General features: G+C 59.9%; 49 protein-coding genes, 1 pseudogene and 1 riboswitch. Of the genes and pseudogenes, 26 read left to right on the top strand and 24 right to left on the bottom strand.

Annotated elements, in window-relative coordinates; translation table 11 throughout:
• Together IIY41_RS09050 and IIY41_RS09045 are read left to right on the top strand one after the other, a co-directional pair.
• A partial coding sequence (locus IIY41_RS09050) for a SpoIIE family protein phosphatase (RefSeq protein WP_040909740.1) occupies window positions 1-1,631 on the top strand: 1,631 nt, incomplete at its 5' end.
• Window positions 1,632-1,761: 130 nt separating this feature from the next.
• Window positions 1,762-2,553, top strand: a complete 792-nt coding sequence (locus tag IIY41_RS09045) for a class I SAM-dependent methyltransferase (protein WP_287400438.1) — start codon at window positions 1,762-1,764, stop codon at window positions 2,551-2,553.
• A 301-nt stretch (window positions 2,554-2,854) separates the two neighbouring features.
• On the opposite strand, the gene glyA is transcribed toward IIY41_RS09045, so the two are convergent.
• Window positions 2,855-4,105, bottom strand: a complete 1,251-nt coding sequence (glyA, locus tag IIY41_RS09040) for a serine hydroxymethyltransferase (protein ID WP_058723379.1) — start codon at window positions 4,103-4,105, stop codon at window positions 2,855-2,857.
• A gap of 252 nt (window positions 4,106-4,357) precedes the next feature.
• On the opposite strand from glyA, the gene IIY41_RS09035 reads away from it, so the two are divergent.
• From IIY41_RS09035 to IIY41_RS09015, 5 genes are read left to right on the top strand one after another with little or no spacing between them, the layout of a single operon-like run.
• Window positions 4,358-5,023 carry an endonuclease III domain-containing protein gene (locus IIY41_RS09035; RefSeq protein WP_009322053.1) on the top strand — a complete coding sequence of 222 codons (666 nt, stop codon included), beginning with the start codon at window positions 4,358-4,360 and terminating at the stop codon, window positions 5,021-5,023.
• Window positions 5,020-5,415, top strand: coding sequence for a DUF3887 domain-containing protein (locus tag IIY41_RS09030; protein WP_009322051.1), 396 nt, complete (start codon window positions 5,020-5,022; stop codon window positions 5,413-5,415). Before IIY41_RS09035 ends, IIY41_RS09030 begins: the two co-directional genes overlap by 4 nt.
• 38 nt (window positions 5,416-5,453) lie before the next feature.
• Window positions 5,454-6,209 (top strand): AzlC family ABC transporter permease, encoded by a 756-nt coding sequence (locus tag IIY41_RS09025; RefSeq protein WP_287400436.1) that lies wholly within the window; start codon window positions 5,454-5,456, stop codon window positions 6,207-6,209.
• The gene (locus tag IIY41_RS09020; RefSeq protein ID WP_009322046.1) at window positions 6,210-6,527 is read left to right on the top strand and encodes an AzlD domain-containing protein; all 318 of its coding nucleotides are present in this window, start codon (window positions 6,210-6,212) and stop codon (window positions 6,525-6,527) included.
• A gap of 22 nt (window positions 6,528-6,549) precedes the next feature.
• Window positions 6,550-6,987, top strand: a complete 438-nt coding sequence (locus tag IIY41_RS09015) for a hypothetical protein (protein ID WP_055079533.1) — start codon at window positions 6,550-6,552, stop codon at window positions 6,985-6,987.
• A gap of 69 nt (window positions 6,988-7,056) precedes the next feature.
• On the opposite strand, the gene IIY41_RS09010 is transcribed toward IIY41_RS09015, so the two are convergent.
• Both IIY41_RS09010 and IIY41_RS09005 read right to left on the bottom strand, forming a co-directional pair.
• Window positions 7,057-8,535 carry an SGNH/GDSL hydrolase family protein gene (locus IIY41_RS09010; RefSeq protein ID WP_287400433.1) on the bottom strand — a complete coding sequence of 493 codons (1,479 nt, stop codon included), beginning with the start codon at window positions 8,533-8,535 and terminating at the stop codon, window positions 7,057-7,059.
• A gap of 19 nt (window positions 8,536-8,554) precedes the next feature.
• The gene (locus IIY41_RS09005; protein ID WP_195839746.1) at window positions 8,555-10,033 is read right to left on the bottom strand and encodes an MBOAT family O-acyltransferase; all 1,479 of its coding nucleotides are present in this window, start codon (window positions 10,031-10,033) and stop codon (window positions 8,555-8,557) included.
• Window positions 10,034-10,296: 263 nt separating this feature from the next.
• A riboswitch (TPP riboswitch) is annotated at window positions 10,297-10,405 on the top strand.
• Window positions 10,406-10,487: 82 nt separating this feature from the next.
• On the opposite strand from IIY41_RS09005, the gene thiT reads away from it, so the two are divergent.
• Window positions 10,488-11,072 (top strand): energy-coupled thiamine transporter ThiT, encoded by a 585-nt coding sequence (gene thiT / locus IIY41_RS09000; RefSeq protein ID WP_009322039.1) that lies wholly within the window; start codon window positions 10,488-10,490, stop codon window positions 11,070-11,072.
• 80 nt (window positions 11,073-11,152) lie between these two features.
• On the top strand, window positions 11,153-11,770 hold the full coding sequence (locus IIY41_RS08995) for a cytidylate kinase-like family protein (RefSeq protein ID WP_009322038.1): 618 nt from the start codon (window positions 11,153-11,155) through the stop codon (window positions 11,768-11,770).
• 112 nt (window positions 11,771-11,882) lie between these two features.
• On the opposite strand, the gene IIY41_RS08990 is transcribed toward IIY41_RS08995, so the two are convergent.
• The 8 genes from IIY41_RS08990 to IIY41_RS08955 form a co-directional block, all read right to left on the bottom strand.
• Window positions 11,883-13,349 (bottom strand): permease prefix domain 1-containing protein, encoded by a 1,467-nt coding sequence (locus IIY41_RS08990; protein ID WP_123158295.1) that lies wholly within the window; start codon window positions 13,347-13,349, stop codon window positions 11,883-11,885.
• A complete protein-coding gene (locus IIY41_RS08985) occupies window positions 13,349-13,711 on the bottom strand; it encodes a PadR family transcriptional regulator (RefSeq protein WP_050005723.1) in 363 nt (120 codons plus the stop codon). Before IIY41_RS08985 ends, IIY41_RS08990 begins: the two co-directional genes overlap by 1 nt.
• Before the next feature lie 178 nt (window positions 13,712-13,889).
• Complete coding sequence (locus IIY41_RS08980; protein ID WP_172615916.1) at window positions 13,890-15,674, bottom strand: phosphoenolpyruvate carboxykinase (GTP); 1,785 nt, start codon at window positions 15,672-15,674, stop codon at window positions 13,890-13,892.
• Window positions 15,675-16,038: 364 nt separating this feature from the next.
• Window positions 16,039-18,207, bottom strand: coding sequence for a 1,3-beta-galactosyl-N-acetylhexosamine phosphorylase (gene gnpA, locus IIY41_RS08975; RefSeq protein WP_009322033.1), 2,169 nt, complete (start codon window positions 18,205-18,207; stop codon window positions 16,039-16,041).
• Between the two features lie 36 nt (window positions 18,208-18,243).
• Window positions 18,244-18,432 carry a DUF6903 family protein gene (locus tag IIY41_RS08970; protein ID WP_009322032.1) on the bottom strand — a complete coding sequence of 63 codons (189 nt, stop codon included), beginning with the start codon at window positions 18,430-18,432 and terminating at the stop codon, window positions 18,244-18,246.
• A gap of 32 nt (window positions 18,433-18,464) precedes the next feature.
• The gene (locus tag IIY41_RS08965; protein ID WP_009322031.1) at window positions 18,465-19,364 is read right to left on the bottom strand and encodes a carbohydrate ABC transporter permease; all 900 of its coding nucleotides are present in this window, start codon (window positions 19,362-19,364) and stop codon (window positions 18,465-18,467) included.
• 12 nt (window positions 19,365-19,376) lie between these two features.
• Entirely contained in the window at window positions 19,377-20,270 is an 894-nt protein-coding gene (locus tag IIY41_RS08960) for a carbohydrate ABC transporter permease (protein ID WP_009322030.1), read from the bottom strand.
• Window positions 20,271-20,394: 124 nt separating this feature from the next.
• A complete protein-coding gene (locus tag IIY41_RS08955) occupies window positions 20,395-21,756 on the bottom strand; it encodes a carbohydrate ABC transporter substrate-binding protein (protein ID WP_117460484.1) in 1,362 nt (453 codons plus the stop codon).
• Window positions 21,757-22,189: 433 nt separating this feature from the next.
• Here IIY41_RS08955 and IIY41_RS08950 point away from each other — a divergent pair, with 433 nt between their 5' ends.
• The 5 genes from IIY41_RS08950 (at window position 22,190) to IIY41_RS08930 (ending at window position 27,362) form a co-directional block, all read left to right on the top strand.
• Entirely contained in the window at window positions 22,190-23,050 is an 861-nt protein-coding gene (locus IIY41_RS08950; RefSeq protein ID WP_009322028.1) for a helix-turn-helix domain-containing protein, read from the top strand.
• Between the two features lie 98 nt (window positions 23,051-23,148).
• Complete coding sequence (locus IIY41_RS08945; RefSeq protein WP_117472765.1) at window positions 23,149-24,054, top strand: AraC family transcriptional regulator; 906 nt, start codon at window positions 23,149-23,151, stop codon at window positions 24,052-24,054.
• A gap of 195 nt (window positions 24,055-24,249) precedes the next feature.
• Window positions 24,250-25,269: a UDP-glucose 4-epimerase GalE gene (galE, locus tag IIY41_RS08940; RefSeq protein ID WP_050005727.1), complete on the top strand. Its 1,020-nt coding sequence runs from the start codon at window positions 24,250-24,252 to the stop codon at window positions 25,267-25,269.
• 51 nt (window positions 25,270-25,320) lie between these two features.
• Window positions 25,321-26,247: a nucleotidyltransferase family protein gene (locus tag IIY41_RS08935; RefSeq protein ID WP_055079527.1), complete on the top strand. Its 927-nt coding sequence runs from the start codon at window positions 25,321-25,323 to the stop codon at window positions 26,245-26,247.
• Window positions 26,248-26,249: 2 nt separating this feature from the next.
• On the top strand, window positions 26,250-27,362 hold the full coding sequence (locus IIY41_RS08930; protein ID WP_050005728.1) for a phosphotransferase enzyme family protein: 1,113 nt from the start codon (window positions 26,250-26,252) through the stop codon (window positions 27,360-27,362).
• Between the two features lie 82 nt (window positions 27,363-27,444).
• Here IIY41_RS08930 and IIY41_RS08925 read toward each other — a convergent pair whose 3' ends face one another.
• Complete coding sequence (locus IIY41_RS08925) at window positions 27,445-27,984, bottom strand: cysteine hydrolase family protein (protein ID WP_050005729.1); 540 nt, start codon at window positions 27,982-27,984, stop codon at window positions 27,445-27,447.
• 3 nt (window positions 27,985-27,987) lie between these two features.
• Entirely contained in the window at window positions 27,988-29,160 is a 1,173-nt protein-coding gene (alr, locus tag IIY41_RS08920; RefSeq protein WP_009322022.1) for an alanine racemase, read from the bottom strand.
• A gap of 291 nt (window positions 29,161-29,451) precedes the next feature.
• Here alr and rplM point away from each other — a divergent pair, with 291 nt between their 5' ends.
• The 4 genes from rplM (at window position 29,452) to IIY41_RS08900 (ending at window position 31,555) form a co-directional block, all read left to right on the top strand.
• The gene (gene rplM, locus IIY41_RS08915) at window positions 29,452-29,880 is read left to right on the top strand and encodes a 50S ribosomal protein L13 (RefSeq protein WP_009322021.1); all 429 of its coding nucleotides are present in this window, start codon (window positions 29,452-29,454) and stop codon (window positions 29,878-29,880) included.
• 15 nt (window positions 29,881-29,895) lie between these two features.
• The gene (gene rpsI / locus IIY41_RS08910) at window positions 29,896-30,294 is read left to right on the top strand and encodes a 30S ribosomal protein S9 (RefSeq protein ID WP_009322020.1); all 399 of its coding nucleotides are present in this window, start codon (window positions 29,896-29,898) and stop codon (window positions 30,292-30,294) included.
• Window positions 30,295-30,453: 159 nt separating this feature from the next.
• Entirely contained in the window at window positions 30,454-31,155 is a 702-nt protein-coding gene (locus tag IIY41_RS08905; protein WP_009321996.1) for an alpha/beta hydrolase, read from the top strand.
• Window positions 31,156-31,192: 37 nt separating this feature from the next.
• Window positions 31,193-31,555 (top strand): DUF4180 domain-containing protein, encoded by a 363-nt coding sequence (locus tag IIY41_RS08900; protein ID WP_009321995.1) that lies wholly within the window; start codon window positions 31,193-31,195, stop codon window positions 31,553-31,555.
• A 158-nt stretch (window positions 31,556-31,713) separates the two neighbouring features.
• Here the strand turns inward: IIY41_RS08900 and IIY41_RS08895 are convergent, their stop codons facing one another.
• The 5 genes from IIY41_RS08895 to IIY41_RS08875 all read right to left on the bottom strand — a co-directional run bounded on the left by IIY41_RS08895 (window position 31,714) and on the right by IIY41_RS08875 (window position 35,048).
• Window positions 31,714-32,784, bottom strand: a complete 1,071-nt coding sequence (locus IIY41_RS08895) for a hypothetical protein (protein ID WP_117460486.1) — start codon at window positions 32,782-32,784, stop codon at window positions 31,714-31,716.
• The gene (locus IIY41_RS08890) at window positions 32,777-33,343 is read right to left on the bottom strand and encodes a hypothetical protein (protein WP_009321993.1); all 567 of its coding nucleotides are present in this window, start codon (window positions 33,341-33,343) and stop codon (window positions 32,777-32,779) included. The genes IIY41_RS08895 and IIY41_RS08890 overlap by 8 nt, the downstream gene beginning before the upstream one ends.
• Before the next feature lie 19 nt (window positions 33,344-33,362).
• Entirely contained in the window at window positions 33,363-33,836 is a 474-nt protein-coding gene (locus IIY41_RS08885) for a hypothetical protein (protein ID WP_050005732.1), read from the bottom strand.
• Window positions 33,820-34,395 carry an RNA polymerase sigma factor gene (locus IIY41_RS08880; RefSeq protein WP_154521781.1) on the bottom strand — a complete coding sequence of 192 codons (576 nt, stop codon included), beginning with the start codon at window positions 34,393-34,395 and terminating at the stop codon, window positions 33,820-33,822. The genes IIY41_RS08885 and IIY41_RS08880 overlap by 17 nt, the downstream gene beginning before the upstream one ends.
• Before the next feature lie 161 nt (window positions 34,396-34,556).
• A complete protein-coding gene (locus IIY41_RS08875) occupies window positions 34,557-35,048 on the bottom strand; it encodes a COG2426 family protein (protein ID WP_009321990.1) in 492 nt (163 codons plus the stop codon).
• Window positions 35,049-35,255: 207 nt separating this feature from the next.
• Between IIY41_RS08875 and IIY41_RS08870 the strand changes: the two genes are divergently transcribed.
• Window positions 35,256-37,187 carry a DUF2207 domain-containing protein gene (locus IIY41_RS08870; RefSeq protein WP_009321989.1) on the top strand — a complete coding sequence of 644 codons (1,932 nt, stop codon included), beginning with the start codon at window positions 35,256-35,258 and terminating at the stop codon, window positions 37,185-37,187.
• A 127-nt stretch (window positions 37,188-37,314) separates the two neighbouring features.
• Here IIY41_RS08870 and vanT read toward each other — a convergent pair whose 3' ends face one another.
• The 3 genes from vanT to vanG are packed head-to-tail and all read right to left on the bottom strand — an operon-like array spanning window position 37,315 to window position 41,278.
• Window positions 37,315-39,489, bottom strand: a complete 2,175-nt coding sequence (vanT, locus tag IIY41_RS08865; protein ID WP_009321988.1) for a serine racemase VanT catalytic subunit — start codon at window positions 39,487-39,489, stop codon at window positions 37,315-37,317.
• Window positions 39,486-40,238 carry a D-alanyl-D-alanine carboxypeptidase family protein gene (locus tag IIY41_RS08860; RefSeq protein ID WP_009321987.1) on the bottom strand — a complete coding sequence of 251 codons (753 nt, stop codon included), beginning with the start codon at window positions 40,236-40,238 and terminating at the stop codon, window positions 39,486-39,488. Before IIY41_RS08860 ends, vanT begins: the two co-directional genes overlap by 4 nt.
• A complete protein-coding gene (gene vanG / locus IIY41_RS08855; RefSeq protein ID WP_009321986.1) occupies window positions 40,235-41,278 on the bottom strand; it encodes a D-alanine--D-serine ligase VanG in 1,044 nt (347 codons plus the stop codon). The genes IIY41_RS08860 and vanG overlap by 4 nt, the downstream gene beginning before the upstream one ends.
• 235 nt (window positions 41,279-41,513) lie before the next feature.
• On the opposite strand from vanG, the gene IIY41_RS08850 reads away from it, so the two are divergent.
• The 3 genes from IIY41_RS08850 to IIY41_RS08840 all read left to right on the top strand — a co-directional run bounded on the left by IIY41_RS08850 (window position 41,514) and on the right by IIY41_RS08840 (window position 45,731).
• A complete protein-coding gene (locus tag IIY41_RS08850; RefSeq protein ID WP_009321985.1) occupies window positions 41,514-41,936 on the top strand; it encodes a MarR family winged helix-turn-helix transcriptional regulator in 423 nt (140 codons plus the stop codon).
• 152 nt (window positions 41,937-42,088) lie between these two features.
• The gene (locus tag IIY41_RS08845; protein ID WP_287400419.1) at window positions 42,089-43,834 is read left to right on the top strand and encodes an ABC transporter ATP-binding protein; all 1,746 of its coding nucleotides are present in this window, start codon (window positions 42,089-42,091) and stop codon (window positions 43,832-43,834) included.
• Window positions 43,812-45,731, top strand: a complete 1,920-nt coding sequence (locus tag IIY41_RS08840) for an ABC transporter ATP-binding protein (protein ID WP_205457001.1) — start codon at window positions 43,812-43,814, stop codon at window positions 45,729-45,731. The genes IIY41_RS08845 and IIY41_RS08840 overlap by 23 nt, the downstream gene beginning before the upstream one ends.
• A 69-nt stretch (window positions 45,732-45,800) precedes the next feature.
• On the opposite strand, the gene IIY41_RS08835 is transcribed toward IIY41_RS08840, so the two are convergent.
• Entirely contained in the window at window positions 45,801-46,424 is a 624-nt protein-coding gene (locus IIY41_RS08835; protein ID WP_009321982.1) for a cytidylate kinase-like family protein, read from the bottom strand.
• Window positions 46,425-46,867: 443 nt separating this feature from the next.
• On the opposite strand from IIY41_RS08835, the gene IIY41_RS08830 reads away from it, so the two are divergent.
• From IIY41_RS08830 to IIY41_RS08815, 4 genes are all read left to right on the top strand, one after another.
• Complete coding sequence (locus IIY41_RS08830; RefSeq protein ID WP_050005738.1) at window positions 46,868-47,338, top strand: pyridoxamine 5'-phosphate oxidase family protein; 471 nt, start codon at window positions 46,868-46,870, stop codon at window positions 47,336-47,338.
• Window positions 47,339-47,775: 437 nt separating this feature from the next.
• Entirely contained in the window at window positions 47,776-48,090 is a 315-nt protein-coding gene (locus IIY41_RS08825) for an ArsR/SmtB family transcription factor (RefSeq protein ID WP_287400414.1), read from the top strand.
• A 90-nt stretch (window positions 48,091-48,180) separates the two neighbouring features.
• A complete protein-coding gene (locus IIY41_RS08820) occupies window positions 48,181-49,182 on the top strand; it encodes a permease (protein WP_287400412.1) in 1,002 nt (333 codons plus the stop codon).
• Between the two features lie 19 nt (window positions 49,183-49,201).
• Window positions 49,202-49,546, top strand: coding sequence for a thioredoxin family protein (locus tag IIY41_RS08815; RefSeq protein ID WP_050005740.1), 345 nt, complete (start codon window positions 49,202-49,204; stop codon window positions 49,544-49,546).
• Window positions 49,547-50,162: 616 nt separating this feature from the next.
• Here the strand turns inward: IIY41_RS08815 and IIY41_RS08810 are convergent.
• Window positions 50,163-51,431, bottom strand: a complete 1,269-nt coding sequence (locus tag IIY41_RS08810; RefSeq protein ID WP_058723400.1) for an MFS transporter — start codon at window positions 51,429-51,431, stop codon at window positions 50,163-50,165.
• A gap of 551 nt (window positions 51,432-51,982) precedes the next feature.
• Window positions 51,983-52,203 (bottom strand): annotated as a pseudogene (locus IIY41_RS08805) (transposase); the annotation flags it as partial.
• Window positions 52,204-52,210 lie beyond the last annotated feature (7 nt).

Genomic DNA, 52,210 nt, shown 5'->3' with positions numbered 1-52,210 from the left:
TGGCGGCGCTGTGCGCGGCGGACCCCGCCAACCTGTATGCCGGGCTTGGCATCGCGGCAGGCGGGCTTGCCGCTGGCTTGTTCACAGGCAGCAGCCGCCCGGTGACGGCTCTGGTGTTCTGCGGCGCGGGGCTGGTGGGCGTGTCCTGCGCGCCCGGCAACAACGCGGGGCTGCAGCTGGCCGTGGAGCTTTGCATTGCGGGCGCGGCGTACTGCCTGCTGCCCGCCGGACTGTTCCAGCGTGTTCCCGCCGCGCCGCCGTCCGCCCCCTTTGCCTCACGAGCGGCGCTCACCACGCTCTCCGGGCGGCTGGAGGCTGTGTCCGGCGCGCTGTGCGCCGTGGGCGACACCGTGCAGGCCGTATGCGAACGGCTGCCGCCCCGGCGCGAGACCACTGCCGACCTGTGCGACGCCGTGGCGGAGCGTTGCTGCAAGGCCTGCGGCAAACGCCTGTATTGCTGGGTGGACTGCGCCGGCGAGACCTACGACGCGTTCAACAATCTTTCTCCGCTCATTGCCATGCCCGACGGCGTGGCCGCGGCGGACCTGCCCCCGGTTTTGCAGCGGCGGTGCCAGACACCTGTTCGGCTGGCCAACGCCATCAATGTGGCCGCCGCCGAACAGGCTGCGCGGCGGGCGGCACGCACACACGACGGCGCGGCGCGCGCCGCTTTGTGCGAACAGTACAGCGCCCTGGCCGCGGCTCTGGCCGAGCTGGCCGGGCAGGTGTACCAGACGGATGTTCCGGACAAGCGCAAGGCCCGCCGGCTGGAGCAATTGTTCTCGGAGATCGGCCTGGAGCCGCTGGAGACCACCGTTGCCCAGGACGCTTCCGGCCGCGTGACGGCCACCGTATGCGTGCCGCGCCTGTCCTTCACGGCCGACGAGCTGAAGGTCATCACCGATGAGGTCTCCACCCTGTGCCGCCGCACCTTCGCGCCCGCCCAATGCATCCATTCCGGCACGGTGACCAAGCTGCTGTTCCGTGAACGGCCCCGCTTTGCCGTGGACTGCGCCGTCTGCGCCCTGCCCGCCGGCGGCGACATATCCGCCGATGCGATACAGGCCTTCCCCGATGAAACAGGCCATTTTCACGCGGTGCTGTGCGACGGTATGGGCACCGGTAAGGCGGCGGCGGTGGGCGGCGTGCTGGCCGCCTCCCTTACGAAAGAGCTGCTGCACGCCGGGTTCGAAAGCGCCAGCACGGCGCGGCTGGTGAACATCGCGCTGGCGCTGAAGAGCGACGACGAAAGCGCCGTGGCACTGGACGCGCTTTCCATCGACCTGTACACCGGGGACGCAGTGCTGTACAAGGCGGGGGCCGCGGCTTCGTTTCTATTAAGGGACGGTAAGGCCGCCGTTTACAGCGGCGACACGCTTCCCATCGGCATTCTCGGCAGCGTGACGGGCCGCCGGGAGCTGCTGTGCCTTTCCCCCGGCGATACCGCTGTGCTGGTGAGCGATGGCGCGCTGGCTCCGGGCGCCTCCTGGCTGCGCGCGCAGCTCGTGGCTCACGCGGACGACGCGCCCCAAAAGCTGGCGGATGCGGTGGCCCGCGCGGCGAGGGAAAAGCAGCAGGACATGCCCGACGACGTAACCGTGATGGCACTGCGCCTGCGCGCGGTAGAATAACCGCCCCGGGGCGGGCCGCTCCTGCCGCTTGCCTCCTCCGCGCCCGGCCGTGGAAACTTTTTCTTGATTCGCTCCATGCCCCATACTATAATAGAGACCAAATACGACTGGCTCTGTAAGGAGGTGCCGCATGGAAGCAAATCAATATCTGAACAATTTTTACAACCATTACGACGAGGACAGCCGCCTGCTGTTTCAGCACGGCAGCGTCGAATTTCTCACCACGATGCGCTACATCGAGAAATATCTCAAGCACGGCGACAAAGTCCTCGAGATCGGCGCCGGAACGGGCCGCTATTCTCACGCGCTGGCGCGCCGGGGGCATCCCGTGGACGCGGTGGAGCTGGTCGCGCACAACATCGAGGTTTTCCGCCAAAACACCCGTCCCGGGGAAAGCGTCACCATCGCACAGGGCAATGCTCTGGATCTGTCCGCCTTTGCGGACAACGCCTACGATGTCACGCTTCTGCTCGGCCCGCTGTATCATCTGTATACTCAGGACGACAAGCGCCGGGCGCTGCGGGAGGCGATCCGCGTCACAAAGCCGGGCGGCGTTGTCTTTGCCGCTTATGTCATCTCCGACGGCTGCCTTCTGGACGAGGGCTTCCGCCGCGGCAATATCTCTGTTGCCGAATATGTGCGGGACGGGCTGCTGGACGCCCGGACGTTTGCCGCCAGCTCCCAGCCAAAGGATTTGTTCGAGCTGGTGCGCAAAGAGGATGTTGATGAGCTGATGTCCGTGTTCCCTGTAACGCGGCTGCACTATGTGGCCTCCGACGGCTGCGCCCTGCTTTTGCGCGACGAGATCGACGCGATGGACGCTGACTCCTTCGCCCTGTATCTGAAATACCATTTCGCCACCTGTGAACGCGCGGATCTGGCGGGCATTACAAGCCATGCGGTGGATATCTTCCGCAAGTGACCGGCTCTTCCCCTGTCCGTTTTTCACAAAGAAGCCCCGGGCCCGGCTTTCCGCCGCACCCGGAGCTTTCAGCTTGTCGAAAAAGCTTCGCTTTTGCGCCAAGCTGCCTACGAACAGGGCCTGCGGCCCCGTTCGCCGCGCACGGCGCGGGGTTATTTTAAATGAAAAAGGGGTTCGCCACCCCTTTTTCAAGCTTTTTCCCCAGACATTTCTTTTACTTCTCTGCCTTTTTCAATAGTCTGAAAGCTCCGGGCCCGGCTTTCCGCCGCACCCGGAGCTTTTTTCTGTCTGCGTGCTGTTGTTACTCATACAGCGGGAAACGGGCCGTCAGGGCGGCTACCTCGGCGGCGACGGCTTCCTTCTGCGCCTCAAAATCAAAGGTGCAGGCCGCGATCCATTTTGCAATCTTCCGCATTTCCTCCGGCCCGAAGCCGCGGGTGGTGACAGCGGGCGTTCCGATGCGCACGCCGGAGGTAACGAAAGGCTTCTCCGGGTCGTTGGGAACGGTGTTTTTGTTTGCTGTGATGTGCACCTCGTCCAGACGGCGCTCCAGCTCCTTGCCCGTAACGCCCGTGCCGCGCAGGTCCACGGTCATCAGGTGGTTGTCTGTGCCGCCGGAAACAAGGCCCAGCCCCTCGTCCAGCAGCGCTTGGGCCAGCACGCGGGCGTTCTCTGCGATATTCTTCTGATATTCTTTGAATTCCGGCTTCAGCGCTTCGCCGAAGCACACGGCCTTGGCCGCGATGATATGCTCCAGCGGGCCGCCCTGGGTACCCGGGAAAATAGCCTTGTCGATGGCCTTGGCGTACTCCTCCCGGCACAGGATCAGGCCGCCGCGGGGGCCGCGCAGCGTTTTGTGGGTGGTGGTTGTCACCACGTCGGCATAGGGCACGGGGTTCGGGTGCAGGCCAGCGGCCACAAGCCCCGCGATGTGCGCCATATCCACCATAAACAGCGCGCCGTTTTCCCTGGCGATCTTCGCGATGCGTTCAAAATCAATGGTGCGGGAGTAGGCCGAAGCGCCCGCGACGATCATTTTGGGCTGGTGCTCCTTTGCTTTTTTCTCCAGATCCGCATAATCCAGATAGCCGTTTTCGTCCACGCCGTATGCGATGAAATTGTAGTTCTTGCCGCTCATGTTCACAGGGCTGCCGTGGGTGAGGTGGCCGCCGTTGGAAAGATCCATGCCCAGGACGGTATCGCCCACGTTCAGCAGCGCAAAATAAACGGCCAGATTGGCCTGCGCGCCCGAATGCGGCTGCACATTGGCGTGCTCGGCGCCGAACAGCCTGCACGCGCGGTCGCGGGCAATGTCCTCCACCACGTCCACGCACTGGCATCCGCCGTAGTAGCGGTGGCCGGGATACCCTTCGGCGTACTTGTTGGTGAGCACGCTGCCCATGGCGGCCATTACCGCGGGCGAGACGATATTTTCAGAGGCGATCAGCTCGATATTGCCCCGCTGGCGTTTGAGTTCGGCCTCCATCGCCGCGCCGACCTCGGGGTCGGCCTGTGTGACGAAGCCGATGGTGTCCATCATTTCTTTGAACATGGGTGTGCCCTCCTGTACTGTTTTACTTCCTGCGGCGGTTTTCCCCGCCTTCTTCCCAATTATAGATTATACACCCGCCGCGCGCGGCGCACAAGACGCTTTAGCCTGTTAAACTGCTGAATTTTCAGCGGCACAGACGTTCCCCCTTTTGCTTTTGGACGAAATGTGCTATCATAATATCAATTTATCGGCGGCTTTCTTTTATGCGCGAAAGCGCGCGGGGCGGCCGCCGTGCAACAGGGAGGCGTCTTTTTGCGCACAAAAGCAGATACCAGGCTCATTGTAGAGCGCCTGAAAAAGGAATACCCCGTGAGCGAATGCTCGCTTGCCTATGACGACGCGTGGCAGCTTCTTGTCAGCGTGCGGCTTTCGGCCCAATGCACCGACGCCCGCGTGAATATCGTGACAAAGGACCTGTTTGCCAAATATCCCACGCTGGAGGCGCTGGCTGCGGCCGGGCCGGACGCCATAGAGGCCATCATCAAGCCCTGCGGCCTGGGCAAAAGCAAGGCGCGGGACCTTGCCGGCATGGCAAACATGCTGCTGCGGGAATACGGCGGCAAAGTGCCCCAGGCCATGGAGGATCTTCTGCGCCTGCCGGGCGTGGGCCGCAAAAGCGCCAATCTCATCCGGGGCGATATCTTCCACCTGCCCGCCGTCGTGGCGGACACCCACTGCATCCGCATGGCAAACCGCATCGGCTTCGTGACGGACACCACCGACCCGGTGCAGGTGGAGCGCGCGCTGGTGAAGGTCCTGCCGCCTGAGGAGTCCAACGATTTCTGCCACCGCTGCGTGATGCACGGACGCGTGGTGTGCACCGCCCGCAAGGCTCTGTGCGAGGTGTGCTGCCTGCAGGACGTCTGCCGCACTGGCAAAAAAACCATCAAACAGGAAACATTGGAGGAACTGGTATGAAACGCACTTTATCGCTTGCTTTGTGCCTGATTTTAAGCCTGGCTTTGCTGGCCGGGTGCGGCGCCGCGCCGCTGCCCGACGGCCTGACGCAGGAAAGCGTGACGGACGCCGCGGCGCAGACCGTGGCGCAGCTGAACGACGAGGACTATGACGCGTTGTTCGCCGGAATGACAGAGGAGATGACCTCCGCCATGACGGCCGAGGACCTTGCCGCCGTATGGCAGCCGGTGCTGGAAGCCGCCGGCGCGTTCGATTCCATCACAAAAACGACCGTAGGCGGCAAGGACGGCTACGGCGTGGCCGTGGTACAGGCAAAATATGAAAACGCCGCGGTGACCTTTACGCTCTCCTACACACCGGAGGGCAAGCTGGGCGGGCTGTTCTTCAAATAACCCCTTCCCCGCCCCATTCTTTTTTCGAGGTGTTCCCCTTGCAGCAGATACAGCAAACCACCGCGCCCGTCCAGAATTCTTTCTGGGCGGGCTTTCACGACGGCGTGCCCATTGGCCTGGGCTATCTTTCCGTCTCCGTCACGTTCGGCATGATGGCCGTGACGGGCGGCCTGCCGGTGTGGGCCGCCGTGGCCATCAGCATGACGAACGTCACCAGCGCCGGGCAGTTCGCCGGGCTTTCCCTCATTTTCGGCGGCGGCACGCTGTTTGAAACGGCGCTCACACAGCTCGTCATCAATCTGCGCTATGCCCTGATGAGCCTTTCCCTCTCCCAAAAGCTGGAGCGCCGCGTCGGCCTCATCGACCGCATGCTGTTCAGCTTTATGATGACGGACGAGGTGTTCGCCGTGGCGTCCGGGCAAAAGGGAGAGGTGGGCAAGCGCTATCTGTTCGGCGTGATGATCGCGCCTTACTGCGGCTGGGCGCTGGGCACGCTGTGCGGCGCCGTGGCCAGCGGCTTTTTGCCGCCGTCGGTGCGCAGCGCGCTGTCCATCGCCATTTACGGCATGTTCATCGCCATCGTGGTGCCCGTTGCAAAGCAGAGCCGCGCCGTGCTGGGCGTGGTGGCTCTGGCCGTCGCGCTCAGCTGCGCCATGCACTGGGTGCCTGTGCTGAACACGGTTTCCAGCGGTTTTTCCATCATCCTCTGCACCGTGCTGGCGGCGGGCCTGGGCGCGCTGGCCGCGCCGGTGCCGGACGAGCCTTCCGGAGCACCAGACGGGGAGGTGGCGTAAATGGATGCAAAGACCATCTGGCTGTACATCGTGGTAATGGCGGGCGTAACATACCTCATACGCATGCTGCCGCTGGCGCTGCTGCGCAAAAAGCTGCGCAGTCGTTTTATCAAAAGCTTTCTGTTCTATGTTCCTTACGCCGTGCTGGCCGTAATGACGGTGCCCGCCATCTTTGAGAGCACGGGCAGCGTGTTTTCCGCCGCCGTGGGCTTCGCCGCGGCTGTGCTTCTGGCTTACCGCGGCGCGGCTCTGCTGCCTGTGGCATTGGCCGCCTGCGGCGTGGTATTCTGCACGGAGTGGATGATGCGCCTGTTTTAGCCCATAAAAGAGGAATTCGCCTATGAATTGGATCAGCTGGTTCGGCCTTGGCATCGTGTTGCTGCTGCTCATTCCCAACGCCGTATACGCCGCCGCAAACAAAAACACGCAACCGCCCCGCACAAGCCGCATCCTCGGCTTGGCTGAACAGGCAGGCCGCTATGGATGCATGTTTCTGATGATATTCCACGCCGGCCTTACGGAATTCGGTTTTGCCTCGACGGAAGGCTTCATCGCGTGGCTGGCCGGCACCGGTGCGCTGCTCGTACTGTACTGGGTATTCTGGCTGCTGTATTTCCGCGCCGCGAAGCCCCGGTACGCGCTGCCGCTGGCTGTGCTGCCCTGCCTGATCTTTTTGCTGAACGGCCTTTTTCTGCGCCACTGGCTGCTGGTTTTCTTTTCCGTGTTGTTTGCTGCCGCGCACATCGCCATTACCTGGCAAAACACCCGCGCGCCATAGGCGGGCGTCCCCTCCATAACAAAGCAAAGCGGCCGGGCGTGCACAGTGCACGTCCGGCCGCCTTCTGCATCATGCCGTATATCCGCTGTATGCGTGGAGCGTGGAGAAACTGATGGACTGGATGACGCGGTCCAGCACCTTGTCGTACACCAGCACATTGACGCCCGGACGGTTGCGGCTCTGTTCTTCTCCGTCCACGGTTGTGGAGGAATTGTCCGCCGCGCTGCGCAGCGTCACATCGTGCCCGCCCCAGGAAAGCGTGTATTCCAGCGGGCCGGCGCCGGTCTTCTGGTACACGACTTTTCCGCCGTCCACCACATATAGGCCCTGCATGCCGCTTTGTTCCAGCGGCAACGTGTCCAGCCCCCATTGCCTGAACACTGCGCGCGGAGCGGAGGGATCCGCTTCCGTGGCGTCGCCCTGTGTCGTGATGACCGCTGCCAAGTCCTTATCCTGCATCAGCAGGCGGAAATATTCGGCCATGTCCAGCGTGAAGCGCAACGTTATATTCTGTGCGTCCCGGTGCTCCATCCTTGCCGCCTCGTCCCACGCCGCGTAGGCCGCGTCGCCGCGCTTGTCGGGCATACCGTAATGCTCCGCCAGATAAGCCGCCAGATCCGTGCTGATTTTTTGCGCGCCTGCGGTGTTCACATGGGCATGGTCGGCCAGGTCCGTTGCATAGTCAAAGCCGATATCCCGCCCACCGGGCGTGTTGTAATCCAGCACGGGCACACCGTTTTCCGCGCAGATGCGCGCCGCGCGGCGGAACACGCCGTACTCGGCCCCGCTCGTCTCATAGGGCGTCACCACGAACACCAGCGGCACATCCTTTTTTCTGCAAAGTGCGATAAGCTTGTAAAGATATTCCTCAGCCTGGGGATAGATGGGCGTTTCCTCCGGTTCCCCTTCCAGTATGGGCACGGGGAATTCCTCCACCGTCTGTAAAGGGCCGTAGCCTTTTCCCGTGGTCGCATGATCCTGAAAAAACCAGGTGAAATCTTCCGCCGTCAGGCTCTTCCACCGGGTGTGGTAGCGCAGCATCGGCAGATAGCGGTAAAACGGCGGCGAGCTCTGCTGGCACCGGCTCATGGCGACGGCAAGCGCCGCGCGGTTGAGGGACGGCGGGATGCGCAGCGAATAATCGTCCGAGGTGCCGTCCACGTCCGCAGGCGTCATATAGGTGGTGCCATAGCACAGCCCGAACCCCTCCAGCACCACGACCCTGGGCGTCTGCCGCTTGAACGCCTCCACCGCGTAATGGTAGCTCACCCACATCGGCTGGCTCCAGGAGTACAATACATACCCCGTGAAACCCTGCTCGCGCCACATCTGCGCGGGCGCAAACGCCGCGTTGGCATGGCTGCTGCCCAGAAAGATCACATCGATGGTATCCTCCGGCTCGGCATAAAAGCCGTCGATGCACCCGCCCTTGGGGGCCAGCACCTCCTGCGTACACAAGAGCAGCGCCAGCAGGATGCACCCGAACGCCAGCGCGCGGACAAGCGGCGGCAGGCCGCGCGTCTGCTTTGAGACCGGTCCTTTCCCCAATGTTTACGCCCTCCCCCGCTCAGAACTGGAAATAGATGAACGGCTTTTCCACATAGCCCTCGCCGTACATACCGAATATCGCCACCGTGAGCACCCCCGCCAGCAGCACGGCCCATTGCACAGCCAGCGGCTTTTGCAGCAGCCGCGCCGAAAGGCTGCCCCAACGCCGCCGCAGCACGTCGCACAAAACAACAGCCGCCGCGCACACAGCCGAAAGCAACAGGTCGGGCCCGTCCATTCCCCAGGCGAGCACCGCTTCCCGGCCCGGGAACGCGCCCGGGCGCAGCAGGCTTCGCACCATGCTCAACGCCGCGTCCATGCCGCCGGCGCGGAAGAAAATCATCGAAAACGCCACCAGCGCAAACGTCCACGCCGTGCGCCAAAGCCGCGCGGGCAAACAGCCATAGGGTACCCGCAGCGCCGTATACAGCCGTTTGCGGAGGGGCAGCGTCAGGCGGCCGCACACAAGGTACAGCCCGTGCAAAAGCCCCCATGCCACAAATGTCCATGCCGCGCCGTGCCACAGCCCGCTGCACAGAAAAACAACCATCGTGTTCACACAGGTGCGCGCCAGTCCCCTGCGGCTGCCTCCCAGCGGGATATACAGGTAATCCCGGAAAAAGCTGGACAGGCTGATGTGCCAGTTGCGCCAGAACTCCGCCACGGATTGAGAGAGGAACGGACTGCGGAAATTTTCCATCAGTTCCACGCCCAAAATGCGCGCCGCGCCCCGGGCGATGTCGGTGTAGGAAGAAAAATCGCAGTAAAGCTCAAAGCAGAACAGCACCGTGGCCGTCGCCGTGGCCCAGCCGCCCAAAGCGCCGCCTTGGGCATAGACGGTGTCCGCCAGCAGCGCCAGCCTGTCCGCCACAACCATTTTCTGAATATAACCCCACAGCATCAGCACAAGGCCGCTTTTGGCCCGCTCGTAGGAAAAACGGGCAGGCAGCTGCAGTTGGGGCAGGATATTGCCGCTGCGTTCAATGGGCCCGGCCACCAGCTGCGGAAAGAAGGAGATAAACAGCAGATACCGCCAAAAGCGCTGCTCGGCGGACACGCTGCCCCGGTATACGTCCACAGTGTAACCGATCGCCTGAAACGTGTAGAAGCTGATGCCGACAGGCAGGAGCACGCCCAGCAGCGGTACGGCGGGGAAGCCCCGCGCAGCCAGCAGACCGTTCGCACTCTGCGCAAAAAAATTATAATATTTGAAGAAAAACAGAATTCCCAGATTTGCCGCCAGCGAAACGGCCATGGCCGCCCTGCGCCTGCCCCGGTTCCCGGCGGCCGGCGCACCCAATACCGCCAGCGCACGCCCGCACAAATAGGTGCTGAACGCGGAAAACAGGATGAGCACAATATAGGCCGGATTCCAGCACATATAGAAAAAGCAGCTGCACGCAAGCAGCCATGGCTGCCGCGCGCGGCGCGGCAGCACATAATAAACAAAAACCGCCGCAACGAAAAACGCACAAAAGCGCAGCGAAACGAAGTTCAAAGCCGCAATCCTCCCCTGTTCACCATTCCAAGGCACCACCGGGCCTTTTACGGCGCCGCAGCCGCAGACAGCCCGTCCGGTTTCGCAGGCGGCCGCCGCTGTGCGGGCGGCCTTCCAAGCGAATGATACCATATCGCACGCGGGCTTGCCAAGCAGGATATACGAAAAAAATGCCTTTTTGACGTTCCCGGTACGTCCTGCCGGAAAAATAATACGCTCAACACGGTTGACACCGCCGCCGCCAGCGCCTATAATACATACGGACATAAAAACAGGGGTGCCGAAAGGCTGAGATTTGTACGCGTACGCGTGTGCATGAACCCTTTACCTGATCCGGGTAATGCCGGCGTAGGAAGTTTTGGCGCAGAAATGCGCAATTGGGAAACTTTGGCGCGCCCGCAGTTTGCGGACGCGCCTGTTTTTATGTTACGACATAAAAAAGGGGTTTTTCTCTATGGCAACAAAATCGTATTCCCGCACCCGAACGCTTGTTGAATGCGCGCTGATGATCGCGGTGGGCACCGTACTCGCGCAGATCAAGATCTTCGAAATGCCCTTCGGCGGCAGCGTTACGCTGGTGTCCATGCTGCCGTTTATCCTCGTCTCGTTCCGTCACGGCGTGAAGTGGGGCCTGGCCACGGGCTTCGTCAACAGCCTTTTGCAGATGCTGCTGGGCTTTTACGCGCCTCCCGCCGGCACTGTGGCCGCGTTTGTGGGCGTCGTTCTGCTGGACTACGTGCTGGCTTTCACCCTGCTGGGCCTGGCGGGCGTTATCGCCAAGCCCTTCAAAAACCATCTGCTGGGCGTAGCCGCGGGCACCGCCGCTGTGTGCGTCATCCGCTTTTTGTGCAGCTTTTTGTCCGGCGCGCTTCTGTGGGGCAGCTACCAGGAAAGCTACGAATGGGCGAGGGGGATGTCCGTTTGGCTGTACAGCTTTATCTATAACGGCAGCTACATGCTGCCCGAACTGCTCATCACCACCGTGTGCGCCGTCATTTTGTGCAAAGCCGCGCCGAAATTCTTTCTGCCCGAGAACTAGAACTCCGCGCCAAAATATGGTATACTTGCCCTAGAAGGCGGACCGCTTTCGAATCCGTTTCAAGGGGAGGCTGTACTTTTATGGAGAAGCATTTGGTCATTTGCATCGGCAGGCAGTTCGGCAGCGGCGGGCGCGAGATTGGGCTGGGCCTGGCCAAAAAGCTGGGCATCCGGTTCTACGACAAAGAGATCCTGAAAAAGGCGGCCGAGGAGAGCGGCATCGTAGAAGAGCTGTTTGAAAAGGCGGACGAAAAGCCCACCAACAGCTTTTTGTACTCCCTGTCCATGGGTACGCACGGACAGGCCATGAATTTCACCAATTACAACGATTACCTCACCAACGACAAGCTGTTCCTGTTCCAGAGCAATACCATCCGCGATATGGCTGAAAAGGATTCGTGCGTCATCATCGGCCGTTGTGCGGATTATATCCTGCGCGGGCGCAAGGACATGCTTTCGGTGTTCATCCACGCCCCTATGGAGCTGCGCATCCAGCGCATCTCCCGCGTGCGCAATGTAGAGGAAGACGCCGCGCGGTCCCTCATCAAAAAGACGGACCGTCAGCGTGCCAATTACTACAACTTCTACGCGGACAACGACTGGGGCGCGGCCGACAGCTACGACGTGGCCATCAACTCCGGCAAGCTGGGCGTGGAAAAATCCATTGAGGTTCTCGCCGGTATTTGTGAACACCTGTAAATTGCTGCAAAAACCGCATGGCAAAAGCCATGCGGTTTTTGATTTCTCCGCAATAAAAAAGTTTATCCCGATGGCTGCGGGCCGGGGACGGCCCGCAGAAAAACTTTACCGTTCACCGAAGCCGGATGTGCAGCGTGCCGTCGCTGTACGCAAAGCGGCCCGCGGGAACCAGGCGGGCGGGCGCTTTGGGCGCGCACGTTCCCTGCGGCTCGCGCAGCACGTCGTCCAGCCGGAAGGCCGAGAGCAAAAGCCCTGCAAGCCCCGCCTGCATTACACCCGTCCAGCCGCCGTCTAAAAAGGGCAGCATCCCTCTCGCGGAACTCCAGCCCAGACAGGAGAGCAGGTTGAGCACGCCGTGCATCGTGAGCAGTGCACAGCAGCCCACCGCGCACAGCCGCCCGATGCTGCTGCGGGTGCGCAGGGCCGTGCGCCACAGCCATGCCAGCGCGCCCGCGACAGCTGCGGCCAGCGCTGCGGCGCAGGCAATACCGTACCGCCAGCCCGCGTAAGCCAGCAGGTAATCGGCGCGCAGCTCCCGCACCGCCTTCCCTGCAAATTCTCCCACGGTGCCGAGCGCCGCTTTTTCCCCGAGCGGCAAACTGCCGTCTCCGGGGCCAAGCCACCGCATCCCGTCCCACATGCGCCGCAGGGCGTTCATCCAATAGCCCGCGCCCGCTGCATTTGCATCCGGTGCAAGCAGCACCTCCAGATGCCGCTGAAGGCTCCCGGCCAGACCCGGCATCAACAGCAGCACCAGCAAAAATGTCACCACAAGAGAGCCCGCTGTCACGCCCAGCACAACCGCAAAGCTTTTCTTTCCGCCAAGCCCATACCAATCGCCTGCGCAGCATACCAGACACACGGCAAGCCCCGCAAGCCCCAGCACACACGCCGCGGCCAGATGCGGCACCATGATACACAGCCAGAGCCCCGGCACAATGGCAAAACCGCTGACCAGCAGCCCCGCCCAGCCGCGGCCGCGCTGCCGGTACACCACGGCCGCGTAAATGGGAATAAAAATCATGCTGAAATGAGTGGCGTCGTAAGATACACCCCAAACAGTCCAAAGACGCCGCCCGTTCATCAGGGTATATCCGGCCAGAAAACCATAAGCCGAAACGGCCGCCAGCCCGATATAGAGCGCCTTTGTCCAGCGTGCCAACAGGGACACATCCATACAGAAATATACCGCCGCAAGCACAGCAATTCCCGCCAAGGCGGCGGCCAGGCTTTGGTACGCGCCCTCGCGCCACAGGTACACGCCTTGTGCCGAAACGGGCACGCTCCAGAAAAAACGCAGCAGCGCACCCGCCAGCAACAGCGCCGCCACCATAAAAAACGGTCCCCAGGCCGGGCGGGGCCTGTGCACGCGGTCCAGCGCGCCGCCTGCCAGCACCGGGTCTCCCATGCTCTCCACCGTCCTGTGCTCGGCTTCTTCCGGCGCGCAGCCTTGAGCCACAAAGGCGTTATACTGTTCGCTGAGATGATTCTCCAGCTCCCGCTCCACACCCGGCACCGCACGGCGGCAGCGCAGCTGGGCTGTGACGGTCTGCAGCCATTCCTTTCGCGTCTGTCCCATTACAGCACCACCCCTGCGCGAGCATCCATTGTTTCCAACACAGCGTTGATCGCCCGGGACACCCGGCGCCACTCCGTTTGCTGCGCCTCCAGCGCACCACGCCCGGCCCTGGTGATACGGTAGTAGCGCCGCGGCTTGCCTGCTGTGGCCGCGCCGCCCGGCTGTTCATAGCTTTCAATGCTGCCGTCCGCCTCCAGCGCATGCAGAATGGGATACAGCGTCCCCGCCTTCAGCGCGAATGTATCGTTGGAGCGCTGTGCCAGCTCCTCGATCATCTGATACCCATACATGTCCCGCTCCGCCAGCAGGCGCAGCAGCAGCATCTGGGCCGAGCCCGGCACAAGGTTTTTTCCCGCCGCCATGTAAATTCCTCCCTTTTGCCCCGTGCTGTGCACGGCGGTCATTTATATAGATTATCTATATATTCTATTGTTTAGTATATATCGATGTCCTATATATGTCAATGGTTTTCAAAAATTTTTCCAAGCACAAAAACGCCCCCGCTGCTTTTGCAGCGGGGGCGTTTGAAAACAGAGGGAATTATTTGGAAAGGCGCTCGCGCAGGGCGGCAGCCTCGGCGTGCAGCTCGGCGGGAACATGGTCGCCGATTTGGGCGTACAGTTCCTCAACACCCTTCACGTCTTCCAGCCACAGCTCCTTATCCACATCCAGCAGGCCCTTGATGGTGTCAACGGTGACGCCGTCCAGACCGGTGATGTCGATATCCTCGGGCTTGGGCTCGTAGCCGATGGCCGTCTCAACAGCCTCAGCCTCGCCCTTGCAGCGCTTCAGAATCCACATCAGCACGCGCATGTTGTCGCCGAAGCCCGGCCAAATAAAGTGGCCTTCGTCGTCGGTGCGGAACCAGTTGACGTTGAAGATCTTCGGCGCCTTGTCGCCCAGCTTCTTGCCCATCTCCAGCCAGTGCGCGAAGTAATCGCCCACATTGTAGCCGAAGAACGGACGCATGGCCATCGGATCGCGGCGGACAACGCCCACAGCGCCGGCAGCGGCGGCAGTTGTCTCAGAAGCCATGGCAGAGCCGACATACACGCCGTGCGCCCAGCTGAAGGACTGGTAGACCAGCGGAGCCGTCTTGGCGCGGCGGCCGCCGAACACCATCGCGGTGACAGGTACGCCGTTGGGGTTGTTGAACTCCTTGGACAGGCAGGGGCAGTTCGCGGCCGGAGCGGTGAAGCGGCTGTTGGGGTGGGCCAGCTTGCCGCCGTTTGCAATGTACTCCTTGCCGTCCACGGCCAGGCCCGTCCACTCCTGAACATCCTCAGGCGGGTTCTTGTCCAGACCTTCCCACCACACGGTGTTGTTCTCCAGGTTATGCGCAACGTTGGTGAAAATGGTGCCCTTCATCGTGGTGTGCAGGGCGTTGGGGTTGGATTTCTCGTTGGTGCCGGGAGCCACGCCGAAGAAGCCGTTCTCCGGGTTGATGGCATACAGGCGGCCGTCGTCGCCAATGTGCATCCAGGCGATATCGTCGCCCACCGTCCACACCTTGTAGCCCTGCTTGGCATACACTTCGGGCGGGATGAGCATGGCCAGGTTGGTTTTGCCGCAGGCAGAGGGGAACGCGGCGGTGATGTAGTCCACGTTGCCCTGCGGGTCCTCGATGCCGAGGATCAGCATGTGCTCGGCCATCCAGCCTTCCTTGTAGCCCTGGTAGCTGGCGATGCGCAGTGCGAAGCATTTTTTGCCCAGCAGCACGTTTCCGCCGTAGCCGGAGTTGATGGACCAGATGGCGTTGTCCTCGGGGAACTGGACGATGTAGCGGTTCTCCGGGTCGATGTCCGCACGGGCATGCTGGCCGCGCACGAAATCGTTGGAATCGCCCAGCTGACGCAGGGCCTTCACACCCACGCGGGTCATGATATCCATGTTCAGCACAACGTAGATGGAGTCGGTCACTTCAACGCCGACCTTGGAGAACGGGCTGCCGATGGGGCCCATGCAGTAAGGAATAACGTACATGGTGCGGCCCGCCATCACATTTTTGTACAGGGGCAGCAGCTTGGCCTTCATTTCGTTGGGGTCCATCCAGTTGACCATCATGCAGTCGTCCGCCTTGTTGGAGGTGCAGATGAACGTGCGGTCCTCCACGCGGGCCACGTCGTTTTTCGCGGTATGGTGCAGCACGCAGCCGGGCAGCTCCTCCTGGTTCAGCTCCGTCAGCTCGCCCGTGGCGAACGCCTGCTCACGCAGGGCGCGCAGCTGGCCTTCCGAACCGTCGATCCAGATGGTTTTGTCCGGGGTCATGAGCTCTTCCATCTCTTTGACCCAGTCCAGAACATGCTGGTTGCTTGTCAATGCCATAATCAAATCACCTTTCTTTAATGTAATTCCCTCTGTTTTGAAACGCGCGCCCATGGCCCGCGCTTCCTTTCGCATCGCGGGGCCTGCCCCCGCTTTCCAATAAAATGCGATTTGGATTTATTATACCTCTTTGTTAAAAAAAGCTCAAGCTGTTTTACGGAAAATGAGCCGAAAAGACAAAAGATTTACATCGTATTCACACATTTTCCATAGGGATTGTACGATCGTGCAATCCGGGCCGCGGGCGCGTTCCGCACAGCGGCACGCGCGGGGAAGCGCCGCGTTCATTCAAAAACGGGGCGCCCGCGCCGCGGCCTTTCGCCGCGGCGGAGCGCCCTGCCCTCATGCCGTCACAGCGGCGGCATCATATCTCGTACCATTTGATCTCGTTGGCCGCCATATCCAGCGCAAAGCTTGTGCCGTCGCCCTTGTAAACAACGGTGCTCTGCGGCTCGTAGGTGTTGTTCACAACGCAGTACTTGCCGTTCTTCACATAGGCGTGTACCTCCACGTTGAAGTTGCTGCTGAACCACTTGTGCAGGCTTTCTTCATCGTGGGCGCTCCACAGGATGCTGCGGTACAAAACGCGGCTGTTTTCAAAGCTGTACGGCAGGCCGCTGATGTACACCGCCCGGCCCTTGCCAAACGCATGCACGGCCATCTGCACCTCTTTTTCCCGCTGCACCAGGATCTCCGTGTCCGGCAGCGCGTAGATGCCCTTTTTTCCCTCGCCGAAATCCACCGGCTTCGTGCAGTCCTCCAGAATGAAGTGGCCGGGATGCTCGTCCCAGTTGTATTTGTCGTAGCCCAGCGTGAAGCCCGTTTCCTTCTCCACGCCCAGTACGCCGGCCAGCTGCAGATAATGTCCCTCGTACTGGTGGCCCGATGGTTCGCCCACGCCGACGATGCCGCCGCCATTGTACACGAAGCCGCGCACAGCGGCCGCCACGGCCGGGTTCTCCCATTCGCCGCCGCCGGTGTGGGCCGTGTCGCCGTCGCCCACATTGATGAGCACGTCCACGCCGTCCAGCACATGGGCGTCCGCGCGCAGGTCGTCAAAGCTGATGAACCGCACGTCGAACGGCGCGCCCGAAAGCGCCTCAATTACGCCCGCATAGCTGTAATTCTGCTTCTGGTACAGCGCGTGGTGCACCATATGGCAGCCCCAGGCGCGCATTTTGCCCCAGCAGTTCAGCACCGCCACGGTTTTTACACAGTATGGCGTCGTGCCCTTGATGTTGTCGTACAGCTCGCGGAACTCATTGCACACGCTCTCCACATAATCGATGAATTCCGGGAACGCACAGGCCAGCTTCAGGTATCCGCCGTAACCGATGCGGTCGATGGGCTTGCGCAGGATGGCGCGCCGCGCCGTCACCCAGTTTTCCTTGGCCTCCCGCACAGGGTCGCCGCCCTCGTGGAAGGTGTCCGGGAAGAAGTAAGGCAAAAAGCGGCCCTCGGTATATTTCACGCCCGGAATATCGCTGATAAGGCGTAGCGTGCTGCCATTGCCCACGCTGCCCACCACGGCGTCCAGGCCAATGCTTTTGAACTCCTCCATGAACGGCTCGGTGCCGATCCAGTGGTCGCCCAGAAACATCATGGCTTCCTTGCCCAGCTCGTGGGTGATGTCCACCATTTCCCTGGCCAGTTTTGCCACCTCGCGCCGCTGGAACGCCTGGAAGTCCTTGAATTCATTCGAGGGCACGCGGTACTGGTTGTTGTAATAACCCTGGTCGATGATGAATTCGGGCCGGAATTTGTAGCCAGCCTCCCGCTCGAACTGCTCCAGAATATACGGAGACACGCTGGCAGAATAACCGTACCAGTCCACGTATTTTTCTCGCTGCAGCTCATCGAACACCAGCGTGAACTGGTGGAAGAACGTGGTGTAGCGGATGACGTTCACATACGGGTGCTCCGCGATAAATTTGCGCAGGCGCTCCATCGTGTACCTGCGGGTCTTGGGCTGGCGCACGTCAAAGGTGATCTGGTGCTCGAAGTTTTTCCAGCCGTTGGTGACGGCGTTGTACATGTGCACCGGGTCCCAGATCAGATACGCAAGAAAACTCACCGTATATTCGTGAAATCTTTCTACAGCATGTACTGTTACGTTCCCGCTCTTTTCGTCATAACTCCAGTCCTGCGGGGGCACCACGCGGCCGGCGGTGCGGTCCACGACCTCCCACCAGCGCTTGATGTCGTCTCGGGTGTTCACGGCCATCAGCTCCGGGCTGATGCCCTGCATCAGCGGGATGGAAAGCGAATCGGCCACGGCTGTATGAAAGCCCGTCATGATGTAGCACTGCTGCACCTCGTCCGGGTTTGCCTTGGCCCAGGCATTGTCCTTTCGGGTCGTGTAATAGGTGGAATACACCTTCGCGTCCACGCTTTTCAGCGCCTCGGGGTAATCCGTTCCGTCACAGTCCCGGATGGCGTCTGCGCCCCAGCGCTCCAGGATCTCCAGCGTCTCGGGCACCACATCCACGTCTGTTGGGATCGTCACGCGCCCTTTGCGTTTTGTTTCACTCATTGCTTTTCTCCTCGTCAATCGATGTAAGGCTGCATGCTAACCCGCGAAGGGTTTGTTGTACAGAAACAGCAGCCCCAGAAGACCGGCCAGACCGGCCAGCATGCGCAAAAGCCCGCCGGGCGTACCCGTGAGCTGCTGCCCGCTGACAACGAGCCACAGGCACAGCGCAAACACCGCCAGCGCCAAAATAAAGCGCAGCGCTTTGTTTTCCCTGAGAAAATCCATATTCGTTTCTCCTCTCTGGCTGTGGCCGCCGCTCAGCCCTTCAGGCCGCCGAGCGTCATGCCCTGGGTAAGTTTCTTCTGTACGCAGATATATAGGATCAATGTAGGCAGCATCACAAGCACAAGGCCCGCATACATCTGCCCGTACTGCGCCGCCGCATTCTGTGCGCGCATCAGGTTCATCAGGCCCACGGGCAGCGTTTTGCCGCCGTTGGGGTCCGTGAGCATCGTCATGGCAATGATGTACTCGTTCCAGAACGAGAGAAAGTTGAACAGAATGACGGTAATGATGCTGGGCTGAGCCATGGGCATGATAATGCGCAGCATGGTCCTGCCGTAACCCGCGCCGTCCACATAAGCGGCTTCTTCATACGCCTTGGGCAGCGTAGCAAAATAGCCGGACAACAGATAGATGGTGAACGGCAGCGCCGTAGCCGCATATACCAGCGCCAGCACGAAAATATTGTTCAGGAAAAAGCCTGTGCCGAACACCTTGCGCAGCATTTTATCGCCGTCCACAAACATCAGGAAGATCGGCACGACGATATAGTTGACATTGATGAACAGGCCGCCCATGAACGCCGTGTTGAAAAAGCCCCTGCCGCGAAAATTAAAGCGGGAGAGCACATATGCGGCGGGCAGCGCAACGATAAGCAGGATACCCAGCGCAAGCGCCGTGACAACGACGGAATTGAGCATGTATTCGCCCATGCGTGCCTTTGTCCAGGCATCCACAAAGTTCTGCCAGTAGAACCCGGCAGGCAGCGTCCAGGGGTTGCCGTAAAACTCGCTGTTCTGCTTGACGGATGCCATGAACACCCACGCCACGGGAACGATGATTGTGACGGCCAGTGTAATGAGAGCCACGTAAATGAACACACGATACAGCGTATCTCCGGAGGAGCTTTTTTTCAATTTGATGTCTTTGTTCATACCGTCCCCTCCTTAAAATTCCAGCGGCTCGCGCTTCGTCACCTTGTTGACGATGGCGGAAAGCGCGAACGAAAAGATGAACACCACAGCGCCGATGGCCATACCGTAGCCGTAGCTCGAGTTGGTGTACGCCTGCTTATACATATAGCTCAGGATGACCTCGCTGGCGCCGTCCGGCCCGCCGCTGGTCATCGCCTTGACGAACAGGAACGACAGGTTGATGGTACTGATGATGAAAAACGTGAGCGTCGTTCGGATGTTTGTCCACACCAGCGGGATCGTGATGGAAAAAAATGTTTTGACACGGCCCGCGCCGTCCAGGTTGACGCTTTCGTAAATGCTCTCGGGAATACTGGCCATGCTGGCCATATACATCACCATGTAGTAGCCAATGGCCTGCCAGACCAGCGCGATGGCAATGCTGTAAATCACGAGCTGCTGGTTGCCCAGCCACAGCGTAGGCACCTCGCCGGGTTCACGGAACAGGGCGATCAGGCTGTTGAGCATACCGTTGTTCGGGTCATAAATGGCGCTGAAAATGGCGCTGATAACGACCACAGACAGGATATTCGGGATGTAGAAGATCACGCGGAAGAAATTCTGCCCCTTGATCTTTTCCCGCGAGAGGATCGCCGCAAATACCAGGGCGAACGCAAATGTAATGATGGTGACAATGACGATCAGCAGGATCGTATTCTGGAAGGACTGGTAAAATTTAGGGTCCGCAAACAGCTTCTTGAAATTGTCCAGGCCGACAAATTCCTGGTTGGCGGAATATCCGCCCCATTTATAAAGCGACATGCGGAACACGTTGATGGTGGGGATCACCATGAACACCGTGAACAGGATCACGGCCGGGGCCAGGCAGAGGAATACAAACCGTCCGCGCCCTTTCTGCTTATCCATGCGCGCATCTTCCTTTCTCCATGATGCCGGACGCTCCCGCGTCCGCTTCAAAAAGTAACGGTGAGCAGGTTTCTCTACTCACCGTTACTTTCACGTACTTACAAATCGTTCTGTTTCCGAGCGCTTATTTCAGCGCCGCGCGCAGCTGATCGCTGGCGGCTTTCACGCCGTCGATCCAATCCTGCTCGGTCTTGTCGCCCGTCACAAGGCTGTTGACGGGGTCGAACCAGACGCTGCGGGTATCGAGGCCCTCGATGGCCTCAGTGGCGGCAAAGCTGCCCAGTGCGGCCTTCGCGCCGTTGTCATAAATGGAATAGAACATCTTGTTGTCGCCCTCCAGCGTTTCCGCCAGGCCCACGATGGGCTGGATGGCGCCCGCCTTGGCAAAGATGGCCGCGGCTTCGTCGCTGTACAGGTAGGCGATGAACTGCTTGGCAAGGTCCTGATGCTCGGCTGCCGCCGGGATCCAGGCCTGCTCGAACCAGGTGTAGCTGTAACGGTCGCCGCCCTCTTTCACAGCGGGCAGGGCCGTGAAGCCCCATTTAAAGCCATCGGCGCGGGGCGCTTCCGCCATCTCGCCCACGATCCAGGTGCCGTTGGGCATAAAGATGGCCTTATTGTCCAGCACAAGCTGCTGGTTCTTTGTAAAGTTGTCGTCGTTGGCATTGGCCGGGGTGGTAGGCTCGGTGTACTCGGCCAGCTTGGCAACAATGTCGAAGCAGGTCTTGGCCTCCTCGGTGTCCCAGATGCCTTCTTCATAACGCGTGGCCTTGTCGAAGAACTCGGGGCCGCCCGCCGTGTACATCAGAGCGTAGAAGAAAGCGTCGAAGTAACCGGTGGTGGGGTAGGTAAACAGGCTGATGCCTTCGGCCTTCGCCTTGTCGCCCAGCTCCCACATCTCATCCCAGGTGGCGGGCACTTCCCAGCCCTTTTCTTCCAGCAGGCCGGCGTTATAGAACAGGCCGCAGGGGCTGTAGAACATGGGCGCCAGATACGTTTTGCCGTCGCCATACGGATTGGTCAGGGAGGAATCCGTGAAGCCACCCGCAATTTTATCCTTCACCTTGACGTCCTCACCGGGCACCGTCATGTCCAGCACATCGGTAATGTCCAGAATGCCGTTGTCTTTAATGAACGTTTCGGTCAAAGCCGCCTCGCGGCCCGTGGCCAGATGGATGACGTCGGGATAATCGCCGGCCTTCATACTCGGACCGATAACATCCTCCAGCTTCTTGTCGGTCGTCAGTTCAACCGTAACGCCGGGGTTGGCAGCCTCAAACGCCGCGCACACTTCTTTCCACATGTCGCTGCCATAGGCCGTCTCGATGGCGGCCACCTTCAGCGTCTGCTCAGCGGGCGCCGAAGAGCTGCCAGCCGTGGAGCCGGAGCTTGCCGCCGGCGCCGAAGACGAGCCGGAGCCGCCGCAGCCGGCGAGCAGGGTGAGCGCCATGGTGAGCACCAGCATAATGCTAAGTAGCTTTTTCATAGTTTACCTCCTGAAAATCTTGTTCGCGTTTGTTTGCGCCGGGCCTTGCGCCCGGTGCATCCGTCCCCTTTAGTATATCTTTTCCCTTTTCGCATTCAACAATATTCTTGCTCCATTTTTTATTTATCTTGTCTTTTTATCATCTGCGATATTAATTTTGACTTACTTTTGTAATTTTTATGCACAGTATCCACAAAACAAGCTTTTTGTGTTTGTTCATCTTTCCGAATGTGTTCAATTGCAGATTATTTTTTCACAAACAGCGCTTTATGGCTTTCGCGCAAAATATTTGCGCCCGGTTCCCAAAAGTATTATAATGGTTAACGGCAGCAACTTTGCTTAAGCAAAAGCAATATTTATAAAATAATCTTGCGAAAATTTATACTTGGCCGTTTCTGCATGCGGCGCACGAAAGAAAGTTGGGAAAACCGTCATGAGCAACAAACGATACGAGGTAAACACCCCCGGCGTCAGCCCTGTGGACCGGGACGTCACCAAACTGCTGTACGTGAGCACCGCCAAATACGGGGGCGACTGGCACAGCCTGATGCATACCCACGCCTGCACCGAGCTTTTCTATGTGGTTGGCGGCATGGGGCAGTTCAAAGTGGCGGAAAAGCTGATTCCCGTCTCTCCGGACGACCTTGTCATCGTCAACCCCAATGTGGAGCACACGGAGGTAAGCCTGAACGCCAGCCCGCTGGAATATATCGTGCTGGGCGTTGAGGGCATGGAATTCGCCGCGGACGAAAACGGTGACAGGCGGTACAGCGCATTCAACTTCCACAGCGGACGCGAGGATATTCTGCCCTATCTGCGGGGCATGCTGCGGGAGATCGAGCAGAAATCCGCAGGTTACGAAGTCGTCTGCCAGGATCTTCTGGAGGTTCTGGTCGTTAAGCTGATGCGCCACACGGATTTTTCCCTCACGGTCACGCCCGCCCAACAGTCCAGCAAGGAATGCGCCGAGGCCCGGCGGTACATCGACAGCAATTTTAAAGAAAATATTTCTCTGGACCAGCTGGCGGAACTGACGCATGTGAACAAATACTATCTTGTCCACTCCTTCAGCAAAGAATACGGCGTGTCGCCCATCAATTATCTGATCGGACGGCGCATCGAGGAAAGCCGCTACCTGCTGGCGGACACCAATCACTCCCTGTCCCAGATCTCCCACATGCTGGGTTTTTCCTCCCCCAGTTACTTCTCCCAGAGTTTCCGTAAGCTGGAAGGCATCAGCCCTATGGAATACCGGAAGCGGCAGCGGGCCGCGCGGGAGGGACATCCGGAATAACAACAGTTGTACTTTTGTTCATTTATCTTTACACAATCGTCCGTATATGCTTTAATAGATTATAATGTAACAGTCTGACAGAAAGGCGGAATACTGGCATGGGCTACGAGGCCATACGGCTGCAGCGGCCGCTGGCGGTGGACGATATCGTCTCCGTGCATTATTTTGAATATTCCAGCAATTACTATTTTGAAGGGGAGTGCCACGATTTCTGGGAATTTTTGTATGTGGACAAGGGTGAGCTGGATGTGCGCGCCGGGGACGTGGTGCAGCATTTGAAGAAAGGGCAGATCATTTTCCATAAACCGGGCGAGTTCCACGCGCTCTCGGCCAACGGTGTGGTGGCGCCCAATCTTGTTGTGGTGGGTTTTGTCTGCCACGGCGAGGCCATGCGTTTTTTTGAAAACAGAGTATTGAGCGTGGGCGATTCCGGCCGCGCCCTGCTGGCGCGCATCGTGGAGGAGGGCGAGGCCGCATTCTCCACGCCGCTCAACGACCCGCAGACCATGCAGCTGGCCCGGCGGGAGGATGCGCCCTTCGGCGCCGAGCAGCTCATCGGAAGCAGCATCGAGCAGCTGCTCATCGGCTTCATCCGCCGCGGCGCGGACGAGGCCGCGGCCGCCGCAAAGCCCACCAGCCTCATCCGGGAACGCACACAGCAGGAATTCATCGACCGTGTGAGCCAATATCTGGAGGACAACATCGCAAAACGCCTGACGCTCTCGGATATCTGCCGGGACAATCTGGTGGGCCGCAGCTATCTGCAAAAAATCTTCCGGGAAAAGACGGGCGGCGGCGCAATGGAATACTTCGGCACGCTGAAGATCGACGCGGCCAAGCGCATGATCCGGGAGGGCACGCACAATTTCACCGAGATCGCCGCGCTGCTGGGCTATAACTCCATCCACTATTTCTCCCGCCATTTCAAAAAGGTTACGGGCATGACGCCCAGCGAATACGCCTCCAGCGTCAAAATTCTGGCCACCAAAAACCGTACGGAATGAGTTTTTCGCCATCGTGGACGTTTGTGCAAATATTCGGGATTCCTGCGGCCTTGCATAGTTCAATTGTGCAAATATTGTATTAAAAAATCTATTTAACACGCTGCCCGGAGCGGCTACAATGAAAAGCAATGAAGAGTGTTCCGGGCAGCACAAAAGCAACGCGTGAAAAACAAAACAGAAAAGGAGCTGGCAACTATGGCGATTTTGGTAAACGGGGGCGCCGGATACATCGGCAGCCACACCTGCATCGAGCTGATGAAAGCGGGTTATGAGATCATCGTGGCCGACAATCTGTACAATTCCTGCGAGGAGGCCCTGCGCCGCGTGGAACAGATCAGCGGCAAAAAGGTCCCCTTCGTCAATGTGGACCTGTGCGACGGCGAGGCCGTGGACGCGCTGTTCGCCTCCCATCCGGAGATCGACGCCGTCATCCATTTCGCGGCATACAAGGCCGTGGGTGAAAGCGTTCAAAAGCCGCTGGAATATTACACCAACAACCTGGGCTGCACGCTGACGGTGCTGAACGCCATGCGCAAATACAATGTAAAAAACTTTGTGTTCTCGTCCTCCGCCACGGTTTACGGAGACCCGGCCAGCGTGCCCATCACCGAGGACTTCCCCACCGGCGCCACCACCAACCCCTACGGCACCACCAAGGTGATGATGGAGCAGATTTTAAAGGATTACTGCAAGGCGGACCCCACGATGAATGTGGCCCTGCTGCGCTATTTCAACCCCATCGGCGCTCATGAAAGCGGCCTCATCGGCGAGGACCCCAACGGCATCCCCAACAATCTGGTGCCCTACATCGCCAAGGTGGCCGTGGGCACGCTGGAAAAGGTGCATGTGTTTGGCAACGATTACCCCACGCCCGACGGCACCGGCGTGCGCGATTATATCCATGTGGTGGACCTGGCCCGCGGCCATGTGGCGGCGCTGAAAAAGCTGGCTTCGAACTGCGGCCTGTTCATCTGCAACCTGGGCACGGGCAAGGGCTACAGCGTGCTGGACGTCATCAAAGCATACAGCAAGGCCTGCGGCAAGGACCTGCCCTATGTCATCGACCCGCGCCGCCCCGGCGACATTGCCGAATGCTACGCGGACCCCGCCAAGGCCCGGGACGAGCTGGGCTGGACGGCCGAGTACGGCATTGAAGAGATGTGTGCCTCCAGCTGGAAATGGCAGAGCATGAACCCCAACGGCTACAAGGGCTGAGCCGCGCTCGCCCTTGGATACAAGAATCGGAGCAAAAAGGAGAATAACGCAATGAACAAACCTGTACTCGTTGTTATGGCCGCCGGCATGGGCAGCCGCTACGGCGGCCTCAAGCAGATCGACCCGGTGGGCGGCCACGGCCAGCTCATCATCGACTATTCCATCTTCGACGCCCGCCGCGCGGGCTTCGAGACCGTGGTGTTCATCATCAAGCACGAGATCGAGGCCGACTTCAAGGCCGCCATCGGCGACCGCCTGTCCAAAGTGATGGACGTGCGCTATGCGTTCCAGCAGCTGGACGACCTGCCCGCCGGCTACGCCGTGCCCGAAGGCCGCGTCAAGCCCTGGGGCACCAGCCACGCCATCCTGTCGGCCCGGGACGTCATCGACGGCCCGTTCGCCGTGATCAACGCCGACGACTATTACGGCCCCGAGGCGTTCCAGAAGATCTACGATTACCTGCTCGCCAACCCGGACCGGGACGGCAAATATGAATACGCCATGGTCGGCTATCTGCTGGAGAACACGGTAACCGAAAACGGCCACGTAGCCCGCGGCATCTGCGTGACGAATGCGGAGGGCTATCTGGACAGCGTCACCGAGCGCACCCACATCGAAAAAACCGCAGCAGGCGCGCGCTTCACGGAGGATGACGGCGCCACTTGGACGGACCTGCCCGGCGACACCATCGTATCCATGAACATGTGGGGCTTTACCCGGAGCTTTCTGGCCGAGACCGGGGCCCGCTTTGCGGCGTTTCTGGACAACGCGCTGAAAACGAACCCCCTTAAGGGTGAGTACTTCCTCCCCAGCGTGGTGAGCCAGCTCATCGCCGAGGAGAAGGCGCAGGTGAAGGTACTGCACAGCCGCGACAAGTGGTACGGCGTGACCTACAAAGAAGATAAGCCCGTGGTGGTGGCGGCCATTGCCGAAAAAACGGCGCAGGGCCTGTACCCCGACAATCTGTGGGAGGTGTAAGCATGGCAAATCCCGCTGAAAACACGCTCTCCGAAGTGCTTGCCGCCTATGCGTTCGCGGGCGAGGTCGTAGGCGCGGCGCGCTTCGGCCAGGGCCATATCAACGACACGTTCTGCGTATACACCCAGACGGCAGAAGGCGACTGCGTGCGCTACATCCTCCAGCGCATGAGCGCCGCCGCATTCAAGCACCCGGACCAGCTCATGCAAAACATCGTGGGCGTGACGGACTATCTGCGCGATCTCATTGAGAAAGACGGCGGCGACGCGGCGCGGGAAACCATGACGGTGCTGCGCACCAAAAACGGCGCGGCATATTTCACCGACAGCGAGGGCGGCGCATGGCGCGTGTATCCCTTTGTGGAAAATACGCTGTGCCTGCAGAAAGCAGAAACGCCGGAGCTGTTCTATGCTTCCGCCAAGGCGTTCGGCAATTTCCAACGCATGCTGAAGGATTATCCCGCCGATACCCTGTTCGAGACCATTGAAAAATTCCACGACACTGAAAACCGCCTCGCCAATTTTGAAAAGGCGCTGGCTGCGGACAAGCTGGGCCGCGCGAAGGACTGCGCGCCGGAGATCGCGTTCGTAAAGGCCCATGCGGCGGATTGCAGCGTGGCGCTGGAGGCGCTGCGCGCCGGCAGGCTGCCCCTGCGCGTGACGCACAACGACACCAAACTCAATAACATCCTCATCGACAAGGATACCGGCGAGGGCATCTGCGTCATTGACCTGGACACCGTGATGCCGGGCCTGTCCATCAATGATTTCGGCGATTCCATCCGCTTCGGCGCGAACCATTCCGCCGAGGACGAGCGCGATCTTTCCAAGGTGAATTTCGACCTTCCGCTGTTTGATATTTACACCAAGGGCTTTCTCGAGGGCGCGGCCGGCACGCTGACGGACGCAGAGAAGGAGTACCTGCCCTGGGGCGCGAAGCTGATGACGCTGGAGTGCGGCATCCGCTTCCTGACGGACTATCTGGAGGGCGACACCTACTTCAAGATCCACCGGGACGGACAGAACCTGGACCGCTGCCGCACCCAGTTCAAGCTGGTGCGCGACATGGAGGCCCGCTGGGACGAGATGGCCGCCGTTGTGAAAAAATATTCCTGAGCCGTTTTACACAAAACAAAAGCGCGGACGCATCGAAGCGTCCGCGCTTTCCTGTTTTCTTCATTGCGCCCCGGGCGCTTTGTCACACAATCTCATACCCCATACCCGCCAGCAGGGCCAGCGCACGGGCGTGCCCCTCGGGCGTGGCGGCGGCGCACAGGTCCTTCAATACCGCCACGCGGGCATTCAGAAAGGCCGAATGCAGCAAAACGGCGTTGCTCACCACACAAATGTCCGTCACCACGCCGCAGATCTCAATGCTGTCCGGCGCGCCGCCGCACAGCGCCTCTGCCTCGGCTGGCAGCGCCGCGCAGCCGAATGTGGGCTTGTCCACAATGGACACGCCGTCCCGTACGCCCGTCTCATACTGCGACAATGAGCCGTACAGGCCCCAGCCCTGGCTGCCCTTAATGCAGTGCGCCACGGGAAGAAAGCGGCCCTCCCGCGTGTTCAGGTAATCCGTGCCGTGGGTATCCCGGGTAAACAGCACGCGGCCGCCCCTTTCCAACTGCGCGGCCACCCGCGCGGCAATGCCCGGCTCCAGCGCGGCGGCGGCCGGGTTGCCCAGCGCGCCCGTTACAAAATCGTTCTGGTAGTCAATCACAACAAGCAGCTCCCGCATCGTCTATTCCCCTTTCAGATAGTCCACCAATTCCACTTCTGCGCCGTTTTCCACATATACGCGCTGCACGCGGCGCCCCACGTCGCACAGCACTTCATAATTGATGGTGCCCGTCATGCGGGCCACGTCGTCTACGCTGTCCGCCGCGCCGCCGCCGAACACAATAGCCGCATCCCCGGCCTTCACGTCCGGGATGTCTGTCACGTCCACAACGATCTGGTCCATACACACCCGGCCCAACACCCGCGCCGGCCTGCCGTGCAGCGAGACCGTGCCCCGGCCCGACAGCGCCCGCGGATAACCGTCCGCGTAGCCCACGGCCAGCGTGGCCGCGCGCATGGGCTTTGGCGCGCGGAAGGTGCAGCCGTAGCTGACGGCGTCGCCCGCCGCCAGTTCCTTCACCATGGATACCGCCGCGCGCAGGCGCAGCGCGGGCACAAGCCCGGGCAGCACCGTATCAGCCGAGGGCTGTTCGCCGTACAGGATGATGCCCGGCCGCACCATGTCCAGATGGAACTCCGGCCAGGCGAAGGTACCCGCCGAATTGCAGCAATGCTTCACCGCAAAGGTACAGCCCCGGGCGGCCATCTCCTCCACTGCCGCGCACAAAATATCGTACTGGCGGCGCGTATAGGCGATATCCTCCGGCGCGGTGCTGTCCGCCGCGGCGAAATGCGTAAAGACACCCACGGGCACAAGCCCCGGCAGCGCACAGGCCTCGGCCATCTCCGCCACGGCACGCTCCATATCGTCGTCCGCCGTAAAGCCGATGCGGCCCATGCCCGTGTCTACTTTCAAATGCACGCGCACCGCCACGCCCGCACGCAGCGCGGCCTCCGAAAGCGCCCGCGCATATTCCAGCGAGAACACCGTCTGGCTGATGCCGCCCACGGCCAGCGCGGCCGCGTTCTGCACGCCGGTATAACCCAGGATCAGGATGGGCTTCGTAACGCCCGCCCGGCGCAGGCACACCGCCTCGCCAAAGCCGGACACCGCAAACTGGTCCGCGCCCTCCTGCTCCAGAAGCGGGGCCACCACCGCGTCGCCGTGGCCGTATGCATCGGCCTTTACCACGGCCATCACCGCCGCATCCCCGGCCCTTTCCCGCACCAGCTTAAAGTTGTGCCGCAGCGCGCCGAGGTCCACCTCGGCCCAGCAGCGCCGTTCAAATTCCATCGTATCCACCGGCCTTCCTTTATCTTTATGGCATGCCGCCTTATCCGCTTCTTCCAGTATAACATTTTCGTGGGCAGAGTAAACAAAAAGCGGGCAAATTTTTATAAAAACAGCACGTGAGCATTCAAGAGCATTCAAGAGCAAAACAGAGCATTTTAAAGCGCTCGCTTTCTAAATCAAAAAAATGCAAAAAAGGGGTTGACGCGGCGCCGGGCATCCGCTATAATCAATCTTGCGCCTGTTTGCACGGGCCTTTCGATTGTTTGTAGAGACTATTAGGAGGAAAACACCATGAGCACAACTCTTGCTAAACCCGGCACCGTGGAACGCAAGTGGTACATCATCGATGCCGCCGGCAAGCCCCTGGGCCGCACCGCCGCCACTGCCGCCGTGCTGCTCCGCGGCAAAAATAAGGTCACCTTCACGCCCAATGTCGATTGCGGCGACCATGTGATCATCATCAACTGCGACCAGGCTGTCCTTACCGGCAGCAAGCTGGACAAGAAGTATTACTACCACCACAGCGGCTGGATCGGCGGCATGAAAGCCGTGCAGTACCGCACGCTGATGGCCGAGAAATCCGATAAGGCCATGATGCTGGCCGTGAAGGGCATGCTGCCCGGCAACACCCTGGGCGCCGCCGCGCTGAAGCGCCTGCGCGTCTACAAGGGCGCCGAGCACAACAACGCCGCCCAGAAGCCCGAAGCTTACACACTGTAATAGGAGGCAATGAGAATGTACGAGACGAAACCTTATTTCTACGGCACCGGCCGTCGTAAGAATTCCGTTGCCCGCGTTCGTGTGTACAACGGCACCGGCAAGATCACCATCAACGACCGTGATATCGACGATTATTTCGGTCTTGAGACCCTGAAGCTCATCGTGCGGCAGCCGCTGGCTGTCGCGGGCGTCGAGGGCAAATTCGACATCGTCGTGCGCGTTGCGGGCGGCGGTGTTTCCGGCCAGGCGGGCGCCATCCGCCACGGCCTGTCCCGCGCGCTGCTCGTTTATGACGAGAACCTGCGCGGCGAACTGAAGAAAGCCGGCTTCCTGACGCGCGATCCGCGCATGAAGGAGCGCAAGAAATACGGCCTCAAGGCCGCACGTCGCGCGCCGCAGTTCAGCAAGCGCTAAATTTCCGCTTGCCAGCTTTCCGCGCGAAGGCTGCGATCCATGCAACACAACCCGTGCCGCAATGCCTTCCTGGCAATGCGGCACGGGTTTTCTTGTTTTCCGTCTCTGATCATGGGCCGGAAAACGTCCACGGCCCGTTTTATCCGGAGAAGGAGCTTTATGCAGACAGAACAACTCGATCTGGGCGGAATCCCCGCCCTCGTGTGGGGACCGCCGGGCGATGGGGCGGTCGTTGCCGTCCACGGCAATTTGTCCCACAAAGCCGATACGCCCATTCAGCTGCTTGCCGAAGCCGCGTCCGCCCGGGCGCTGCAGGTGCTCAGCTTCGATCTGCCCGGACACGGCGGCCGCAAAGACGAGCCTGCGCCGTGCAGGATACAAGTCTGCGTACCCGAGCTTAGGGCCGTGATGGGGTACGCCAAAAAGCGCTGGGCGCACGTGGGCCTGTTCGCCTGCAGCCTGGGAGCCTGCTTCAGCCTGGCAGCCTACGCGGACGAGCCGCTGGAACAGGCGCTGTTCCTTTCCCCTGTCTTGGATATGCGGCGGCTCATTGAAAACATGATGGGCTGGTTCGGCGTAACACAGGAGCGCCTGTGCCGGGAACGGGCCATAGAAACACCCACCGGAGAAACGCTGTACTGGGATTACTACTGCTATGTGAAAGAACATCCCGTGCGCCGCTGGGACACGCCCACCTCCATTCTGTGCGGCGGACGGGACGAGCTGTGTGAGCCAGATGTCACCGCCCGTTTTGCCCGGCAATACGGCTGCAGGCTGCTGACACGCCCCGAAGCGGGCCACTATTTCCACACGCCAAAGGAGCTGGAGGCTCTGCGGCAATGGCTGACGGCAAGCCTTTGAGCAGAAGGCATATTCAAACAGAACAGGAGGAAAGAGCATGGCAATGGAAAAAATCACAGAAAACGGAGTCGCCATCGCCCTTGTAACAGGCACGTGCGCACTGACGGACGAGCAGACGGCGCTGGACTTGATCATGGAAGCGCGCTACACACTGGGCGCAGAGCGCATCGCCATTGAAAAGGCCGCTGTTTCGCCGGATTTTTTCATTTTGAGCACGGGCCTTGCCGGGGCCGTACTGCAAAAATTCATCAATTACGGCGCAAAGCTGGCGGTGTACGGCGATTATTCCGGATATACCAGCAAGCCCCTGCGGGATTTTATCCGCGAGAGCAACCGGGGCCGGGATGTCTTTTTCCCCGCCACCCGGCAGGAAGCCATCCTCCGTCTGGCCGGGGTGTGACCGCGTGCGGCGCGGCAGCCGCGGACGCTTTCCGCCACGCCGTGCCCGCACCGAGGCCGCAGCCATACCGCTTGGCAAAGCCGGGGCTTGAACAAGTTCAAAAAACCCGCCGCACTCCAAAAGAGTGCGGCGGGCTGTTTTCTATATAATAGACGCGCTTACGCTGCGGCGTTTGCCTGCGCCTCGGCCACGCGGCTGTCCGCGTCGGCCTGTGCCTGCGCAACGCGCTCATCGGCTTCGGCCTGCGCCTGCGCAACGCGTTCCTCCGCTTCCGCACGGGCTTGCTCCGCGGCAGCTTCGGCTTCATCCAGGCGGGCCTGCCACTCGGCCTCCAGCGCCTCAAGCTCGGCGTCACGGGCAGCGCTGCTCTGTTCGCTCTGCCAGCCGGCAAGCTCTTCGGCGTCCATATAATATCCCGCGTCATCCACATAGATGCGTTCCGTCACGCACTGGGCCAGCTGCTCCGCCGTCATATCCGCCTGATAGGATCCCTCCACGGCCAGGCTGTACAACGGTGTTTCTGTATCCCGGCTTTCCCGCATATACAGGCTGATATACGGGTCGCGCACGCCCGTGGCGCGCACGGCTTCAATGACAGGCCGACACGCGGCCACAAATTCCTCCCGGGTGGCCCACGTTCCTTTCAGCTCGGCGCTCACACCCACGTAATCGCCCGCCTTCAGATCCGCCGCGCCGGTCACGTCTTCCGGCGTGCGCAGCTCACCCAGGTGAACGTCATAGGTGACATTCACAATATCTCCGTTGCCCTTGAGCCGGGCGTAGGTCGCTTCGTACAGCTCCTGCTCCACCCGCTGCTCGGCGGCACTGCGCCCCGGCCCGGCATATTGCAGTGCCACAGGCACGCATGCCGCTCCCAGCGCTGTGACAATCAGCAGAAAACACACGAACATGGAGAGAAAGTCATATTTCAGCCGCATGCCTTTGGCTGTGGACGCCGCGAAGATCACCTCGCAGCCCAGCGCCACCAGTACCAACGGCGACAGCTTGAACAGCAGAAGAAAATCCACATTGGGGAAGAACAGCCCCACGCACAGCGCCGCGCCTACCACTACCAGCGCAAGGCCCATGGTGAGCGTGCCCACCCGGCGCACCGGGCGCGCCGGCTCGTACACCGGCATTTCAGAGGGCGGGGTATCCAAAGCCGCCGGCTCCTGCGGTGAATCCGGAGCCTCCTGCACGGCGGAGACCCGGTTCTCGTTCTCAGCCATTGCTTCCGTCCCCCTTGAACGCGGTGTAATCATCCCCGGATGCATCCTCGTGCCGGGAAGGACCCTTTACCAGATACAGCCCCAGCAGGATAATGAGCACGGCGATCACAAGGGTTGGAATGCCGTCCATGATATTGCCCAGCCAGACCAGCCCATAGGTGCGGTACAGATCCCACAGCAGAGGACGCAGAAATGTGTTGTACAGAATGTACGCCCCCAGAAAGATAAGCAGGCCGCCGAACAGGTTGTGACGCCTGGCCACAACATTTTTCCAGTTGGAACCGGCAATGCTCTCCACGTCGAACAGATAGGCGTCCGGGTTTGCCGCCACCTGCTCGGGCGTCTGCGCGCGCAGATTGAAAGTATCGAAGAACGAGTAAGCCCAAATGATGGGCGCAAGGATGCCCAGGATGCCCATATTCAGCAGCGACGCCACAAAGATGAGGCCCCAGAAGGCAATCATCACGGACAGGCCGCGTTTCATATAACCAAGATACATCTCTCCCGCGCCGGGCAGGCAGGCGAAGCAGAATGTCAGAAATCCACTTTTTCTTTGCATGATATGTCTCTCCCTTGTCTTATTTCGCATCTGCCGGGGCGGCGTCCGCGCGCGGCAGGATATTCGTGATTGCGGCGCTGATGGAGTCTCCCGCACTGCGGAAGAAATCATTCACGCGCGTTGCGGCGCTGATGGGCGCCGTGATCCGGGCCGGCTCCTGCTGGCGGATGGTGCGGTCCGGCACAAGGCTGTTGAATACGCCAGTACCCCACAGCACCACCGCGAATGCCGCAACGGCGGCTACACGGGTATACCGGTTGAAAAACACCCGCACGGCCCTGCGCCGCACCCGCGCCAGCACCGTGGGCGTCAAGGGCGTTTCGGGAACGAGCAGCGTGTCGTCCGCAAGCAGCTCCGTGTAACGCACAAGGCAGCTGTCGCAGAAGCTCAAATGCTCCGAGGCTTCCAGCCGGCCCATCTCATCCAGCGTGCCGTCCACAACGGCCCGCAGGCCCTCGTCCGTGAGATGGCCCTCTTTATTGAACAATTCCATGCCCGTTTCCCCTTTCTATGGCGTTCTGCAGCAATTGCTTGGCGCGGTAGATCTGCGTATGTACTGTTTTGGGCGGCCGCCGCAGCGCCGAGGCGATCTCGTCCACGCTTTTTTCCTCCAGGAAGAACAGTACGGCGACCTGGTGGTAAGGCTCTTTCAAGGCGAGGATGGTATCCCGGATGCGCGCCGCTTCATCTTTGGCAATGGTAATATCCTCGGGCGGCGGCATGGCATTCAGCACGTCTGCCACGGCAGGCATCTCGCCGTCCTCAGCCGCGGATACGCGCCGGTGGTAGGCGCTTTTCAAATAATCCTTGGCCTTGTTCGTGGCAATGCGGGCGAGCCAGGGCTTGTAGCTGCCGGGCGGGCAGTCGTCGCGGTGGGTGTAGGCGGAAAGGAACGTCTCCTGGGCAAGATCCTCGGCCAGCTGGTGGTCTTTTGTGAACTGGTAGCAGATGGTGTACACCAGCCGTTCGTACTGCCGTACGAGCTGGGAAAATTCATCACTTGTCATATTCTGTGCGATCCGCTCCACCACCTTTGCCCGCCCTTGTTTCATCGCCCTACACCCATGAAACGCCGCCGGAAGATCATTTTCTTCAAGAAAAATAAAGTTTTTGATACTTTTCCAGAAATTGCCCTGTTGCTGCTTGTCCGGAAGGGCCGAAAATCAAAAAACCTGCGGGGGGAAATCCCCCCGCAGGGTGCTGCGTAACAGGTTCACGCAAAAATCATGCCAAGAGCGCCCAGCAGGCCAGCCGAGGCCGCGCCCATGATGAGGCCGGCCGTCATGACGCCGCACAGCACCGCCAGCACGCTGGGCCAAAACTTGAGGTCCAACAGCGTCGCCGCCAGGCAGCCCGTCCATGCGCCGGTGCCCGGCAGCGGGATGGCCACAAACAGGAACAGCGCCCAGTAAATGCCGCGCCCGGCCTTCGCCTGCATCTTTTCGCCGGCTTTGACGCCCTTGTCGTAAATTTTCATAAAAAAACGGCCCAGCCCGCCGGGCAGCTTGGTACACCACAGCAGAACCGCCTTGGCAAACAGCAGGATGACGGGGACAGGCAGCATATTGCCGATGACCGAAACAATATAGGTGGGAATCACCGGCAGGCCCATGGCGAGCCCCGCCGGGACCGCACCGCGCAGCTCAACGATGGGCACCATGGAAATGAAAAAGATCCAAAAATATTCTTTTACCAGTGCAAGCATCCGTTTGCTCCTTTTGCTTTTTTCAAATTTTCCGCCCTGCTGTTTCAGGGCGTTCTCTCGGCGCGGCAGGGCCGTGCACAGGCATTATCATACCGTATCCGGCGTTATTTTGCAAGTTCCCGCTGTTTTCGCCGCGCATATTGTGTTATACTGTTGGCAGTATTGGCTTTGCCGTACCAGGCAAACCAAAAAAGCGGAGGAAAGCACATGAAGAAACTCATCTGCCTGCTGGCCGCGGCGGCGCTGCTTGTATGCTGCGCTCTGCCCGCATTTGCCGAAGCTTCCGGCGTTTCCCGCGCGGATTATACCATTACCGCATACAGCGTGGACGCCACCCTGCACGAAAACAACACCGTTACCCAGACCGAGCGCATCACCGTTGATTTCGCCGTACCCTCCCGGGGTATTTACCGCGTGCTGCCCGTCGCCCTGTGGGTGGAAAAGGACACCGCGGACGGCCCGCAGGAGATGGCCTACCGCGCCAGGGTGCGGGACCTTGCCGTGACGGGCGAGGGCCAGACAGCCGGCGCGCCCGTGGAGACCGATACCGAAGACGGCTTTTACAGCATCCGCATCGGCGATGAGGACACATGGCTCACAGGCGTGCAGACCTATGAGCTGACATTCACCTACGACATCGGAGACGACCGCGTAGCCGCCTACGACGAGCTGTTTTATTCCTTAAACGGCGGCCAGTGGGACGCGCCCATAGAGGACTTCCGTTTTTCGTTCACCTTCGAAAAACCGCTGACGCAGGAACAGAAGGGCGCGCTGGCGCTGTACAGCGGCTCCTACGGCGGCAAAGGCAATGAAGCGGGCGTTTCCGGCGCATGGGACGGAAACACATTCTCCGGCGCGGCGGGGCGCACGCTGTACCCGGGCGAGGCCGTTACGCTGTACGCACGCCTGCCCGAGGGCTACTTCACCGGCGAGCGCATGGCCCCGGTATGGGTGTTTTGGGCTTTTGTGGGCGCAGGCGCGCTGCTGGCCGCGTACACGCTGCTGCGGGCGCTGTCGGCCCGGCGCAGAGCGCCGGTGGTCACGCCCGAGTGTACGCCGCCAGACGGCGTGTCCAGCGCCGAGGTGGGCTATATCATCGACAATTCGGCGGATGACCGGGACATCCTCTCGCTGATTCTCTGGTTCGCCTCCAAGGGCTATCTCGCCGTAGAGGGCCGGGAGGAGGACCTGCGGCTGGTACGGAAAAAAGGCCTGCCCGCGGGCAGCCCGGAGTACCAGACCGTCTTTTTTGACGCGCTTTTCCCGGCGGGACGCACCGTGTGCCAGCTGCACAGCCTGGAGCCCGCCTTCTATGAGGCGCTGCAGAAAGCGAAGCTGAGCCTGTCGGCCCACTTTACGGGTGAACGGGCATTGTACAGGCCCGGCAGCGCCGGACGTGCGCTGGCGCTGGGCGCCGGCTGCGCCGTACTGTGGGGCGCGGCCGGCCTTTCCTGCGGCGCGTTTATCACAGGTGCCAGCGTAGGGCTGGGCCTGCTCTCGGGGGTATTGCTCCTGCTGTTCGGCCTGCTGCTGTATGCGGCGGCGGAGCGCTGGCAGTTCTCCGGCCGGGGGGCGCGCATCGGCTGGGGAACCGGCGTGGGCCTGTGCGCCGCCGCGTCGGCGGGGCTTGCCTACGGCGCGGCCCTGTATGCGCTGACGCCGCTGTGGGCGGTGCTGGGAAGCTATCTGCTGGCCCTGCTGGCGTGCCTTGCCGCGCCGCGCATCGCCCAGCCCACAGAGTACCGCCTGGAAATGGCCGGCCGCCTGCTGGGCCTGCGGAAATTCATTGAGGAATCCGAGCTGCCGCGCATCCGTGTGCTGGCCGCGGAAAACCCCGAATATTTTTACGACGTCCTTCCCTACGCCTCGGTGTTTGGGCTGGAGGAGGAATGGGCCGGGCGCTTTGATGGGATGGCCGTGCCTCCGCCCGTGTGGTACGGCTGCAGCGACATGACCGTGTGGAATGTGATCTGGTTCAGCCATATGATGCACCACAGCGTAGACCATTCCATGACGCAGCTGCAGCAAACCGTCGCCCAGCAGAGCGGCGTCTCCAGCGGTGGCGGCGGCAGCTTCAGTGGGAGCGGCGGCGGTTTTTCCGGCGGCGGCTTCGGCGGCGGTGGCGGCGGGCGCTGGTGAGCCCGCTTCCAAAATGGCCGTACAGGCTATTTTTCAGGCCATGCGGACCGTCCGGATAAGCTTTTATTGTGAAGCAAGAAACAGCCCCGCGGCGTTGTGTGCACAACGCCGCGGGGCTTTCGTTTTCTCAGCGCAGATAAACGCGGGGCACGCGGGGACCGATGCGGCACAAAAGCTCGTTGGCGATGGTGCCCGCCGCCTCGGCCGCTTCCTCGGCGGTGATGCGCTCCGGGCCGTCCGCGCCGATGAGCGTTGCCACATCCCCCACCGCCGCGCCTGTGTCCGTTGCATCCACCAGAAGCTGGTCCATACACACCCGGCCCACAACGGGCGCGCGCCTGCCGTGCAGCAGCACATGGCCGCGCCCTTCTCCCGCCGCGCGCGGCCAGCCGTCCGCGTAGCCGATGGCCACTACCGCCAGCCGGGTGGAGCGCCGTGCCCGGAACGCAAGGCCATAGCCCGCGCCTTCGCCGGGCGGCACGCGGCGCACACTGACGACTCGCGCCCGCAGTGCCAGCGCCGGAGCCAGCACCGGGTGCAGCCGCGCCGCGCAGCCCGCCGTACTGAGCGCGCCGTAAAGCGCGATGCCCGGCCTGGCATATCCGCAGTCAGGCTGCGGCTGGTTCAGGATGCCGCAGCTCGCCTGCGCGTGCAGCGGCGGCAGCGTATACCCCGCGCCCCGCAGCTTCCGCGCCAGCGCTTCAAACGCATCCAGCTGCGTGCGGGTAAAGGCCGCGTCCTCCGGCGCAGGGCTGTCCGCCACTGCCAGATGTGTGAACAGCCCCCGCACCTCCAGCCCCGGCAGACGCAGCATCTCGGCCACCGCCGGAGCCGCGCCCGCATCCGTGCCCAGGCGATGCATGCCCGTGTCCACCGCAATGTGCACGGGCAGCGGCCTGCGGCCTGCGGCACGGGCCAGCGCACGGGCGTGGGCCGGGTCCGTCACCGTCTGGCACAGCCTCCAGCGCCGCAGCTCCCGTATACGGGCCGCATCTGCATAGCCCAATACCAATATTTCACCGGTGATGCCGCACCGGCGCAGCTGCGCGCCCTCCTCCGGCGTCGCCACTGCAAAGGCCCGCACACCGGCCTGCCACAGCCGGCCCGCCACGGCGGGCGCGCCGTGGCCGTAAGCGTCCGCTTTTACCACGGCCATCAACCGGCAGCCCGCTGGCATGCAGCCCTGCAGCGCGCCCGCATTGCGCGCAACCGCCTCCAGGTCTACCTCGGCCCAGGCACGCGCTCTGCGCAAGTCCGGCTTCGGTGCTGTTCCGGAACGGCCGTCCCACCTGCGCCGCTGGCTCAAACGCGCCAGCAGCCATGCCGCCGCGCAGGACGCGGCGGCTACCGCCGCAAAATGGGCCAGGCTGTTTTCCACCAGCCATTCCCGGGCATGCAGCACTCTGGCCGCACCCCGCACGCCCACGATGGCCATGGGATGCAGCACATAGACGAGCATGGAAAATTCCCGCAGGAACGGCGCGTCCCCGCCCCGGGGGACCAGCAGGCACAGGAACAGGAAGCAGGCGCAGGGCACAAGCGCCAGGTACATGCTGTCGTGCCGGGGCCAGCCCAGCGCCCGCAGACCAAAGGCCTCGGCAAACAGGAGCGCCAGCGAACAGCCCAGCCCCGCAAGGCACGCCCGCGGTCGTCGGCGGGCGGGAAAACCTGCCAGAAGCGCGCCCAGCATCAAAAACGCCGGCGCAAAGAACAGGCCGTTGCGCGTGTAGTCCATCACGCCGAACAGCGCGTCATAGCCCGCTTTCAGTGCGGGCAGCTGTTTTGCAAGGCCATACCAGCTGTCTCCCAAAAGCCCCGCCAGATACAGCGCGCCGCACACGCCCGCCGCCGCGCCGGGGCGCAGAAAGCGCAGCAGCCCGCACACCACCAGCACTCCCAGCAGCGCGGCGGGCAGGTACCACAGGTGATAAAACGTGCCGTCCAGCACAGCGTCCCGCACAAGCTCCCCCAGCACGTTTTTCACAGGGAAATTCCCCGCATACAGCGTCACGGGCAGGTACAGCACGGTGCAGGCTGCATACAGAACGCCCGTCTTTTTCAAAAAGCGGCGCACACCGGGCGAAAGCGTCCGGGGCCGCAGGCCGGGGCGCACAAGCTCCCCCAGCAGAAAAAATCCGGTTGCCGTGAAAAAGAACGGCACGGCCAGCCGCGCCAGCGTTTTCAGCGCAAAATCCGCCGCTGCGGAAAAAGACGCCAGCGGAGCGGTATGGATGCACACCACCAGCAGCGCGGCCGCCACGCGGAAGCGGTCCACGGCCGGATATCCCCGCCGCGCCGTCATACCGTGCCCCACACGGTGACGACAAGGCCGCCGCAGTTGTCTGCGGACGCCTGCCACACACGGTCCCGCGGCGCGTCGAACCGCGCGCCCTCCGGCCCCAGCGGCACACGAAAGATGTCAAAGCCGCGTCCCCCGGCCTCCGCGTGCAGCGGCTGTTCGGGCGTGTATGCCCCCAAGGCTCCGATGTATTCTTCCAGCGTCACGCCGCGCTGTGCCATCAGCCCGGCGTGGGGCCAGCCAACATAGCGAAAATGCCATGGTTCATGGCCGATGCCGGTGACGGCCTGCGCGCCTTTGGGATACCGTTCGATGAAGCCGTAGCGCGCCGCCGCGCGGCGGAAGGCCGCGCAGACTCCTGTATCGGGAAATGCGGGACGGATGAAGTCGATCACCTCCCGCGCCTCGCCCACATCAATGGCAAGGCCTGTTTCATGCTCGCTGCAGCCGGGCAGCGCCACATATTTCTGTGTGAATTCAAGGCCGTTGTCCCGCACGGAATCCGCATACAGCGCCTGCTGCTCGGCGTGGCTGCGCCAGCCGCTGACGGGCACGATGCGCCCCGCCGCGCGGATGCCGTCCAGCAGCGCTGCCAGCATGACCGCCGCCTGCCGCGCCAGCAGCACGCCGGGCGCGTCCGGCATGGCGGGGACCAACGCTTCGGGCGCGGGCCGTGCCTGCAGGGGATGTGCGGGGTTCACCAGCGCCAGCGTGCCCGCCAGCGCCTGCTCCCGGGTTACTGTCTGCATCATACGTCCGCCACCGCCTGTTCCAGCAGCCGCTCCACCAGCGGGCCGAATTCCACTCCCGCGCCGCGCATCATGCCGGGAAAGCGGCTGTGCTCGGTGAAGCCCGGGATGGTGTTCACCTCGTTGAACACGATGCGCCCGTCCGGCGTGTAGAACAGATCCACCCGCGCGAAGCCCGTGCAGCACAGCGCCCGGTACACGGTCTTGGCTGCTTCACGCACACGGTCCCGTTCAGCCAGAGACAGGCGGGCGGGCATGTGGATGCGCGCGGTCTCCAGCGTATATTTTTCCGTATAATCAAAAAAGCCATGGGCCAGCTCAATCTCATCCACCTCTCCCACGGTGAGCGCCTCTCCGGCGCCCAGCACGGCACAGCCCACCTCAAAGCCCGGCACCGCCTGCTCCACCAGCACCTTGCCGTCGTGGCGGAACGCTTCGGCCACGGCCGCGGGCAGCGCGTCCGGCGTCTCCACACGGGTCACGCCGAAGGACGAACCCGCACAGGCGGGCTTGACGAACAGCGGGTACCGCAGCCCGTGGGTGCATGCCGCCAGCACCTCGGGGCGCGGCGGAGCATGCAGCACCACACAGGGCGGCACCTCCACCCCCGCGGCCCGTGCCAGGCGGTGCGCTGCGTCCTTATCCATACACAGGGCGCTTGCCAGCACGCCGCAGCCCACGCAGGGGATGCCCGCCAGCGCAAGCAGCCCCTGCACGGTGCCGTCCTCGCCGTTTTTTCCATGCAGCACGGGAAACGCCGCATCCAGATACAGGCTGCCCGCGCCCTGCACCAGCAGGCCGTGGACAGAAGCGTCCGGCGTCAGCGTCACAGGCGCACATTCCTCTTTTTCCCATACGCCCTCCCCTACGGCGTCCAGCGGGCCGCGGTACCAGAACCACCTGCCCTCCCGCGTGATACCCACCGGCACGGCTTCAAAGCGCGTACCCTTCATGGCGTGCAGAACGGCGCAGGCCGATTGCAGCGAGACCGCATGCTCGGTGGACTGTCCCCCGAACAGCACGGCGACTTTTATTTTTTCCATTTGGATGGCCCCTTCCCATTGTTTGTTGAGAACAGGACCATCGTACCGCACGTTCCTGACGGACGGGCTGGGGAAAGGCTTTCAAAAATCTTACGGCATTCTGAACATCCTTTGAAGCGCGGCCGCTCACAGCGTCACCTTTTTTATAATAAATTCTTAAAAAGCCATTGACACCGGGGCGGATCCGCCCTATAATTGTTAGTAGCCTAACTAAAAAGCAAGGAAGTGTCGAAGGATGAAGGGTGAACGCCACGTGGGCGGAGAGATCCGCGTGCTTTCCAACCTGATCAAACGCTGTATGGACGACGGCATGCCGCCGGAGACCACCGGCATGCAAGGGTGGATCATCGGCTTTTTGCACCGCAACGAGGACCGTGACATGTTCCAGCGGGACGTGGAGGCTGAATTCAACATCCGCCGCTCCACGGCCACCGGCATATTGCAGCTGATGGAAAAAAACGGCTTTCTTCTGCGGGAGCCTGTTGCCTATGACGCCCGGCTGAAAAAGCTGGTGCTTACGCCCAAGGCTTTGGCGGTGCACGAGGGCGTGATCTCCCGCATCCGCGCCACAGAGGCACGCATCACCAAAGACGTCACGCCCGAAGAGCTGGAGCAATTTTTCGCCATCACAGCCAAATTCCGCCGCAATCTGGAGTGAGTGTCCGCTTTGCCTTTTCCATGCCGCCGGCGCAGGCGCGGCTTTTTCCGTGCCTGCCGCCAGCGGTTTTCTTCGGCGTATATAGTTAGGAAGCTTACTGTAATGGCGCTAACAAGTTAAGCGAAACAAAACCAATCTCAGGAGGACATTTTATGCTGAAAACCCTATTGGCTGAAGTAAAGCAGTACAAAAAAGCGTCCATCCTCACGCCGGCATTCATGGTGGGCGAAGTTGTCATGGAGATTCTCATCCCCATGCTGATGGCCTATCTCATCGACAGCGGCGTGGAGAAAGGGGACGTGCGCACGATCTGCATCACCGGCGGCGCAATGGCCGTGATGGCAATGCTGTCTCTGGCCTGCGGCGTGCTCTCGGGCAAATACGGCGCGCGGGCCTCCAGCGGATTCGCGCACAATCTGCGCCAGTCCATGTTCCGCAATATCCAAACATTTTCTTTTTCCAACATCGACAAATACTCCACGGCCGGGCTCGTCACCCGCATGACGACGGATGTGACAAACGTGCAGAACGCCTACCAGATGATCCTGCGCATGTGCACCCGCGCACCTGTGATGCTGCTGTGCGCAATGGCGGCCGCGTTCTCCATCAGCGCGCGGCTGTCCCTGATCTTCGTGGCGGCCATCGCGTTTCTGGGCGTGGCGCTGTTTTTCATCACGAAAAATTCTCACCCCGTATTTCGGCAGGTATTCCGCAAATACGACGACCTCAACGCCAGCGTGCAGGAGAATGTCAGCGCCATCCGCGTCGTCAAGGCCTATGTGCGCGAGGACCACGAGACGCAGAAATTCCACACCGCCAACGACAATGTTTACAGGCTGTTTGTCAAGGCTGAGACCGTGCTGGCGCTGAACAGCCCCGTGATGCAGTTCACGATGTACATGTGCATCCTGGCCATTTCCTGGCTGGGCGCGCACATGATCGCCGCCCATTCTCTCACCACGGGTCAGCTCATGAGCCTGTTTGCCTACGTTATGAACATCCTGATGAGCCTGATGATGCTCTCCATGATTTTCGTGATGGTGACAATGGCCCGCGCCTCGGCGGACCGCATCGCCGAGGTGCTGGAGGAAAAGGCGGACCTCACCTCCCCGCCCGCCGCCCGCACACAGGTGGAGGACGGCCGCGTGGACTTCGACCACGTATCCTTCTCCTACAAAAAAAGCGGCAAGCCCGTACTGGATGACATTGATCTGCACATCCGCGCGGGCGAGACCATCGGCATCATCGGCGGCACGGGCAGTGCGAAATCCAGCCTGGTGCAGCTCATCCCCCGCCTGTACGACGTCGCGGAAGGCGCGGTGCGCGTGGGCGGCGTGGATGTGCGGGAATACGACGTGGAAACCCTGCGCAACGAGGTGGCCATAGTGCTGCAGAAAAACGTACTGTTCAGCGGCACCATCCGGGAAAATCTGCGCTGGGGCGACAAAAACGCCACGGACGAGGAGATGGAGCGCGCCTGCCGCCTGGCACAGGCGGACGAGTTCATCCGCGCGCTGCCGGACGGCTATGACACTTACATCGAGCAGGGCGGCACCAACGTGTCCGGCGGGCAGAAACAGCGCCTGTGCATCGCGCGCGCGCTGCTGAAAAAGCCCAAGATACTGATCCTAGACGATTCCACCAGCGCCGTGGATACCCGGACGGATACCCTGATCCGCCGGGCTTTCGCAGAGGAGATCCCCGACACCACGAAATTCATCATCGCCCAGCGCATCAGCTCCGTGCAGGACGCAGACCGCATCCTCGTGCTGGACGGCGGCCGCGTGGCCGCCTTCGGCACGCACGACGAGCTGCTTGCGAGCAGCGAAATTTACCGGGATGTCTATGATTCCCAGATGAAAGGAGCGGATGACGATGCGCGGCGTACCTGCGGATAAAAGCGCGGCCATGATGGCCCCAAAGCAAAAGGTTGAAAAGCCCATGCGCATCATGGGCCGGCTGTTCGGCTATATCCTGCGGCGCTACAAGCTGCACTGCCTGGGCGTGCTGCTGTTCATCTTCGGCAGCACCGCGGCCACCGTGGCGGGCAATCTGTTTATGAAAACGCTCATCGACGACTACATCGTGCCCTATATCGGCGAGGGCGGCGCGTCGGACTTCGGCCCGCTGCTGGCGGCGCTGCTGAAAATGGGCTGCGTCTTCCTGTTCGGCGTGCTGTGCACGCTGCTGTACAACCGCATCATGGTATATGTGTCCCAGGGCACGATGCGCGCCATCCGCGACGATTTATTCCGGCATATGGAGCGCCTGCCCATCCGTTATTTCGACACCCATGCCCACGGCGATATCATGAGCATTTACACCAACGACATCGACACGCTGCGCCAGATGATCAGCCAGAGCATGCCCCAGCTCGTCTCTTCGGCGGTAACGATCGTCAGCGTATTCTGCTCCATGCTTGCCCTCAGCCTGCCGCTGACAGGGTTGACGCTGGTGATGGTGTGCCTTATGCTGTTCATCACCAAAAAGCTCACGAGCAGGTCCGGCGCATATTTCGTAGCGCAGCAGCGCAATCTGGGCACGGTCAACGGCTATATCGAGGAGATGATGGAGGGCCAGAAAGTCGTCAAGGTATTCTGCCACGAGGATGAGAGCATCGCCCGGTTTGACGCGCTGAACGACGCGCTGGCCGACAGTGCCGATAACGCCAACCGCTATGCCAATATCCTCATGCCCGTCATGGCCAACATCGGCAACCTCAGCTATGTGCTCACGGCCATCCTCGGCTCGCTGCTGGCGCTCTTCGGCACGGGCGGCTTTACGCTGGGCGGGCTGGCATCCTTTCTGCAGTTCAACAAAAGCTTCAACCAGCCCATCTCACAGGTATCACAGCAGTTCAACTCCATCATCATGGCGCTGGCAGGCGCGGAGCGCGTATTCAGCCTGATGGATGAGCCTCCTGAAACCGACGAAGGCTATGTGGAGCTGGTGAATGCGGAACAAACCGCGGACGGCAGTCTGGAAGAATGCCGCGGGCGCACGGGTGTCTGGGCCTGGAAGCATTACCACAGGGCCGACGGCAGCACCACCTACCGCAGGCTGGAGGGCGAAGTGGTGTTCGACGACGTGGATTTCGGTTACGACGACGCCAAGATCATTCTGCACAACGTCAGCCTGTATGCCAGGCCCGGCCAGAAGATCGCTTTTGTGGGAGCCACCGGCGCGGGCAAAACGACCATCACAAACCTCATCAACCGCTTTTATGACATTGCGGACGGCAAGATCCGCTACGACGGCATCAATGTCAACAAGATCAAAAAGGCGGATCTGCGCCGGAGCCTGGGAATCGTTTTGCAGGACACACACCTGTTCACAGGCACCGTAGCGGACAACATCCGCTACGGCAAACTGGACGCCACCGACGCAGAGGTGACGGCTGCGGCGCAGCTGGCGGGCGCCCACGCGTTCATCGAACATCTTCCGGACGGCTACAACACTCTGCTGACAGGCGACGGGGCAAACCTCTCACAGGGCCAGCGGCAGCTGCTGGCCATTGCCCGCGCGGCCGTGGCGGACCCGCCCGTGCTTATTCTGGACGAGGCCACCAGTTCCATCGACACACGCACCGAGCGCATTGTACAGGAGGGCATGGACCGCCTGATGGCGGGCCGCACGGTGTTCGTCATTGCACACCGCCTCTCCACTGTACGCAATTCAGACTGCATCATGGTGCTGGAACAGGGCCGTATCATCGAACGCGGCACCCACAGTGAGCTGCTCGCGCAAAAAGGCAGATATTATCAGCTCTACACCGGTAAGTTCGAGCTTTCCTGACGCCGGACATGAAAACAGCCGGAAGGGAATCTTCCCTTCCGGCTGTTTTCATTTTCTTTCCGCCGCGGCTCAGTCCTCGAAGCACACGTTCATATATCCCATAATGAAGCGGATGATCTTCTCCTCACCCATATGGTCGGAATCGAAGCAGATGTCATAATGGCCGGCGTCGCGCCAGTCGCTGCCCGTGAAAGCGCGGTAATAGTCCGCGCGGCGTTTGTCCACCTGGCGCATGTGGCGGCGCGCCTCGGCCTCAGAGAGGTTGTGGCGCTGCATGACGCGGCGCACGCGCACTTCCTCCGGCGCGTGGATGAACACACGCAGCACATTGGGCCGGTCGCGCAAAATAAAGTCCGCGCAGCGGCCGATCATCACACAGCTCTCGTTCTGCGCCAGGCCCAGCATCACCTTGGCCTGATAGCGGAACAGGTTCTCGTTGGAAACAAAGTTGTCGCTGTCCGGCGGGATGACCTCGCCGTTGTAAGCGTCCTTGGCCACGCGGAACAGCAGACTGCTGCGGAAGCTTTTCTCCGCGTTGGCAAACAGTTGTTCGTTGATGCCGCTGTCATCGGCGGCCATGCGCAGGATATCCCGGTTGTAAAAAGGGATGCCCAGGCGCCCGGCCAACGCCTCGCCGATGGCGCGGCCGTTGCTTCCGTTTTCCCTGGCGATGGTGATCACGTAATTTTTCATAACGTTCCCTCCCTGAAACAGCAGCTTTTTTCACTTTCAGTATAGGCGAACAGAGCGCAAAAATCAACCGCTTTTCACGGTTTTCCCCGGTAAAAAACAAAGCGGCCGCGCCCATTCCTGGATGGGGAACAGACGCGGCCATGGCCGGCGCGAAGTGGGATGCGCCGGGAGTCTATTTTACCATGTCGAACGGTGTCGAATCAAGTTAAAAAGCCCGTCTCCCCTAAGATTCCGTTGTTTTTTGCAAAAAAGCACCGCTGCTGCAAAAAGCAGAGCAGTGCGCCGGGCAGCGCGGCCGCAAATCCGCCTGGCTTCCACGGCCGTAAATCAAAAAATTTGATTTTCCATGCCTGCCGGCGGCACAGGCAACACATATTTTGTAAAGTTGCCTCAACCGGTTCCTTTGTGTTATCATGAAACAAAACCAATGAGGAGTGAGGCACATGCGGCGTACGGACCGCGAGATCACAGATGCAGAAAAAATCACACAAATCATCCAGACCTGCCATTGCTGCCGCCTCGGCTTCTGCGACAACGGCGCGGTGTATATCGTGCCGCTGAATTTCGGCTACGCCGAGGAAAACGGAAAGCGGGTGTTCTATTTTCACAGCGCTAAAAGCGGGCGGAAGCTGGATCTTATCGCCGGGGCGCCCTCCGTCGGCTTTGAGCTGGACGTAAACTACGCGCTGGTAGAGGGCGAGGAAGCCTGCCGGCATACCGCCCGGTTTCAAAGCGTTATCGGCACGGGGCGCGTTTCCTTTGTGGAGGAGGCCGCGCAGAAAGAAGCGGCTTTGCAGGCTCTGATGCTGCACAATACCGGAAAAGACGGCTGGACGTTTTCCGGCGCGATGTTGGATTCCGTCCGCGTGTTTAAGCTGGAGGTCGAAACGCTGTCGTGCAAGGAGCATGAATGATTTTGCAGTAAAATCGTCCTTCCCGGTGGGTTCTCATAAGACAGTATTAGAAAACTACTAAATTACGGCATCTGTCAGGCAGGCGCGGTTTTTTGAAGGGGGTATCCTGTCATTCCCCATGCCTGAAAATCAAACTACTATCACCATTTAATACTCATGCGGTTCACCAAGAGACATACTAAAAAAATTGCTATGCTGTAAATCACACAAGGAACAGGCGCGTTAACGGCCTGTGAGGCAGGGTTCGGGGAAGCTTCTCAACAGGTATTTTTGCAGGGCTGACAGCCCCGCAAAACAGCAAGCGTGTCCATTTTGCGTTGCTTGCGGTTTCGTGCAAGGTGTAAACGCTACTAAAATAATTTGCAGAGCGCTATTGACAAACGAGATAATGGTGCATATACTGTTCACATCAAAACTTTTTAATATGAGGCAAACACATGAGAACTTACCAAGAAAGCGCAAGGGTGTTTAAAGCCCTGTGCGACCCAAAACGTCTTGCCATTTTGGAGCAACTACGCAGTGGCGAGAAATGCGCTTGTGTTTTACAAGAGCCGATGGATTTAACACAGTCTGGCCTATCTTATCACATGAAAATTCTATGTGATTCCGGGCTTGTGGTGAGTCGTCAAGAGGGTAAATGGACGCATTACCGCTTGAGCGAGACCGGCAAAGATAAAGCGGTGGAGTTACTACTGGCTCTTATCACACCGAACACAGAACGGGTATGTGAATGCCCCTCATGTGATAAATAAACGCCATCATAGCAAGATGGCGTTTATCTCGGCACCAAACATCAATTTTTTTTGATATGTTGTCCGGCAAATTGAAAGCGAGGTTTCTCTATGGGTGTGTGGCAATTTATCCAGGATCAAGTGTTCGGCATGAAATGGCTGAATGAGCTAATTGGCAAGGGCCTTTCCAAGCTGGGGCTGGATGTAGGGGAACGTATAGGAGGAAGTATTCAGTTTTTCTTCTATGATGTGTTAAAAATCACGGTGCTGCTCTGCCTTTTGATTTTCGTAATTTCCTACATTCAAAGTTACTTTCCGCCGGAACGAAGCAAGCGGATATTGAGCCGGTTCCATGGTGTCGGTGCAAATATCATATCTGCCCTGCTGGGAACTGTGACGCCTTTCTGTTCTTGCTCGTCCATTCCACTTTTTATCGGCTTCACCAGCGCAGGGTTGCCGCTGGGAGTTACATTCTCTTTTCTGATTTCATCCCCTATGGTGGACTTGGGGAGTCTTATTCTTTTAATGAGCATTTTCGGAGCAAAAGTTGCGGTCATCTATGTGATTGTCGGTTTAATGATCGCTGTGGCAGGCGGCACCTTAATTGAAAAACTACACATGGAACCGTATGTGGAGGAATTTGTCCGTGCTGCCGGCGGCGTGGATATTGAATCTCCTACCCTGACGAAACGGGAACGAATACAGTATGCCAGAGAACAGGTCATTTCCACATTCAAAAAAGTATTTCCATACATTTTGGTTGGTGTGGGAATTGGCGCAGTCATTCACAACTGGATTCCAGAAAGCTGGATTGAAGCGGTATTAGGCGGTAACAATCCCTTTGGTGTTGTTCTTGCCACGCTGGTGGGTATCCCCATGTATGCGGATATTTTTGGTACAATCCCGGTGGCAGAAGCCCTGCTCTATAAGGGCGCACAACTCGGCACAATTTTGTCCTTTATGATGGCTGTCACAACACTGAGTTTGCCGTCCTTGATTATGCTTCGCAAGGCTGTGAAGCCGAAGCTGCTGGCGCTGTTTATTGGTATTTGCACTATCGGTATCATCCTTGTGGGCTACCTGTTCAATGCGTTTCAATTTTTGCTTATATAATTTTCAGGAGGAATCAATTATGGGACTTTTTAACAAGAAAAAAGAAGAAACGAACTCCTGCTGCTGTGTGGGAAACTGCACCCCAAAAACAATGGCAAAAACAGAAGCGTCTAAGTCTGGCGTTGGGGTGAAGGTGCTGGGAAGTGGCTGCGTTAAATGCAAAACTCTGGAAAATGCTACCCGTGAAGCTCTTGTGGAATTGGGAATGGATACAACCGTCGGCCATGTAACGGACTTTTCACAAATCGCCGCTTACGGAGTTATGACTACTCCTGCGCTGGTTGTGGACGGGAAAGTCGTGTCTTATGGCAAGGTGTTAACAAAGAAAGAAGCTAAAACCATCATTGCGGATGCAAGGAGGTAACGCTGTGCTTTTCTATCCGTCTCCTTGGCTTTTCAAAAAAGCCACTCTCCAGGGCGGATAGAGATTGCCCAAGGAGACGAAAATCATCGTAATACACAGCATTTGAAAATAACGCCCGTTTCTCCTGCGTCCGTACAGCTTTAAGCTGTGCGGGCGCTTTCCTATGCTCTGAGACACTTTGTCTCCAGGCGCCCCGCCTGCCTTTTGTTTCGATTCACCCAACCAAAAAATCAAAACGGAGGAATAAAATGCCAGCCATCAACCTGAAAGATTTTTTCTGCCGGTACACTACGGACAAGTTCATTGATGTTTCGGAAAAAGGTCCTGAAGAGCTTCGGACGGATAAGCGGTACGAGGCAACCCAGAGTATCCGAATCACTTATGCTCCGTGGGCTTTATTCCGCTGGAAGAGCTGACAAAAGCAGGAACGGCATGATTCATAGGCCATGCCGCTCCCCAAAACTTCACTCACTTTTTTATGGCACCCCGCCTAAGGCGCTGTTCCGCTTGTTTTCAAGGTGCCGGTCAACACAAAAAAGCGTCCGAAAACCGTATAAAACATAAGAAAACACCCATTGACGCCTAGAACACAGGAAAATCAGCCGCAGCGGCATTTCTACCTTTCCTCCACCTGCGGCTCCTGGATGCGGCCTATGACAAACATTGCCGTGACAAATAACAGGAGTGTGAAAACGAAGGGCAGGCGGCGGTCCATACTGGAGAGCCACCCGGCCAGATAACCAAAAGGAGAGGAGAGGGCAACTGTGGAGGCCATGATAAGGGCATTCAGGCGTGCCCGTTCCTGCGGAGTGATGTTGAGCTGGAGAAGCGCGTCCTTACGCGGATTCACCAGCGCTGCCGCCACAGCGGCAATAAACACATACAACAGCACAAAGCCCAGTCTGTCCGCAGGAGAGAAGATCAGCACCAAGGCAGCCACGACGTACAACGCCAGCCCGATCCACAGCGGGATGCGAAATTTCGTGGCATTGATGCGGTGCTGAAGCCCTATCATAAAGATCAGCATGACAGCCGCGTTCAAAATGGGGAACAGCGCCAGAAAGTTTTCCGAAAGCCCCAGCCGCTGTGTCACATACAGACCAAAAAAGTTTGTGCTCACCATGTTGGTGACATACAGGATCACAGAAACAGCCACTGCTTTGAGCACACCCCTATTCTTCAGCATACCGGGAATCAACTGGCGGTATTCCCCCAGCATATGAAAAACAGATATTCCCCTTGTCTCTGCGCGCCGGATTTTGCCCTGCTTCGTTTCATGGCAAAACCGGAAGGTGATGAGCGTTTTCAGGATCATTGTCAGCGCAAAAAGAAAATACAGCACCCGTACTACCGGCACGATCGAATACGAACGGACGAACAGACCGGAAAGCGGCGCAAAAAAGATGGCCACCAATCCGCCAATATTTACCCAGGTATAGATTCCTACCAGATCCTTTGGGCGTGCGTCCTCAATCAGCAGGCAGTACCATGCCGTCTGATTGATCTGCTCAAAGCAATTCAGGATTGCAGCGGCCAAAAACAGCCAGAAATTGTTCGAAACAGCCCACACCAGACAGGCCAGCCCCCATCCGAAAAAATCCCCCATCATGGTAGTGAATTTTCGTCCCAGCTTGTCAGACAAAATGCCCCCCAAAAAGGAAAACAACACCTGGACTGCCATCGTGACGGAGAGAATCAGGCCAATCTGCACATCTGTGATGCCCTGTGTGTACATATAAAGAGTGGCGAACGGTGCGATAAGGTTGTAAGGGACGCCCCACAACGGTTCGATCAGCACAAGCGTACGCGGATTCCCCCCATTGTCGGCCAGCACCTGAATGAGAGGATGTGCCTTCAGACTTCTTATTTTTGATTCCAGACTCATATACAACATCCCGGCTTTATCCAAATTTCCCGCTTATTCTATCATACTTCCAAACAAACGGAAAGAGGGCACATTTCTTCTTCCTGGCATATTGTCTCCTTGCCCGCTCCGGGGATGCCTTATGGATGAGACGGGCAGCGAGCCCAAACCGTTGTGAGGACATTTACAGGTGAGCAGGCTGCATTCATGTAGTCTGTCCGCTAGTCTGTCCGCGGAAGGAGAACTGGCGAAGCGGCATAGGAAAAGCCGGGCATTGTGATATGCTCCCTCTATGAGAGACAGTGAAAAAGCAAACTGCCAACCAGGAAGGGAGCATTGCTGCGGCCAAAAAACGAAAAATAAGTTTGGAAAAGAAAGTGGAAATAGTGAAGGAATATCTGGGTAGCACAACCGCGGCATTTTAGCACCAATGGAGGAGCCTGAACATCTTCTCGCCGCATAATAAATATCCCCCGGCAAAGCCGGGTTTTTTTCATATGCGGGCATAGCCCTAGAATACTAGCACGCGCGTCACGTCGCGCAAGTACGGTCCGCCAGCCGCGAAAGTTCCGTTACTTGCCGCCCGTAAACGGGCACTTTAGAAGTTTGGCATGGCCAGCTGCTCTCCTGCTTTGTCCTGCTCGTACTGACATTGGATATACTCCTGTATCTTCTTTGCATTTTTCCCTGCCGTGTCCACATAGTACCCACGGCACCAGAATTCCCGGTTCCGGTATTTCTATTTTTGCTCCGGGAACTTCTCGTACAGCATCAGGCTGCTTTTTCCTTTCACCTACCCC

This window comes from Ruthenibacterium sp. (assembly GCF_017421385.1).
GTDB classification, from domain to species: Bacteria; Bacillota; Clostridia; order Oscillospirales; family Ruminococcaceae; genus Ruthenibacterium; species Ruthenibacterium lactatiformans.
This window is presented reverse-complemented; position numbering and strand designations above follow the sequence as displayed.

What these genes read in the sequence shown, in the direction of transcription:
- IIY41_RS09045 (WP_287400438.1), top strand. Translation starts at nt 1,762, where the DNA reads ATGGAAGCAAATCAATATCTGAACAATTTTTACAACCATTACGACGAG.
- glyA (WP_058723379.1), bottom strand. Translation starts at nt 4,105, where the DNA reads ATGTTCAAAGAAATGATGGACACCATCGGCTTCGTCACACAGGCCGAC.
- IIY41_RS09030 (WP_009322051.1), top strand. Translation starts at nt 5,020, where the DNA reads ATGAAACGCACTTTATCGCTTGCTTTGTGCCTGATTTTAAGCCTGGCT.
- IIY41_RS09020 (WP_009322046.1), top strand. Translation starts at nt 6,210, where the DNA reads ATGGATGCAAAGACCATCTGGCTGTACATCGTGGTAATGGCGGGCGTA.
- IIY41_RS09015 (WP_055079533.1), top strand. Translation starts at nt 6,550, where the DNA reads ATGAATTGGATCAGCTGGTTCGGCCTTGGCATCGTGTTGCTGCTGCTC.
- thiT (WP_009322039.1), top strand. Translation starts at nt 10,488, where the DNA reads ATGGCAACAAAATCGTATTCCCGCACCCGAACGCTTGTTGAATGCGCG.
- IIY41_RS08995 (WP_009322038.1), top strand. Translation starts at nt 11,153, where the DNA reads ATGGAGAAGCATTTGGTCATTTGCATCGGCAGGCAGTTCGGCAGCGGC.
- IIY41_RS08990 (WP_123158295.1), bottom strand. Translation starts at nt 13,349, where the DNA reads ATGGGACAGACGCGAAAGGAATGGCTGCAGACCGTCACAGCCCAGCTG.
- IIY41_RS08985 (WP_050005723.1), bottom strand. Translation starts at nt 13,711, where the DNA reads ATGGCGGCGGGAAAAAACCTTGTGCCGGGCTCGGCCCAGATGCTGCTG.
- IIY41_RS08980 (WP_172615916.1), bottom strand. Translation starts at nt 15,674, where the DNA reads ATGGCATTGACAAGCAACCAGCATGTTCTGGACTGGGTCAAAGAGATG.
- gnpA (WP_009322033.1), bottom strand. Translation starts at nt 18,207, where the DNA reads ATGAGTGAAACAAAACGCAAAGGGCGCGTGACGATCCCAACAGACGTG.
- IIY41_RS08970 (WP_009322032.1), bottom strand. Translation starts at nt 18,432, where the DNA reads ATGGATTTTCTCAGGGAAAACAAAGCGCTGCGCTTTATTTTGGCGCTG.
- IIY41_RS08965 (WP_009322031.1), bottom strand. Translation starts at nt 19,364, where the DNA reads ATGAACAAAGACATCAAATTGAAAAAAAGCTCCTCCGGAGATACGCTG.
- IIY41_RS08960 (WP_009322030.1), bottom strand. Translation starts at nt 20,270, where the DNA reads ATGGATAAGCAGAAAGGGCGCGGACGGTTTGTATTCCTCTGCCTGGCC.
- IIY41_RS08955 (WP_117460484.1), bottom strand. Translation starts at nt 21,756, where the DNA reads ATGAAAAAGCTACTTAGCATTATGCTGGTGCTCACCATGGCGCTCACC.
- IIY41_RS08950 (WP_009322028.1), top strand. Translation starts at nt 22,190, where the DNA reads ATGAGCAACAAACGATACGAGGTAAACACCCCCGGCGTCAGCCCTGTG.
- IIY41_RS08945 (WP_117472765.1), top strand. Translation starts at nt 23,149, where the DNA reads ATGGGCTACGAGGCCATACGGCTGCAGCGGCCGCTGGCGGTGGACGAT.
- galE (WP_050005727.1), top strand. Translation starts at nt 24,250, where the DNA reads ATGGCGATTTTGGTAAACGGGGGCGCCGGATACATCGGCAGCCACACC.
- IIY41_RS08935 (WP_055079527.1), top strand. Translation starts at nt 25,321, where the DNA reads ATGAACAAACCTGTACTCGTTGTTATGGCCGCCGGCATGGGCAGCCGC.
- IIY41_RS08930 (WP_050005728.1), top strand. Translation starts at nt 26,250, where the DNA reads ATGGCAAATCCCGCTGAAAACACGCTCTCCGAAGTGCTTGCCGCCTAT.
- IIY41_RS08925 (WP_050005729.1), bottom strand. Translation starts at nt 27,984, where the DNA reads ATGCGGGAGCTGCTTGTTGTGATTGACTACCAGAACGATTTTGTAACG.
- alr (WP_009322022.1), bottom strand. Translation starts at nt 29,160, where the DNA reads ATGGAATTTGAACGGCGCTGCTGGGCCGAGGTGGACCTCGGCGCGCTG.
- rplM (WP_009322021.1), top strand. Translation starts at nt 29,452, where the DNA reads ATGAGCACAACTCTTGCTAAACCCGGCACCGTGGAACGCAAGTGGTAC.
- rpsI (WP_009322020.1), top strand. Translation starts at nt 29,896, where the DNA reads ATGTACGAGACGAAACCTTATTTCTACGGCACCGGCCGTCGTAAGAAT.
- IIY41_RS08905 (WP_009321996.1), top strand. Translation starts at nt 30,454, where the DNA reads ATGCAGACAGAACAACTCGATCTGGGCGGAATCCCCGCCCTCGTGTGG.
- IIY41_RS08900 (WP_009321995.1), top strand. Translation starts at nt 31,193, where the DNA reads ATGGCAATGGAAAAAATCACAGAAAACGGAGTCGCCATCGCCCTTGTA.
- IIY41_RS08895 (WP_117460486.1), bottom strand. Translation starts at nt 32,784, where the DNA reads ATGGCTGAGAACGAGAACCGGGTCTCCGCCGTGCAGGAGGCTCCGGAT.
- IIY41_RS08890 (WP_009321993.1), bottom strand. Translation starts at nt 33,343, where the DNA reads ATGCAAAGAAAAAGTGGATTTCTGACATTCTGCTTCGCCTGCCTGCCC.
- IIY41_RS08885 (WP_050005732.1), bottom strand. Translation starts at nt 33,836, where the DNA reads ATGGAATTGTTCAATAAAGAGGGCCATCTCACGGACGAGGGCCTGCGG.
- IIY41_RS08880 (WP_154521781.1), bottom strand. Translation starts at nt 34,395, where the DNA reads ATGAAACAAGGGCGGGCAAAGGTGGTGGAGCGGATCGCACAGAATATG.
- IIY41_RS08875 (WP_009321990.1), bottom strand. Translation starts at nt 35,048, where the DNA reads ATGCTTGCACTGGTAAAAGAATATTTTTGGATCTTTTTCATTTCCATG.
- IIY41_RS08870 (WP_009321989.1), top strand. Translation starts at nt 35,256, where the DNA reads ATGAAGAAACTCATCTGCCTGCTGGCCGCGGCGGCGCTGCTTGTATGC.
- vanT (WP_009321988.1), bottom strand. Translation starts at nt 39,489, where the DNA reads ATGACGGCGCGGCGGGGATATCCGGCCGTGGACCGCTTCCGCGTGGCG.
- IIY41_RS08860 (WP_009321987.1), bottom strand. Translation starts at nt 40,238, where the DNA reads ATGATGCAGACAGTAACCCGGGAGCAGGCGCTGGCGGGCACGCTGGCG.
- vanG (WP_009321986.1), bottom strand. Translation starts at nt 41,278, where the DNA reads ATGGAAAAAATAAAAGTCGCCGTGCTGTTCGGGGGACAGTCCACCGAG.
- IIY41_RS08850 (WP_009321985.1), top strand. Translation starts at nt 41,514, where the DNA reads ATGAAGGGTGAACGCCACGTGGGCGGAGAGATCCGCGTGCTTTCCAAC.
- IIY41_RS08845 (WP_287400419.1), top strand. Translation starts at nt 42,089, where the DNA reads ATGCTGAAAACCCTATTGGCTGAAGTAAAGCAGTACAAAAAAGCGTCC.
- IIY41_RS08840 (WP_205457001.1), top strand. Translation starts at nt 43,812, where the DNA reads ATGCGCGGCGTACCTGCGGATAAAAGCGCGGCCATGATGGCCCCAAAG.
- IIY41_RS08835 (WP_009321982.1), bottom strand. Translation starts at nt 46,424, where the DNA reads ATGAAAAATTACGTGATCACCATCGCCAGGGAAAACGGAAGCAACGGC.
- IIY41_RS08830 (WP_050005738.1), top strand. Translation starts at nt 46,868, where the DNA reads ATGCGGCGTACGGACCGCGAGATCACAGATGCAGAAAAAATCACACAA.
- IIY41_RS08825 (WP_287400414.1), top strand. Translation starts at nt 47,776, where the DNA reads ATGAGAACTTACCAAGAAAGCGCAAGGGTGTTTAAAGCCCTGTGCGAC.
- IIY41_RS08820 (WP_287400412.1), top strand. Translation starts at nt 48,181, where the DNA reads ATGGGTGTGTGGCAATTTATCCAGGATCAAGTGTTCGGCATGAAATGG.
- IIY41_RS08815 (WP_050005740.1), top strand. Translation starts at nt 49,202, where the DNA reads ATGGGACTTTTTAACAAGAAAAAAGAAGAAACGAACTCCTGCTGCTGT.
- IIY41_RS08810 (WP_058723400.1), bottom strand. Translation starts at nt 51,431, where the DNA reads ATGAGTCTGGAATCAAAAATAAGAAGTCTGAAGGCACATCCTCTCATT.